Here is a 56,584-nt window from a genome sequence, read left to right as displayed (position 1 = left end):
TTGCTTTCATTTGGTCATTGACCCGGATCGTGATAACCTCAGCTTTGTTCCGTTCGTCATGGGCGATCAATTCCTCGCGGATAATCTCACGTAATCGCTGTTCATCCATGCTGTTCACTCCTTTTTGGACAACAAAAAAGAGCCCATGAAATGGACTCTCGTTTGCGTTGTGAATTATTTAATAGCAGCAAGGGCTTCGTTTACAAGTTTCAGATCCGCTTCATATTTAGCTATTTCAGCATCATATTCAGCAAGCTTGTTTTCCGCAAGCTTAATGACTGCAGCGTCTCCTGTCTTTTTAGCTTCCTCAAGCCCTTGTAATGCTTGTTCTCTTCCCGCTCGGGTTGGTGTCAAGATTCTATCTTCAATAACTTTTCTCTGTTCTTCAAGACTGGTTTTAGATTGACCAATATACTTGTTTGTCTGGTTTGATGGAGAAGAGATTGTACTATCTTCACTCGTAATTACATCCGAAATTGAAGTGATATTTATTGTTTTCCCGCTCACTGAAACATCAGCCCCTAACGCTTCTGACAAGGCACGAGCTGGAACATTGGCCCGCGAGTCAATAACCGCTCCTTTGTCAGAGAGTTTCTTACCATCTACAACGATTGAGTATTCTCCAGTCACCTTTTTCCCAACCATGCTCTTAACTGTATCGGCAAACGCCCCTGCTGATGTCGAAAAAACCACACCGATTATAATTCCCCCGGCAATATATGCAACTTTGTGTGCAAACTTTTTCATACTCAACCTCCGTATTGGTGCTATTCTCCTATTATTCTACATTACGGAGTCGAAGTTGGAAAGGTTCCGCCCCAATTTTGGTTCGCGGAATTTCCGTGATTGTGAGTAGGCAAAGTAACTGTGTGTGTGTGGCTTGATGCTGCTTTTCCGTTTAATGCTGTCCACAAAGCGTTAATCTCTGATTGAAGTCCTGAAATGTCTGAAATTCCAATCCCATAAATGAATCCAGTTCTGAATGTAGCGCTACCACCAAACGTAACAGAGCCCTGTAAGCGAATCGGGTTTGCATTGCTGTTAGATCCAATCCATAGATTATTACTGAATATAGTCAGCTGCCCACTAGATTCGTAGGAGTTGATTTCCCCCGCGGATGATCCGTTGGTATCTCTCCAAACTACCGCAGCAACAGAGGAATCGGTTGAAGTGGAAATCTGCACACGATTGCGCCCATTGGAATCATAGGACCGGAAACCAGCCGAATCAATCTCAATCCGTCTGCCACTCTCAGCAGTTTTTAACACGGAACCGATAATAGTAGACCCTCTGATATCAGTACCGATGATCGTGGCCGCTTGGATCGTTCCGCTGAACGTCCCATCCACCCCGAGAAGTGTTCCGGTAAACGTTCCGCCTGCAGCTTGAAGGTTTCCACTAAAGGTTCCCCCTGCGGCACTGAGGTTGCCTGTAAACGTCCCATCGACACCTTGGAGTGTTCCGGTGAAGGTACCACCAGCCGCCTGCAGGTTTCCGCTGAACACTCCATCCGTGGCTTCCAGAGTACCGTTAAACTTATAGCGCCTGCTTGGGATGTCAAAATAAATAGCATCTTGACCGTCTGCCTGGAACGACATCTTATCACTGTTCAGAATCACCTTACTGGCATGGTCCTCTCGTTCAATCGTCAGACCCTCAGTACGGGTAATGGTTGCCCCGTAATAAGATTTCCCTTCCTTGATCGCATCCTTGTTTAGCTTATTAACCTGTGCTGTTAATGAGCCTTCCACGACAAATTCGCTTTGCTGCTCTGACACGGATGGTGCTTCAATAGACATTCTCAACCCACCAGCAAACCCGAATAACTGGTGCAAGATGATCGACTTGTATCGAACGATACCATCCCACGGAATGTGCGTATCCTGCCAAGTTGAAACCGTCTCATCCCAGGATGATCCCTCCTGCTGCTCAAACCCAATGACGTCTCCCTGCTCCAACTGTGGGAAGCCCCGGGCATCCATCGTAAGAGGCAAATACGAAAACCCGTTCAGCGCCGCCTGCAAGTTATTTACTTGCGATTGGGTCATGAACGGGTTTTCCAGATATAGTGTCTCGCCTTCGGTGCCTGTGCCAGCCTCGTATTGTAGCTCATCCTCAGTATTATACGTGACGACCACACGGCGATAAGTCTTAACAGGATTGGTCTGTTTGACCGTAACGTAATCAGCCGTGGTCATTGCGAAGACCGGTTCCTCGGTTGCTGTAAACCGCTTGAACTTAATTGTGCCAGCCTTGTCCACATACACACTGGCACTGTTGGCAGCCGCAATATATTGAAGTACCTGACGCATACTGTAGCCTGCCGGTCCAGCCTGTATCTGATACGATGGATTAATAACTACGCTGCTGTCATAAATCCATCCCAAACGGCCGCATATCTCGTTGAACACCGCTTGCTGTGTGGTTGGGTAGGTTAAGGACGATATGTAGGCTACATCAGCAAATACCAACTTGTCATAGCACCTCAGCACCCACACATCGTTGATACGCTCTCTTCCATCCACGAAGAACTCCCCAAGCGGAAGCCAATCTGTTCCATTTCCCGTCCAGCTCATATCCATGTCTTTCCACGGATACTGAGCCTGTAACCAGGTCATTCCCCGCATAGACAGAGACAAGTACGGCACGATCCGAGCGTTTGCCGGGATAACCTCGTTTGTCCTTAATTTAATCGTCAGTTTTGATGGAATGGCCGTACCGATTTCAAAGCCTTCTGACAAACTCAGGCTGTTTTCAATGGAGAAATCAACAATCCTGGTATCGTTATATTCTTCAGTTCCCACAACAGCTTTAACGATGAACTCTCGATCAGGCCGCCGCAGATAATCTGTATAAAGTGGTGATATCGGAAACACTCAGATCACCTCTCTGTCAGCGTCAGTTTCAACCCGTTCCACAGCACAGTTCCGTTGCTCTCTACCGCGAATGGAGCTGGACGGTTACCCACGTACATATTTTTGGTTATGGTCGCCCCCATCATCGGGTCCGGGTACGAGAAATCAAAAAATACATTACTCATGGCTTGTAGAATGCTAGATATCTGCTGTTCGGTCAACATCCCCCACGTCATATCGATCTGCCGTTTAACGGCCACACGGTCCCGGTTAAGGGTACCGTCTGCCGTCCGAACAGATGAATTGCCGTCATCCAAGTCAAGCACCGTTACCTGGAACGCTGACGGGTATGCAGCAATCTCTTGACCGTTGATTAATATTTTCATAGTTCCTCCTTACGTGATAACGAATGGCGATCTCCCTGTCCGGCGAGCCATATCGTTTATGGCATCAGCGACAACCCGCCCCAACACTGTGCCATCTACCTGGATGGTTTGTCCTTGACCGTTTCTTTCGAGCAGCTTCACAATCTGCATCAGGGCATCCACAACAGGCTGGTTATTACCACCAATCATGTCTTGAAGTTTGGACAATGGCGACACGACTTCCGGGTCAACGGATGCCCCCCGGTTATCCCCGACCATGGCAAGTGTCGGTCCGTAGGCCAAACCACCTTTAGCTAATCGTGGGATCCGTGGAATGTTTGGCAATCCGACATTACCACCGCCTACTTTATTACCGAAAATCTCAAATTCCGGAATGCTCACGCTCAGGCTGTTAAAGCCTTCAATCACCTTGTTGATGCCGTCAATGATCATGTTCAAAGGAGCTTTGACAAGTCCATACAACGAACCAAATATACCGCCGAAGATATCCTTCACGCCGTTCCAAGCTTTCTTCCAGTCTCCCGTGAAAGCTCCGGCCACAAAATCAATGATGCCGCCCAATGTTTTCAGCAGCCCTTTGATGATCTCCCCAACAGCTTTAATGATGGTGGTCACCACATTAAGGATAATGTTAAAGCCCTTGGTAAAGCCTGGGGCCAGTTTGTCTATTACATAACTGATCAATGGCACAATGAACTTGTTATAGATGTCCAGCGCAGCGTTAACCAGTTTCATGACCACTTCACCGATTTGCTTGATGATCCCCTTGAGCGTGCCGTCCCAAATTTCATTCAGCTTTTTAAGGAACGGCTCTATGATCGGTTTCAACACGTCATCCCACAGCTTCTGGAACAGTTTTCGTGTGTTCTCCATCATCTCAGATATCTTGTCAAGGATATCCTTTCCATACTTCGCCCAAAGGTCCTTAACGATCTGGAGGGTATCCAGAACAATTTTCTTGATCAAGTCAAACACAGGTTTCAACACCGTGTTATAAATATCATTGATCATGTCCACGGCCCATTTGAATGTCTTGGCCGCTTCCTCAAATGCTTTCACCAAAACGTCTGTAAAGATCGGTACCAGCGTATCAATGATCTTTGCGGCAATAGGAATGATGAATTCATTTAATGCATAATCCACAAATGGTTTAATTGTGCCATTCAGCAAGTTATCAAATGCATCACCGATCTGTGGAATGATGTCCAAGAACAAATCCCTGAACTTCTCCAGTGCCGGATTCAACGTACCAGCCCACAAATCGTTGATGTGATTGACTGCGTTATCAAACGTTTTTGCGAATGTGTCAATCGCCCAGACCAGTGTATCCGTGAAGATCGGGACAAGTGTCTCGGTCAATGTAGCCGATATAGGAATGGCAAATTCATTAAGCATGAAGTCGGTGAATGGGTTCAGTGTCCCGTCCAGCAAGCTTTGTAACGATGCTGCAATGAGCGGCATGTTTGTTACAAAAGCGTTCTTAACCTTATCCAGACTTGGCAGCCATACCATGTCCCACAGCTTAATGGATTGGTCAGTTGAATTTTTAAATGTACGATCAAGCAAATCAAACGCCCATACAATCTGATCCGCAATCACCGGGGCGAAAGACTTCACAAACCCACCAACAATAGATGGGATGAAATTCCCTAAAATGTATTTTGCCATCGGTACCAGGACGCCGTCTTTGAGTCGTAGGAACGTTTGGCCCATATTGTCTATGGATCTATTAATGGGCCCCATCATATCTATGAACGGCTGAAAAGCCGGAGCGATTCCCGCCCAGCCTGTAGAAATGAAAGACCACGCTTCTTTAAAACGTGATTTAAGATCATCCAGGAACGCCGAAACTTGCGCTGTAACTGGATCAACTTCAATGGTTGGTACCGCCAAGCCCATATCCCCAAAGCCTGCTCCTGCACCAAGCCCTGCACCTATACCACTAGCAGCCGCGCCTGCTGCGCCGCCTGCATCGTCCAACGCACTCGCTGCAGACTTAGCAAGTGTATTAAGTTGGTCGAATCCGGCCAGACTGCCCTTCATTTCCTTTGCGGCTTTTTTAGCTTTCTTGCCTGTACCCTCGGCTGCTTTGCCGACATCCCCCACAGCAGGAGCTGCGGTTGCCGCTGCATCCCCCATGCCACCTACGGCATCCGTTGCTACGGAGATACCAGCGCCTGCCCCGCCTGCTTGGGAAGCATCCCCGAAGATCAAAGCAGTGAAAGCTTTAAAATAGGCTGCTGCAATCTGCAGTTTGGCAATGAGCCAGTTCAGCCCTTTGACAACCGGGGTCAGAATGTTAATAAATCCTGCACCCATGGTGCCTTGGAAGATACGCCATTGCTCAGTCATTACACGCACTTGGTTTGCCCATGAATTGCCGTTACGGGCAAAGTCTCCTTGGGCATCCCCTGTAACAGACAGTAGATAGTTATACCGCAGCATGACCTGTTCGGCTTGACTCATGGCTACCCAGCTTTTTGTAATGCCCTGAGACAGTGCATAGGCTTCCATGTTGGCCACGTTCATGTTTACCCCGAGCTGCATCAGTGGTTCGGTTTCACCAGCAATACCGGATCGGATCTTGTCAAAAGCAACATCCGTATCCAAGTTGTAGAACGATGCCATGTCAGCGGCCAATTTTGTCATATCCACCGACAAGTCACGTACAACCGCGCCAGTCAGTCCAGAGGACTTGAGCATTGCACCCATGGTGGACGTATAACGTTTAGCCGACAACTCAGATAGACCATAGGAATTCAATGCGCTCTTGGCGAAGTTATCAATATCCGTAGCCATAGCCCCGAACGTGACATTCACTACGTTCTGAACTTCTTGTAAGTCGGATGCCAGTTTAATAGATTCCCGGCCAAACTCCACTAGACCATTGATGGCAAAGGCTCCTGCAATGATACCAGCAAGGCCCCTAAAGGCCCCGCCAACAAGACTGGTTGCTGTTCCCGCAATGCCGTTAAGTTGCTGCTGAAAGGCTCCGTAGTTCAAGCCCAAGTCTAATTGTATATTCCCTGCGCTTGACATCTACCCACCTCCAAACGCCCGAGCCATTGCGGCTTCTAGATTCTGCATCTCCTGGTCCAACTTCTCAGGCTCAGTCAACTTCTGGTTTGCTTGCCGTTTACGCCAGTCGTTGTAAATGCGGCGCTGATCCGCATTGAACCCCTTAATGGTTTTGGGGTCTTGTTCTGCTCGAATGGAAATAATACTTCCTAGCGGTGTATCCGGCATAAGCCCGCCGACCAAAGTACAAAATTCTTCCCACGGCATATCTCCGTGTTGCCGGATTCGAATGCTGTATTGCTTAGCAAGACTGGCCTCGATCAGCTCCCAATCTTCGTACAGGTCATACCAGCCATCAGGACTGGGCTTCCCGTTGAAATCGCGCATTTGCTTCCTCATAGGTAATGTTCATCATTGCCGCAAGAACCGCCGATGCCAGAACCATGATATTTCCCATGCTCATACCCTCTACATCCATTGTCTTATATGCCTTTTCACCGAACGCACCTTTCAACGCTTTCAAAATACCAGCCATGCCGCCTGTTGCTGCTTCTTCAAACGCCATCATGGCTGAAATACCGTTGTTAACCGGATACAGCTTTTCACCGATCTGAATGGACGGTAACTCTGTAGAAAACTTGTCTGTGATATTAATAACTTTTGACATGGATAAATCCCCCTTGGTTTATGATTATGGTGTGGTCGGTGCTTTCTCAAATTCCGGCTTACCGTCAGACAACAATTCAAATTCCAGTCCGTCAATGTTCGTCGAATCGCCGCCTGCTGGTGTAGTCAAGTTAATGACACAATCCATGGTCAGCTTCGCACCGGATGGCATGGTCCATTCGAAAATCGTTTCCACCCCTTGCCCTGTTTCCAGCAGCAGACCCGCGACATAATCGTTACCTGGATCGCCGTAGTTCCTTTTACCGGAAAAGCTGAAAGACAGGGACTTACCTGTTACCGCACGTCTTGTCCAGCCCCCTTGGTCCATCGAACTCCATTCTTCCGTATTGCCGTCGATGGCTGGAGCAAAGTTTTCTAAATCCTTGATCATCATCATTTCTGAATCTGTGGAAGCACGGCCCTTGATACCTACTTTGAAAATATTGTTATGAACCGGAAAAACGCCAGTTGTCGGCATTAAAATCCCTACCTCTCGTAATAAATCGTTGTCTCAATCACATATTCGTAAATCCCTGCATCATCGGTACCCACATCAATAGGCCACGGTGTCCGCATCTCAAAAGCAATGACACGGTGCCCTGCTATCTCACCATCAGAACGACCAAATAGCGCAGCATAGACCTCATGGGCCTTACGCTCCGCTGTATCTGCATTTTTGGACCAGTGAACCAGAATGGATATGGACTTGCTGGCATAGCTGGTGTTCTCCAGCCCTCCGATGGCAATGTAAGGTTGTCCGGTATTCAGGTTATAAACCCCAATGGACTGTTCCTTCTTCCCATCAATCTTTCCAATGTACCAATTTGGGGAATCGATCTGCGTTTTCAGCCAATCCCGAATCTCGGACAGCATCATTTGATGAACCCACCCCCAAACTTCTTAATCAACTTTTCAAAAGTCTTACGTATCCAACCCTTCTGCTCTTGTTGCCAGGCTTCCAGCCACAAACCCTGGGCGTTGGCGTTCTTGTCCCTGCGGAAGTTGTATTCCGGGTGCCAGTAAAGACGGCGTGCATATGGCGTGTCATACACAATCTTGACCTTGCCCTTTTTGAGCCCCGTAGTATCTACCCAGGCACTACGTTCCAGCTCACCCGTTTGCTTCGGCACAACCTGAGCATTGGCAATCTCGGTCAAGATGCTCTGTTCCTTCCCGTTCGCTACGACTTCAAGCGCCTTGATCGGGGCATTTGCAAGCTCCCGCATAGCCTTGGGGTTCATGGTCACTTTTACCTTCATATCAACTCAGCTCCAATTCCGTAGAAAAGACGCTGCCGTCTGGATGCTGAGGACGGGCAGCACTGAATATGATTCGATCAGTACCGCCAACACGGACAAAGCCCTCAATCAGCTTCCCAGGCAATATATCACCCCGGATAATCACCTTGCCGGACAACGTAACCAAACGGCGCTCCTTATCCAACTTCTGGCGCATCTTCTCGTCATAGCAAACGAGCCCGTCAAAGATTAATTCCTCGACAGACTCCCCATCTTCTGACAGTTTGGTTTGAAACACTTGAACCGGTGTATTCAAAATCCAATGTGGAAATGGAAACTTACCCCGCATCAACATAGCCCCCTATTCATCAACCCTGTGGCTCTCAGCAGGTTTGTAACACCTTCGGTAGTCTTAACCCCACCAGCACCTTCAACGGCCTTAAATGACAAGCTCACGCTGCCTGCGGAGTATCCCGACAAGGGAAAGTCCAAGTAATCCCCATATTGGAACTGGAAATCCGCTTGTTGGCATACTGCCTTAATCACGTTCCCCCGCTGAAAGGCTGTCAGGCCGTCCAGGCTACGTTGCACGATGCGATTATAGGTCAGGCTGTCTATTTGGTCGGATGCCCGACTAAGAGCCTTATTCAAGTCCTCAGCCGGGATCATGCCGTCCCCATACAGTTCATACTCATCAGCTGTGGCATAAGCCATAGGATCACTTCCCTGCAGCTTCAATCTCGGCTTCAAGTGTTTCAGCATCTTTCTCTGCTGCGCCCTCGATCCCGAGATCCGTTGCCTTCTTACGCAGAGCCTTCAACCGCTTATCTGCCTCTTTCTTCTCAAGCTCAGCGGCCTTTGCAATCTCATCTGTCTGCGGATCCAATTCTGATCGATCCACCGTGTAGCCCTTCCCCTCAAACCACTGCAGCAAATGCTCGTCGTCCGTTTCCCCAATGCCATTAATAAACATGACGCTGGCTGAAAGTCCCGTATAATGCTCGTTTGGTGCAAATACCTTATTCATCAAGCGCCGCCTCCCTCTTCCGGATCATCCGTTGCCGGTTCCGGATAATTCGGTTCCAAAGCATCCGGCGTTACTGTACCGATACGCTCAGTGCCTCGTGGAACCTCGTAACCGTCAGCTGTAGGCTCCAAGGCGTCCGGTGTTGGACTGCCCTGGCGTATGCCTACGTAGTACCCATTTACATACCCGTTCGGGATATCGTCTTTATACTTCATCCTAGCCCCTCCTTACTGAACTTTGATCTTACGCATAACCCCGGCTGCTTTCGTTGCTTTCAACGCAACAGCGGAAACCATCTCGACCTCGCCCTGTTTCACTGCACCTGGAGTTGTGAAATCAGGCAACCAGGTACGTACTGGTGGTTGACCCGCCATCGATACTCCATGGAATCCATCCAAGCCAAGGCGCACAATGTACAGCGAAGTTTCGCCGGATGCATTCGTACCAACAACAGGATCATTCGATCCGGATTTCGCTCCGAGATCCACGAGCGGGGTTGTGCCATAGAACTCAACTTGATTCCCGAACTCGTCCTGCTTCGCCATGTACATGCCAGAGCGGCGAGCAACGGCTCTGATCCGTGCGATCATTTTCAGGTTCCCCATGATAGCCGACGGTGTGCCGTCCAATCCCATCAAGAACTCGTCCAGTTGGTCCAGGAACGATTTATAGTTAGAATCCACAGCTGTAGAAGAAGAAAGGTCAATCGCCGCTGTCGGGTTGTATTCCGTGCTGGAACCGGTCAGGGCTTTGTCCAATCCATCAAACACTTCATCATCCACAGCGCTGTCACCATTGATTACCGTATCGTTGAACAGAGCCTTTGCAGCCTTGATCTTCTGCTGCATTTGGAATTCCGTTTCACTCACGATACCACCCATGCCTGCAATAACACGGTCAATCCCAAACGCTCCACCGAATACCTTCAGGTCAACCGTGTAACGCTGTTTCTTAACCTCATGTTCCGTGTATTCGCTGTTAACTGCTCGGAACTGAGCTGTTGGCTGCGTAACTGCTCGTGTATAGCCATAGGTCAATGTAGCACCGCCGCCTGTTGGGGAAACCGCATCGTCAAATGTCATATTGTCCAACAGAAAGTTATTTTTCCGAAATTCATCGATAACGCCCAGTGTAATCGCGTCTTGTACGTTTTTCTTTGCTTCGCTTAATGTAATTGCCATGTAAAATCACTCCTTGTTTTAATTGCTTATTTAGTTTGGAAATGGGACGAAATCGCATCTTTTAAGGATACAGCCGCTCCTGGTGGATTCGGATTCCCACCACCGCCAAGCTTAAAACCTCCAGCTCCGCCGCCTGCTTCTTTGTTCTCCTCTTCCTTGAACAGATAGGCATCAGATGTCTTCAAGCCTGTCAGCTGCTCATCAAGACCAACAATCTTGCCATCATCACCAAGAACCAGCTTCGTCTTATCGATCAGCCCCGTTACAACCTTCTCGTTGTGAACCTTGCCGGTTAATGCAGCCGTAATGGCGTTGCTGATCTTGACTTCCTTCAGATCGGATTCATATTGCGTCTTGGCTGTCTGATTCTCGGTTTTCAGCGTCTCGATCTGTTGTTTCAGATCCTCAGACAGTCCCGCTGTTTTGCCCAGATCATCAATCTGTTTATCACGATCTGCAACGTCCTTCTCCAGCTTCTTCCTAGTCTCGGATAACTCGTTGTACTGCGATTTAGGTACAAAGTGCTTCGGTAATTCCTTATTTACGTCCCCAATAAATGCATCGATCTTCGCATCTTCCCAACCTGCTTGTTTCAACAGTTCTCTAAGCCAATCCATTTGTCATCAGCCTCCATAGATTTATATAGCTGCTCTCCAGCTAAGGGAGCGGACCGTGATGCTCCGGTCAACGAGCAATAGGCCCCAGCAGTCTCAGCTAGGGCCTTCAAACTCTTACCTTCTCCCGTTTGGGATCTCTGCGTAAGTAATCATGTTCCTTCAGGTGAATCCGCAATTGGGCTTGCCACTGTCTAACCTTGGCCTTGTAATTCGCCTGGTTTCCTTCATCCACACTGCCAGCTTCCAGGCGCTTGTACTTGCGTATCTGGCGTTCCATGTAGCGCTGCCGCTGCTCAGCCTGGAAGTTGGCCAAAGCTTTTGCATCATCAGCGGGCTTAGGCAGTGAGCTGGTCCCCACAATGAACGTAGTCATGTTATGGCGACAGTTCGGATGGAACAAACCAGCAGCAATGGCGGTACTCAGAAGTGGATACTTGCCATCAGCTACGGTACCGCCAGAATACACATCATCAATGAACACCTTGCCCTGATATGGCAGGCACAGCTTGGAACAGTTAGCATGTGACGATATAACAACAGTTCGGATGCCGAGCTGATCCCGTTTTGCACCCTCTCCAGCAAACACTGCACGCTGGGATGCTGTACGCAGCGCCATTTCTGCATAACTGGCCACATTCACCCTTCGACCATTGGCATATGTGATGGAGTCGAAGCCCTTTTCAAGAAAATCCTTAGTAGCTCGGTCGATAGCTTGATTCAGCGAAGCAGCTCCGCTGTTCAGGTAAACCTGGGATTTGTAGATGGTCTGTCTGTACACGTCATCTGCTTGCCTCAGCATGGCGTGGCGGGCTAACTGCAGATTGTTCTCTGCTGCATCTGCGAGAGCGTTAACCCGCTTCTCATTGATCCTGAAGAAGGTACGATCTGAACCATCCTCAGGCTCAACATCCGGCTTTTTGCCCGTGATCTTGTTCCACAAGCCCTTGACCGTGTTAACAACACGATCTGCCCCACGCCGCCAGGAACCTTTAACCTCTTCCTCGGCTGCCTTCTTTACTTCCGGCTCATACTTCTTGGATATCTGGCGTGTCTCCTTACGGTAACGCTGGATATCCTCCAGCTTGCGTTGTTGCCACTGCTCCCACTCTTTTCCCTCTCGTTCCTCGTCATCCTTGTGACGCTGAAGGTTACGCTGCATGGACTTGATCAGATCCATTTCCATGTCGCTGAAGATCTGGCGAATGTCATATTTCTTCTTCATGTCTCATCAACTTCATCGTCTTCTGGATCTGGTGGGTCATCCCGTTTCAGAGACGGTTCATCAAAGGTGATGTTCTGCTCATCCTTCAGGCGTTTAACCTCTTCTGCCTTTTCCTCATCAGTCCAGGTGTCGCCGTACATCTCTTCCAGGGCTCTCTCGATGCTCATCACGCCAAACGTTCTGGCCTTGCCCACTGTCTCAACCACGCTGCCAAAGTCTGGAGCAGCATACTCACCGAACTTGACGGATGCTTCATATTCGCCTGGCTGTTTCTTCTGCAGCGTGTCATAGACCTTCAGAACCGTTTCCACTAGCTCAGGAATGACCTCGTTCAGCCGGTCAACAATCTTCCCGCGTGTGTATAGCGTTGCCTTTTCCTTCTCGCGCTGCGCTTCAGCGTTGTCTGTCTTCTTCAAGTCGATGCCGAGAGTGCTTGGAGATACAACCCCCTGCAGACACATATCCAAGACACTTGCATAAGACTCAACAAACGCCTCATATAGGATCTGCGGCTGCACCAGGTTAATCTGGCCTTTAGCTTCCTCAGCCAAAGGAGCTGACAGCTTGATGAACTGGTTATCGAACGGATTTGGCCGTAACGGTGCCCCTGTATTCGAATCCCTTGGGATCATGTCCTCTGGAATGTACTGTTTCACTCGCCCCGATCGGATCGCATCGACCCACTGGCTGACTACCTCGTCCAATGCATCGAAGTTGTCCCCCTTTGTTTCGAAAATCGATTTCCCGCGCCCTGGCCATTTCGTCGATTTGAACACCATCAGCGGAACGGCCATCAGGAACTTCCCATCATACGTAATTTCCGGAATCAGGCCAGCCGTATCCGGCAGCGTGTTCAGCGGAACCTCTTTCCCATAGGCATCCAGCAGACGGGTGTGAACGTACCCAAGCCCAAACACCTCTTCCAGGCGGTAGTCCTTTTCCTTCACCCGGTAGTCTGTATAGAAAACAACCTCATGGAGCCTTCCACGCTTCCGCCTGTACTCGACCTGATCTCCGCTGTAAAACTCAATCAGCGGGTACTTGCTCACATCCGGATCAATCGAAATCTTGAACGCCCCGTCACCCGTTACCAGCGCCCCTGAAACTGACTCTGGCAGCAGCTCCTCAAAGTTGTTATCTTTAGCAATCTCTTCCCACTGCTTCGTGGCCTGTTCATTCTGCAGCTGAATGCTGTCCAGATCTGCAACAACGATATCCGCCAGCCGATCCGCGATCATAGCCGGTAATCCGGAATGGATCTTGCGGATCGACATATCCTCGCTTGGCACGGCAGCCCAGAAACGTGCTTTACTCACACTATCGAATGCAGCCTGCTTGTAGAACTGATCCAGCTCGGACGCATCACCTCTATACCACAACTGGTTCCGCAACACATTGGTCTGATATCCGTACGGCTCCCGAATGGTAAACGTCTTGTTATCCGGTGCTGGTTGAATCCTCAATATCTTCATGACCATATTCTGAAACCACCCCATTTCTATACCTCCAATCTGCGCTTGAACGGCTGCACGGCGTATTCGCTACTATCCAAGCAGTCAACCGGGTAACTGCCGTCATCCGTCCGAACCCATTCGCCTTTCTGGCGCTCCTTCTCATCCCATGTCGCATTCTCTAGGGCTTCCTGCCACTGCTTTAGATGGGCCATCACCTTGTATCTGCCCTGGTTGATCAGAATAGTTGTGAGCCGGATCCGGTCCACGATGCCCTCTTTCTTGTAAGCAGGCACAACTGGAATGTGTATACCCCGCCGCCTTAACTCATTAGCCAGCGCCTGCCGGAACAGTTTGTCAGCAGATTCAGCAAAAATATGAGCGCATGACAAAAAGGACGGATAGGTTTCCGACCATTCGACGATCTTATTCACGACTTCCTTGGCGTACCGGTCATGTGTATATCCAGACTCCTTACCCTGCTTATGGTAATAGCCATCCAGTAGGATGACATCTTTATACCTTGGCGTGAATCCGGTCAGCGTTGCCACCGTGGCGTCTGTACCCCCAATGTCGATACCTATGGAGAACTCAATATACCGGAAATCCTTAATATCCTTACGAGTAACAACAACTCCCGGCTTAGTGTATCCCGTGTAGATCCGCCCTGTGGCCGCTGTTCGCTTACCCAAGATATCAGCTTGATACCACAGGCTGCCTTTGTCATACGTGGATAGCGTGGTCTTGAGACGGTCATTAGGGATAGACAGGTTATCAAACACGGTAAAGTGTTCGTAATTGTATCCGGTATTCTCTCCAAGCTTCAGCAGCTCGTCCTGGTAATCCAGAATGTCACGATAGAACCAGTGAGAGGGGGGTTTAGGGTTAAGGTCAAAAAAGAGCTGCCTGAAGCTACTCGCCAGTGTCCGGTCAAATACCTCCTGCACAAACGACTGATGGCACTCATTAACCTCAGTGATGTACACCGTACCGTATGAGTTACCTTTGATACGGGCAGCATCGTTGGCTTTACCACCACCCGCGATAATGACCACTTTCTCACCGGTCTTGGTCTGAATATACAGTGCGTCCCGGTTCTTGTACTCTCCCTCGCGGCAACGCCCCGCAAATAGGTGCTGAAGCCCGAAGCCGTTCGAGTCGATGGCGTTCATCTTCGCTGCAGCCAAGGAAACACCCGCAACCAGATGCAGCTTGTCCGGATGAACTTCTAAACACATCGCATAAGCAATCAGGTTGATAATGTTTTTTCCGGCCCGCTTACCGCCCTCAGCTACGTTCAGCCAGGCGTTTTTACTATGGGCGATATAACTAGCCTGTTTCTGATTAAACGGCGCATACGGGATCAGAGCGGCCTCAGTCATCGTCCATCACCCGTTCAGCTACCGGATTATTGATCATCTCAGCCAAAGCCACGATCTGAGCGCTTGGATTAAATCCATCTTTGTCTGGAACCTTCGATTTCAGCACAGCAACACGGGCTTTCTGCTCCTCAGTCATGTATCCAGCGTACCGATCCAGCATCTTCAGGGCTTCCATCTTGTCAGCAAGCTTAACGGTGGTCCCGCTCTTGCCTATCTTGATTTCACTGACAATCGCCCCGTCCACGTCGTCCGCATTCTTGAAATCGACGAAGTTGATTTGCTGCGTGATCGGCTGGCCCTCTCCATCCTGGCCAACGGTTATTTCCTTGCGACCAAAATCCACGAAATCCGTGATATCCGCAAAGGCAATTTTCATGTATTCAGCGATGATCCGTTGAATGTCCAAGCCCAGCGCCTCGGTGTACATCTCCTTATGTCGCTGGATCTCCGCGTGCACTTTAGGATTTCTTAGCGTCTCCCATCCAACCACATGTGCTGAACGTTTGCTATAGCCTGCTGCCATTGCAGCTCGTGTGATGTTGAAGTCTCTCAGGTACTCCATGATGAAAATGCGTTGCTTGTCCGTCAGCTGACTGTCCTCTGAGACTTTCGGCGCCGCATGTTGCAACGTTGCAACGTTGCGTTGCATCGCGGCTCCTCGTTGCCAGTTCTCTCGGTTCTTACGGCTACGGATCGTTGAATCCTTGATGCCGTATTGCTCAGCAAGCTCCTTCAGCGTTAAATTACTTGTCTCAAACAATCGTCTAATCTCTTCCCAATTCGGCGTCAATTCATCTTCACCACCTCCGCTAATGTATTCGTATGTAAAAGAAAAAGCACCCCGAAGGATGCTGGACATTATTCATCTTTTTCATTTTTGTGCTGACAATACAGATGATTTCGATAATTCTCTGCCGCCTGTAACATTTCAGACCATGGAATTTCCAAAAGACAATCCTTGCATTCTTCTACGTAAAGATGATCGTAAATTCCATGTTTTGCAAACACATATAGCTGTTTTCCCGATAAGCTCTCTACGCCTTTTGAAACGATTTGTTTTGCAATTCCTAACACTTCATCCCCGTCTAACTTGTTAAACTCCAGAAGTTCGGAAACATACTCCCTAAAATCTTCTTCTTCATTCCCTAACAGTTCAATTCTCTGTATAAGTCTGTGCTCACTCATTGTTGGCTCCCTCCCTTTATCACATCTTTATTCGACAAAAGGATGGTATTTCCTGCGATAAACCAATTGAGTTAATTCCGCGCAATGGCTGCATTAGCCCACATCATGGCTTCTTCAAGCTTCGTCATTGCCAAAGACTTCTCACGACTGTTCGGCAGTAGCTCGTCAAACGCATAGGCCAGTTCCTTACATTCCGCGCGAACGGCATCATGCTTATTCCCCTTCACTTCGTCCGCCTTGTGATACATGAAATTGTTCTCGATCTGCTGATTCATAAATTCGACCTCCTGAATAGTTTTGTGGAACGCAAAAAAGAGCCCTCCGCAATGGAGAGCCCTGTTATAGACAGACTTATGGTGTACATGTCGTGCGGCACGTTGTGCGGCAGTCCGTGCGGCAAGATCACAAAAATTCTTTTGAAATCTTGTCTTTAGCCCGGTCGACGTAATCCCGTACCGTGTTCTTACTTAATGCTAGTTTAGACGAAATCTCCAGAAGCGTCAACCCTTGCGCCATGTGAAGCAGGAAACATGTTCGCTCCCTGTCACTCAGAGCCAGCAACGCATCTACCAGCTTCAGGCGCTCCGCATCGGTGATCTCCTGTCCGGATAGCTTGATATAGATTTCCCTCTGCCGGTACACGTCCGTAATCTCGACGCCACGGCGGCTGCCTGGCCGTCTCCCACGTTTTAACCACGTCAGCGCATATCTCATGTCGGACAACATTTCAGAGACCGTGCCAGCCTCCTCTTTCTCTTGGGGATCATTCAAATCCAGACTCTTCCGGTAATTGTCCAATGCTCGGGAATCCGTTGCATATTGACTGATCAGTGTCTCAATCCACGTTGCTTTGGTCGTTGTTGTCATAGGCTATTCCCCCGATGCAGACAGTCGGTTCAGAATCCACCGCGCACGGGTCAGATCCTGAATAGCTGTATCCAAGCGCTGCACCTCGCTGTCGGGTACCACGTTGACTGCCTTCTGTTGTGAAGTCTGTCTCTCCAGCCCTAACACCTTTTCTTCCAGACGAACATTATCCGCCAGCCATTCTTCTTTCTCGTTCATCAAGCTTGTAACCTGCTTAGCCCATTGCCGGTCAGATTCATCCAGTTTATCTCGAAGCCGTTCAACCTCTGCCCAAGCTTTTGTCGCTTCGTTTTGAGCTGATACCATTCTCTGGTCAAGCCGTTGATTTTCTGTCGTCAGCCGCTCGATCTCCTTTTCGGCTTTGTCCAGCAGCTCCACTTTCGGGTCAGCTCCCGGTGATACATCTTTCTCCCGAAGCAGCTTTTCCTGTGCCGGCTTACGCGCTTCTGTCCATTTGCTGACGTGGTTATAGATCGTCGCCTCGGAAACGCCCTGCTCTTTGGCGATCTTTGCAACGCTCTTCCCTGCTGCACGCTCTGTATTGAACTGTTCTTCGGTAAGTGTAAACTTCGCCATATCCGTATCCCCCTTTGGTCTTGTTTTTATCTCAACAGGCTTCTTGAACGCCTTATCTCGCTTTGTCGCTGGGTATTTCCTCCGGATCTCTTCCAGTTCTTCGGGTGTCAGCTGGCTTGTTGTGACTGGTGACGGTGGAGATCCTTTCAGCTCGTTTTCCCTTCGCTTTATGCCATAGTGCCAGTTACTCAAAGGGCTCACCCTCTCCATGTTGATCTAACTCGAAAGCAATCTGCTCTGCCGTGAAGCCGCAGCTCATGCACACATGCAGATCCGCCTGGATCTCGTGCATATCGCTGCAGCACTCCGGACAGATCAACCCGCCTGCCTTTGTTTCTCGTATACTTCCTCCAGCCATTCAATCATCATGACCATTTGCTTTACGGCCAGACGGTTATCCTCGTACTTCCTGCAGATCGCACCAGCAGAATCCGCGACCCATTTCCAGAAGTCAGGGCTCTGCATCCCGAACTGTCTCGCTGCATCGTTCACACCCTGGGTCCACAGGAACATGTCCCAGAAGAATGCTTTGTAGTCCATGGCCTACAGCTCCTCGATCTTGACGTAAATGCCTGGATGATCAGCCCAGAACTTCTCGATGATCTCACTGGCCACAATCGCGTCATCTGTCCAGAATCCCAGATCAGTCATAATATCAAACGGCAACTTGTTCAGGTTGTGTGTGTCTGGCTTTGTCTTTTTCCACTCACCGTCATAATGCTTGCTACTTGGTGTAATCGGGAACAGCCATTTCACAATCACACGCAGCGCTCCCGTATATTTTTTCTCAGGCACATGCTGACCCAAGTGAGCTGTTAACTTCGCACGAGCTGCCTTCAGATCATCCGGCTCGTAAAAGACAGGTTTGCCATTCACAATCGTTACCTTCTTCTCCTGATGTGTTGCTGTCGGTGGTTTCATCGGCATAAAGAATTCTGTCATTTATTTCACCACTTCCATTTTTTAACTTTAATTTTGCGGGGGTGACTTTCAAATAAATTTAGGGGAAGGGGGAGGGGGAGTTTTAGACCCCCTCCCTTATTCCTTATATATTTATATATAGTGGTTGCCGCCGCATGTTGCGGCAATCAGGACGTACCTAAATCCCCGCAACTTTTCGCGGAATTGCGGCAACCATGTTTCGCAAGTTGCGGCGACCATAAAATGATGATCATTGCCGCAACTTTGTGCGGATTGCAACCACCATAAATTTATGGTCGCCCCGCAACTTCATTATTCTGCTTCCTCTTCTTTTTTGACGATGCGGAAGCCATTAGAACGATCAATTTCATACCCAAACTTCTTAATCCAATCTCTTACAGTACGCTCGGCAACTTCCTTACCAGTAGATCCGTACCAGGCCATAATATCCATTAAAGTAGGAGGTTCACCAAAGTTACAATTGTTCACGACATCCTCAAACTCTTCAGCTTTGGTTCGACGTTCTTGCTTAGCCTTATCCTTCCTTTTGCCGGAAGCCTTTTGCCATGCCGGCGTTGAAGCTTCACTGTCCGTATCGATGTCCTTCAGGCTGCCCACATCATCGATGCGATGAACCGGATACTGGAACCACATGTTCACCGGCTCGAACTTGGCATACTCCCGCAACGTACCTTCTACACGCCATGCAGAATGCCCACGTACAGTCTTGATGACTCGATCAATCTCTGGCTTGATGTTCGCCATGACTCCTGGAATTGCACGCTTAGCGTGGTCCTCCATAGCCTTTGCACTGAGCTGATCATCCTGGGAAACATGCTCCTGCAGGTATGATGGGTTGTACTGTTCGAAGAGACGCAGGTACATCGAACAGATCGCCTTGTTCTCTTCCTGATTCCGCAGCGCTTCCGGAATGTCCAGTTCCACCAAGTCAATCAGTGCATCCGGATCCCGAGCGAAAACGCCGCTGCCTGAAGCACGGTCCATAGACTTCTTACCGCCCTGAGAACCCTTAGAGTGATGATGACAATAAATAACGCTGGCACCCAACTCAGTAGCCACTTTGTCAAACTGATTGGTGAAATGGGCCATCTGATCGGCGCTGTTCTCGTCACCTGTGAGTACCTTATAAATCGGATCGATAATGACAGCAATATAATCTTTCTTTGCAGAACGACGAATCAATTTTGGAGCCAGCTTGTCCATTGGTACCGTCTTACCACGAAGGTTCCAAATATCGATATTTCCGATGTTCTTCGGCGGCAGCCCAAGCGCTTGGTACACATCCTTGAAACGATGCAAGGCGCTGGCTCTATCAAGCTCCAGATTGACGTACAAAACCTTACCCTTAGTACACTGCCAGCCCAGCCACTTATCTCCTTCAGCCAGGGCAATACTTAGCTCGATCAAGGCAAACGACTTACCGGCCTTCGACGGTCCGGCCATCAGCATCTTGTGACCTTGACGCAGCACCCCATGAATCAAAGGTGGAGCCAGCACCGGCATGTTATCCCAATAATCAGTCAGGCTCTCTGGATCCGGAAGATCATCATTCACGCCCTCGATCCATTCATGCCACTCCGCCCAACTCGCACGGCCAATATTGGTATCCACAATGAACTGCTTTTTCCCGTTACGTTCAACGCCTGGCATCCGTGAAAGCCTCGAGGGATTCCGATTCTGCTTATCAATGTTCAGACCGTTTTTCTTACAAACGTTATATAGGTAATCGACCCGCTTACGGTACTCGTCATAATCAGCTGCATCTACTTTAACGATAGCGTGAACACTCTTCCCGCCACTGTAGACCATCACAGCTATAGGCAACTCCAGCTCACGCATGATCGCGTTCTGCTTCTCAATATCCATCGTGTCCGATTCAACAAGTGCGTACCGGAATTCGGTCACGTTGTCGTTTTTGACGCCTTTACCATCCAGCGGGTTGAACCGGATCCACGCGCCGGCAGCTGCATCGTAATCACCCAGCACGGAACCGATATCATCACCGCTCTGGTTGAGCGCCTGGATCAGCTCACCTGCTGTCCGATCATATGCACCTTTGGTGGGCAGATACTTGCCTTCATCGTTCTGCCAAGTATCCGTTACATAGCCCACGTTCTCCGATGCTTCGAACAGCGTCTGGAGGTATGTGGTGAGCTGCTGAATCGGATTCCATACGGCTGGTTCGTGGATTTCCTTGCCTTCAATCCAGTTCTTATCGACCACGACATAATCGCCGCCGGCAATTTCATCATCCCAGCCCAGCTCCCGATCTTCACGACCTGCAGAACGTGGTACCCATCCGTTATCCTTGGCCATCTGTGTAATGGTTGCACCAGTAACAGGGATGCCGGATCCTTCAAAGGAAGTCCACTTTCTGAAGCACTCCCCGGGACGGTACCGGCCGCTGTCCCGTTTGCTCCAATCATCCCAATCACTGGCCGTGTATCCTTCATATTTCAATGCCATCCCGACGTTGACCCATTCCTGGTAATCCAGGTACGAAGGATCAACGTGGTCCAGCAATGCCATAAGATCCAGTTTGTGCTCCATCCGTTTCACTACCTTTACTTAGATATTAAAAAATCGATTTTGATCTACCCAACATTTACCTTCAGGCGTATTAATAAACTCGTTCGTCTTCTCGGTATGGTTAATTCGCTTCACATGACCCAATTTCTGAAGCTTGTTCACATCGATATATCCATAGAATTTACCTTGTCTATCGTGGATCTCATAGACTCGTTTCGGTCCGATCGTTGCCCAGCAAGCCACTTTCAGATCGAGCAAAGGCTTGCCATCCTCGTCCACTTCGATGCTCCACCCACACTTACAACTGCGTTTGAAAATGTCGTCCTCAATCAGCAGGACACCTTCTCCGTCTCCAACCAGCTCATTACCACAATCAACACACGCAGCGTATTTCCGCATCAACTTAACTGATTTCATTGCACGCATTTATTTAGCGCCTCCTTCTTGACTCTCAGGCTTATTGTCGTGCAACCACTGGTAAATCACTTTTAAAGCGGCCCCCGCTCTATCTGGTGTTCTGCCCATGCTCAAAATGTCCGTCACTTGCACAAGTAACCTCATGACTCTGGTACAACGCTCAGCTTCATTTTTAAGATCCAATTCGAGACGGTCAGCTTCGTCCTTGTGCTTGTGTAGAGCAGCACAGGCTGCATCATACGCTTCAGGTGTCGGGTATTTCAGAAAAGCTTCTTTACGCCACTTTTCTTTTTCCGATACCGTGTGATCAAGTAAGGCAAGTACATCATCTATGATCTCATCACCATCGGTTGTAATTGTCATACCTGTGTCAAGCTGAACACCGAGACATTCCTCGCTTACAATCAGGGTGAATCCGTTGAGTAATTTGTATCTTCGTTCAGTCATGCTTAATCCTCCCTATAAGGCTCGATTTCCGGATCTCGTATGCATTCTCCTGTAGCATCAACGTTCCATTCCGAACCGCAATTAGGGCATGAAGGATCTTCTGGAACTTCAAGTTTAGGTATCGCAAACCCGCAACCACAATCACAGGCAAAAACAATCCAAGTCATGCATATCCCTCCTTTGAAGGGGCCGAAGCCCCATATTTATGCCAAGTGATCGGCAATGAAGAAGTTGCCCCAATCGTCCCTTTTCAGGGGATCACCGAAAACTGCTTCGCGCACCTCATGAACCGATCCGCAATCATAGCAATCTACTGTCTTCTCTTCCGGAAGAATATAATGATTGCCCTTACCTCTGCACTTTGGATTCTTGCACCAGTACCGGCATTTATAATGGGCCACGCCGTCCTTGTATTTGATACCTGTCACTTTATAGTCATCTACCTGCTCGTTTGTCTCAGTAGAATTGGAGATCACGTTCAGAGACTCTGAATCGATGTTTTGGTAAGCCTCGGCCAACTTTTCACCCAGTGAAGTTGAGAGAGTACGTTCAGAATAAATCATGGCCGGCTTCGTGACCCTTTTTGCATTCTCTATAACAGCATCTTTCAATATTTCTTTTACAGCCTGCTTACTCTTAATCGTGCTGGCCATGACCTTCGTCTGAGTCTCTGCAGCAGGAGTTATATCCGAGGCAGAGAACGGTGGAGAGGTAGCCAGTGTCCGAACTGGTGCAATCACTTCAGGCTTGCTATCCTTCGCCTGCAGGCCGAATGCTCCAAAGAATCCATCGACAATAGCTTTCGTTTCGCCAGCTCCAAGCTGATCCATTTCCAGTTCACCAGTGACCTGCCCGTTTTGAATGTTCATGCGTACCCAACTCATATATGATTGCTCCCTTATTGGTTATTTGAAATTGCGTTATTCTCCTCGATATTCCTTTGGCTCAACACCTGCAGGTACTTTCCACCCGTTACCGGCGATCCGATCAATCATCTTTTTAGCCGAGTCAAAGGACCAGGTACCCACATGTTCAAAACCTCGGCCTTCCAGGAAACGGATCTGCTTCGGTGTAGTCAGCCCTTCTTCACGACGCTTGTCCAAACGCTCCAGAAGCTTCGTCGCCTTGCCGGCATTATCGATTTGTTCTGGCATGATGCCCAACTTTTCGAGTGTCTTTACCTGAGCATCGGAAGGGGGAGCTTGCTCCCAACCAAAGGACGGGACATAGCTGGATAGGTCCTCAGCCTGGATACTCATTTCAAACTGCAGCGGATCCACCAAGGCACGTTTACGGCGCTTCATCTCTGCCAATTGCTTGGCCAAAGCTTCCTCACGCTGGGCAACGACATCCTCAGCTGCCTGCTTCTCCACGTCTTCCAGATCCAGCGCAATACCGGCTTCCTCGATCTGCTTGGTCATGGCCTGGGCAATCTCTTCATTTTCCGCAATGAGATGTGCTGGATGGCAAAGCTCGTGCCGCTCGGTATGCCACAGGAAGTCCAACAGCAGAAGTTCTGTCTTGCCAGGGAATAGACGGGTACCACGCCCGACCATCTGACTGTACAAGCTGCGAACCTTCGTGGGCCGAAGCACTACGACACAATCGACGCTCGGACAATCCCATCCTTCGGTGAGCAACATGGAGTTGCAAAGCACGTTATATTTGCCGCCATCAAAGTCTTCTAATATCTGTGATCGATCTTGAGAATCCCCATTTACCTCAGCTGCTCGGAACCCAATCGAGTTCAGAATCTGGGTAAATTTCTGACTGGTCTTCACCAGAGGAAGGAATACAACAATCTTTCTGTCTTTAGCTACACGAAGCATTTCCTCAGCAATGGAATCCAGGTACGGATCCAATGCGGTACCCAAGTCCTGCGTTTTGAAGTCGCCTGCCTGTTGGCCAACTGCTGACAAGTTTATCTGCAGGGGAATGGTCATGGCCTTGATCGGGCTAAGGAACCCGGACTTGATGGCCTTGGGTAAAGTGTACTCGTAGGCTAAACTTTCGAAGAAGCTGCCCAAGTTTCGCATGTCGCCACGATCCGGTGTAGCCGTAACGCCAAGTACGTTGGCTGTTTCAAAATATTGCAGCACTCGTTGATAACTGTCAGATAAACAGTGGTGTGCCTCATCAATAATAATTGTGTCAAAGTGATTTGCCGCAAATTGTTGCAGTCGTTTATCTCGCATGAGAGTTTGGATACTGCCCACAACGACCCGGTACCAGCTGCCGATTGATGTCTGATCTGCTTTCTCGGTTGCTGTTTTCAGTCCAGTAGATTTCTCCAACTTATCAGAAGCTTGATCAAGCAGCTCACCCCGGTGAGCCAGGATGAGCACACGCTCACCCAGCTTAACCCGGTCTTCTGTTACCTTAGAAAATACAATCGTCTTACCGCATCCGGTAGGGAGCACAAGCAACGTACGCTTGACTCCTTTGTTCCATTCAGCTTGGATGGACTGACGCGCTTCTTGCTGATAGGGTCTGAGTTCCATCGGTTACCTCCTAGAATTGACCTGGATTCCAGTTACCTGTTTGTTGTTGACCAGGAAATGGTGCGCTCTGTTGTTGAGCTGGTGGATTGTACTGTGTCTGTGGCTGATTATATTGCGTCTGTTGTTGTTGAGGTTGATAGGACTGTTGGCCCGTTGGCTGAGTGCCTGGTTGCTGAACCTCATCTTGAGCATAGAACGTCTTAATCTCATTGGCCGAACGCGGTTCACCTTTATAGGTATAATTCCGGATCTCAAGTTTCAAACGACCCTTACGTCCCAACGTAGCTGGCCAGTTCATTTTCAGCGGTTCACCTTTTCTCTTTAATCCAACCCCTGCGAAGAAGTTGGAAAGGAAGCCCTCTGTCTTACTGTGCAACAACAAGTTGTGGCTTAAAGTCACATCACCATGTTCCGGAGAATGAACGATAATCTCCATTTTCGCCTGATTGCAAGCAGGCATTTTTTCACTGCCGGCGAAACGTCCACGTTCAAATTTTGCTACCGTGAAGTTGTAGTCTCCAGGTGGGAGAATAGTGAAGCCTGTCCCTCCTTCATTGACAATCTCGTCATCCCAACCAAATTCTCTTTCCATTTGTGTCATGTATGAGTCCTCCTAATGTGTATTAAAATTTATGAAAACGGAATTTGTTTGTTCATATCTTGAACCATGCCGTACACTTGTTGCCAAGCTCCTACCAGGACACCATCCACAAACCCAGGGTCATAGTTGGCAATTGGTGTATCAATCGGGTAGTACCCCTTATTGCTCACCACAATCTGAATATCATTTTCTGTGACCTGGTACTGCAACATCAGATCGCGAAGTGATGCAGGGATGTTCGGATTCAGTCCCTGACTTGTATCTGCAACCTGTGCCGGAGCAGATGGTGCTGGCGTCTGCACAGGTGCAGGTGGCGGTGTATCAGGTTGTGCCGGCGGTGCTGCAGGTGGTGTGTTCACTGGCGGTGGAGTGACAGGCGCTTGAGAGGTGCTAGGTTGTACCACGCCATCAAAGATGTGTGCAATATGGCCATAATCCAACGGCAGCTCGTCAGGGAGTCCATGCCGGTTCTTCGCATCCCATGCAGGATGGTGAGTTGTGTACATGGTTCGGCTACCACCTTGCGCCTTATGCTTCTTGCCTTTCTCATCGGCAGCCACACTGAATGTCTTGTAATTGATGAACAAAACCATGTCAGCCCATTCTTTTACGAGTGGCGCTGTACGGCTTCCCGTCTTGGCACCGAGCTTGAGCTGGTACCGGTCATAGGCTCCCATTTCATCAGGCTGTTCAAACTTGATGATTTGAGCATGAGCGGTTAGCACCACATGGATTCCGGAATCGACTACATCCTGAAGGAGATTCAGGAAACGTCCAATTTCTTCGGCAACGAATACATATCCTTTGCCATACCCGAAGTCCTCGACACCACTTTTGTTGTGAATCGCGCATACACTGTTCACAGCCAGCATCTCAGCCCAGTCAATCGTGTCGATGATCAGAGTGCCGAATCGATTTCCCTGTTGCCATACCCATCTGACTTGCTCATTGAGCATGGTCCAGCTTGTCGGCTTGGGTACCCGATCGACATCCATTTCTGTTGTGGAACCTTCTGTATCAATGAATACGGGACGCGGGAAGCGACCTGCAAGAGATGATTTACCGATTCCCTCGGGACCATAGATGACAACCTTCTTTGCTTTCTGCACTTTTCCACTGATGACTTGCATCAGAACTCACCTGCTTTCCAAGTTTTTGTTTCAGCTGCAGGCGGGGCGTCCGTTGCGATCGCTTGCTCCTGTCCAGCTACATAGCCGTCTTCGATAATAATGCTGCATTCATCGCCGGTGCTGACACGTGTTGCGATTGCCTGCAGGCCCTCTTGCTCAAGCCAAGCACCAAACTCGTTCAGCGTCTGCAGATCCATTTGCTCGAGCTTGTCCAGGAGAATGAAACCACAGTCTGGCTTCAACTTACGAACAATGGCGGTGGAGACCTTCAGCTGATCAGATCCGCTCATGTTGTCCCAACGCTGTCCGTTGTAGATCAGCTCACCCTCATCCACTGACAATCCTTCCAGCGGCAGATTAGCATTGTTCAGCAGCTCAGCTTTCTGCTGGCGGATCTCGTTGATCTGAGTGGACAATTGATCGTATTGAACGCGATAATCGCTAGCATCTGTCTCAGCCTTGTCCTTGTCCAGGTTAGCTCGGACTTTTCGGTTAATCTCGTCAATCTGAGTGATATTCTGTTCCAGCTCAGTGGTTGATTGGTCATGCAGATCCAATGCGTCTTTCTGAGCGATACCCAGATCCGTCTGCAGCTGTGTGTACTTCTCCTGAGCAGCATTCAGGATTGCTGTCAGCCGAACGACTTCGCGGCCTTGCTGCTCAAACTCCGCCTGGATCTGCGTCACACGTTGTCGCTTGAGTTGATTCTGTCCATTGCGTGCCAGGATCTCCTGTTGCTGACTGATTAGCTCTGAAGCAGAGACAGGTTCCTTCGGTGCATCAGTGAAGTAAGGCTGCTCTTTGGCAAATTTGGCTTTCTGGTCTGCAATCTGGCCAATCGTATGGCGACGGCTGTAAACCTCCTGTTCCTGTTTCTCGAAGGTTTGAAGCTGTTCACCCACACCGATGATCCGGAGTAGAATGTTGGCTTTCTCCTTACTCGTAGCATTCATGAACTTTGGCAGATCAATGGCCAACTCTTCCACAAAGCTATCCAGAAGCTGCTGGCCACCTTTCTGGCCATTCGGATCGATTACCTTCAGGTCAGAGTTTTTACCTTTCCGCTCGACTACCAGACCGTTAGACAAGGTAAGCTGCAGGTATGGTGCTACCATAGAACCTTCACGATTCGACTGGGAAGGACGATATTTATTGCCACCAAGAGCCCATGCAATGGCGTCCAGAACGCTTGTCTTGCCTTGATTATTTCGGCCACCGACAAGCGTAAGCCCTGCACTGGAAGGCTCCATTTTCACAGCTTTGACACGCTTTACATTTTCGATTTCGAGCTTGCTAATTTTGATTGTCATGTACTAGCCCCACTTTCTTTTTGGACTCCCCTGAGTGAAGTAGAAATAATGCCTAATTTCGCTTTACGTTTCTTTGGCGGTGGTTGAGGTAGAGGCTTGTACACTTCACCAATCACCTTACCGCTATCGTCTGTGACAATATCCCAAGGGATATCTGATTTATAGAGGTCAGTGAACATTCTCAGCTGCCTGCTTAATGCAAGGTGTACAGATCTGCTTACCATGGAATAAGTTCAGACTTTCAGTGTTACCACAGAGGATGCAGCCAGGTTGATACTTGCGAATGATGATCTTGTCACCGTCCACAAAGTACTCCAGCGGATCCCCTTCTTCAATAAAGTGAGTGCGACGAAGCTCTTTCGGAATAACGACACGGCCCAGGTCATCGATGCGGCGAACAATACCAGTAGCTTTCATGCTCATACTGAATCTCCTCTCTTCCGTAAACCGGCTTTAAATCGGGCTAAATATTTAAGCGAATGAATACGAGCCTGGCGCTTGGCATTCTCGTAAGCAGCAAATTCTAAACAGATCATTCGTTCATCACGAGTGAGGGCAAGCCAAACCTTTCCGGATACATTCATTGCATAATCCTTTCTGTCAGTGGTAAACTGACGGTAGAGTTTTTAACTATGTGCAGCTGTTTCGGGGTAGGAGCCGATCAGCTGCATTTTTGCGTGCAGACGATTACGATACGTGCGGTACTGCTTGTCCGCATGCGTAGCGACTTTGATGTGGCCACTGCGGCGCATTTGGCTTGCAAGAGCCAGGTAAAATCCACAGGCTGCTTTGAAATGCTGTTCTGTCATCAATGGCAAGATTCTCACCTCCTCTCATTCGTCATCGTCATCTAGTCTTACGCCAACAATGCACTGGTCTAGATTTTTCCGTGAAGCAAGCCGTTTTTTCGCTGTCGGTGAAATCAACCAGTAAATGTAACTGGTAGAAACACCTAACGTTTCAGAGCATTCATCAACGTTACCCATAGCAAGCAACTCTTCACCTCTATAGACCGCGTATTCATTCCTCTTCGGCCGACTCATAAATCCTGATCCTCCTCAACCAAACCGTATTTTTAAGGCTTCATGGACCAGAGCTTTATTGTTGCTGTCCAAGTAATCCATATCGGACAGATTCACTTTTGCCAGTCCTGAACTGTACAGATGCAGAGCTAGGTGAAGCATGAACCTTTCCGATTGGCTCCAGGGCTTGGACAGCTTCTTCAACGCAGCTGACTTGATGATTCCACCCTGCAGGTCAAAATACTGGCTTGTCAGGCATTGTGAAAGCCTCGGCTGATACATGAACAGGTGCAACATGGATTTCCAGTACTTATCTTGGAACAGTTGTTGTGAAATTTGCATCGATGCGATCCTCCTCTCCAGCTGTGATCGTTACAGCACCGATAGACTTCGCCATGCAGCTGAGCTTGCAGTACAGATCCTTGCCATGTCGTACAGCGATCTGCCCATCCACGATTTCAGATGCACATTCCGGATTAGCGCAGAAATCCATTACTTCTGGTGGTGCCAGGCTTGGTGTTATGTTCAAGTGGATCTCTCCTTTAACTTGTTTTTCCATGCGATCACATCCACTTTGTCAGCCCGTTTTGAGACCCCGATGGGATAGTTAGGGATACCACCATGCTCTGTCTTGAGTGTGAACAACTCGTAGACTGTCTTTCGTGAAATTCCCAATACATTTGCGATGTCCTGAGCAGTCATAACGTCAGGCATGTCTTCCCACTTGTAGATGTTCTTCTCAGTCATGCTCTACCTCCTCATACAACAACCTTTTCTTTGCTTTTCTTCGGAACATCCACTTCTTCGATGTAAAAGTAATCGTCGAACCTTCCTCCGAATACTTCCATTACTCCTGCGATAAATTGATTCCCAGGAGCATTGTTCCTTTTATCATCGACAGGTAATTTCGTGCGCCATACTTGGGTAGGATTAACATTAAGAAGTTCGGCCAGCTCACGATCAGAAGTGATATCCTTGTCAATCTGAGCTTTCATCAACTCCTTAACTCTCAAGCGAACAACGAATTTTTTCATCTGCCCACCCCCTCTCTTTGTTGCGGATACGCAATTGTTGTTTTATGTCGATTTCGTCCTCGCAACTTGATTATATTACATGAATTTCGACCGCGCAATAACATTTCATAAATTAATTGCGTACACGCAATAATTGTGATATCATGAATTCAAGCATTAGATGAAGGGAGATTTTTGAGAGTCGATGAGCGAAATTAAAATAGGTGATTTTATAAAAGAGGCACGTATTCAAAACGGATTTAAAACCATGAAAGACTTATCTATTGTGTCCGGTGTCTCCCCTGCGACACTTAGCAGAATAGAAAAAAATACTCAAGATCCATCTCCGGAAACATTGATGAAAATATCTAAACACTTAAATAACATTACATATGGTGAATTGATGAAAGTGGCCGGTTACTTAGATGGTCTTAGTGCTGAACATGAAATGTTTATGAAAGATCTAATGAATGAAAACGAAGAGTTAGATAACAAAATATTTGATTTAATCAATACTGCTTTTCTATATAAACAAGTTGATAATAATATCCAAAATAAAATAGTCGAATTATTTGTTAGTAAAGAATTAGTTGAACTCTATGAAAACGCCGACATAGATGAAATCAAATCTGCTTTTCTTCGAAACGATTTTGATGTTGATCAAAAACGCGAAATAGTTGAAACGTTAAACGTCTTAGTTAATAAATTTTCTCCAAAACTCGCCCACTACTTTTCTATGATTAAGAACATGAAGCCTATCCCGCTTGTGGGAACGATTTGTGCGGGGAATGGAATGATACCAATCGAATCTATTGAGGAGTACATAAATTATCCTTTTGTAAGATCTCAGCAACCCGATTACGCACTTAGGGTAAAAGGTGATTCTATGATAGGCGCGGGTATTGATGATGGAGATATTGTTTTCCTCCGAAAAGGAAGTTGGGCTGAATTCAATGGTCAGATCGTGGCAGCTCTTTTTAACGGAGAAGAGGGAAGTCTCAAGCGAATAAAATGGTCTGAAGGGTCACCAAAAATAACTCTCAGTCCAGAAAATAACTCTTATCAGTCTGTGGAGGTGATGCCAAATGAAGTAACAATTTGCGGAGTTTACGCTGGGCACTATAAACCGGAAATTTAAAGGAGTGTTCTAATTGAAAGGCAGTTTTTATAAGAGAGGAAATACATGGAGTTACATGCTGGATGTCGGAACCGATCCGATCACTGGAAAAAGGAAACAAAAGAGTAAGGGTGGATTTAAGACAAAAAAAGAAGCACAAGCATTTGCTGCAACAATACTATCTGAAATGAACTCTGGTACGTATTTAGAAGAAAAAAAGATGACATTTGAAGAATTATCAGACTTATGGTTTGAATCATATGGAAAACTAGGGAATCCAAAGAAATTAGGAACTATTAGGATTAGGGATTCAGAGCGAAAAAGATTCTTACAATTCTTTAAAAAAATAATAGTTTCAGAAATAAGCCATGATCAATATCAACAAGCCTTGATCACTCTAAAAAAAGGGCACATGGATGATAATGGAAAAACAATAATTAAAGGTTTAGCCGATAACTCAGTTTCCGGAACTCATGCAACTGGAGTAATGATATTTGAATATGGAGTTAAAATAGGCGCTATTAAAAATAATCCAGCTAAAGGCGCTTTTATTCCCAAGGAAACTAAGACCGTAAAAGACCTGGAAGAAAACAATGAGTTGCCGAAATATTTAGAAAAAGACGAACTTTCACGTTTCCTTGAAACAGCTAAGAATCACGGACTCGAATTTGATTACGAGATATTCAACACTCTGGCATATACAGGATTGAGAGTCGGAGAATTATGCTCACTAAAAGAGAATGATCTGAATTTTGAAGAGGATAAAATTAGAATAACCAAAACTGTTTATAACCCAACAAATAGATATAATCTGTATTCAGTACACACACCAAAAACAAAAGCATCTATACGGGAGATCGATGTTGATCCCGAAGTCATGCTTAACTTAAAAGACCTGCTGTTACAGCATGGATTCGAAAAAAAGAGAAAGCAAAATAAATATCATGATGAAGGTTTTGTTTTTGCCCGTACCGGTGAATACGCTGGATATCCTCTGGTGATAAAGATTGTGAACAACAGAATGAAGAGACTCTTAAAATTGGCTAAACTCAATCCAGATTTATCTCCTCACTCGCTTCGTCACACACACGTTTCTCTTTTGGCAGAAGCGGGTGCTTCGTTAGAACAAATTATGCAACGTTTAGGGCATTCGAATGATGAAATAACAAGAAGGATATACCTTCACATAACTAAGCCCAAAAGAAAAGAGGCCGCTCAAAAGTTCAGTGAACTAATGAAGGCCTCTAAAAAACCGGATGATTGTTAACAAATCGTTAACAAGATAATAATTTTGGTGTCTAAACCCCTGGTGCAACAGGGGTTTTTGACTTTTATTACATCATGCCGCCCATTCCACCCATACCGCCCATGTCAGGCATTCCGCCACCAGCACCTGCTGGTTCTGGTTTGTCAGCGATAACTGCTTCAGTAGTCAGGAACATTGCCGCTACAGAAGCAGCGTTTTGCAATGCATAACGTGTTACTTTCGCAGGGTCAACGATACCTGCTTCGATCATGTTAACCCACTCACCAGTTGCAGCGTTGAAGCCGATTCCTGTTTGCTCTTTTTTCAGACGTTCCACGATTACGGAACCTTCTTCGCCAGCGTTAGCTGCGATTGTGCGGATTGGTGCTTCCAGAGCGCGCAGGACGATGTTTACGCCTGTTTGCTCGTCACCGGACAGACTTACAGCTGCCACCGCGTTATATACGTTCATAAGCGCTGTACCACCACCGGATACGATACCTTCTTCAACCGCAGCGCGAGTTGCGTTCAGGGCATCTTCGATGCGAAGTTTGCGTTCTTTCAATTCTGTTTCAGTAGCCGCACCAACTTTGATTACTGCTACGCCACCGGACAATTTAGCCAGACGCTCTTGCAGTTTCTCTTTGTCGAACTCGGAAGTTGTTTCTTCCAGTTGTGTACGGATTTGGCTAACACGTGCATCGATATCGGATTTGTTACCAGCACCGTCAACGATGATTGTGTTTTCTTTCGTTACACGGATTTGGCGAGCTGTACCCAGTTGTTCCACAACAGCGGATTTCAGGTCCAGACCCAGTTCTTCCGTGATCAATTGGCCACCAGTGAGGGCAGCGATATCTTGCAGCATTGCTTTACGACGGTCACCGAATCCTGGAGCTTTAACAGCTACAGCATTGAATGTACCACGCAATTTGTTCACAACCAGCATAGCCAGTGCTTCGCCTTCGATATCTTCAGCGATCAGTACAAGCGGTTTGCCTTGTTGAACGATTTTCTCAAGCAATGGCAGGATGTCCTGTGTGCTGGAGATTTTTTTGTCTGTGATCAAGATATACGGATTGTCCAAAACAGCTTCCATTTTGTCCGTATCTGTAATCATGTAAGGAGAGATGTATCCACGGTCGAATTGCATACCTTCAACCACTTCAAGCTCTGTAGCGAATCCTTTGGATTCTTCTACTGTGATTACGCCATCTTTACCTACTTTTTCCATAGCTTCAGCGATCAGTTCGCCTACTTCTTCGTCAGCTGCAGAGATTGCTGCAACTTGTGCGATGGATTGTTTGGAATCAATTGGTTTGGAGATGGATTGCAATTCAGCAACCGCAGCTTTAACCGCTTTGTCGATCCCTTTGCGGATACCAATAGGGCTAGCGCCTGCAGTAACGTTTTTCAGACCTTCTGTGATCAGCGCTTGCGCCAATACAGTTGCTGTTGTAGTACCGTCACCGGCAACATCGTTGGTTTTGGTTGCTACTTCTTTAACCAGTTGAGCACCCATGTTCTCGAATGCATCTTCCAGTTCGATTTCTTTAGCAATGGTTACACCATCATTGGTGATAAGCGGGCTTCCGAATTTTTTCTCCAGAACCACGTTACGACCTTTAGGACCAAGTGTTACTTTTACTGCATTAGCCAATGCGTCCACACCACGAAGCATGGAGCGACGAGCGTCTTCACTGAATTTAATGTCTTTAGCCATGTTAAGAAAACCTCCCTAGTTTTTGTTGGAAAATGGTACTGCTATATGGTTCGGTTAACCGATTAAATTTGAATTAGTCGAGAATCGCGTGAATATCGCTTTCTTTCATAATCAAATATTCTTTACCTTCGAATTTGATTTCAGTACCGGCATATTTGGAGAAAATAACGCGATCTCCTTCTTTCACTTCCAGAGCCACACGTACGCCGTCTTTCAATACTCCTGCACCAACTGCAATGATTCTACCCTCTTGCGGTTTTTCTTTGGCGGAGTCCGGGAGTACGATCCCGAAAGAAGTTGTTTGCTCTTGCTCCAGTGGTTCTACCAATACGCGTTCACCTAAAGGTCTGATCATGAAAAATAGCCTCCTTTTGAAATTATATAACGTTGCTTTGTAGGTTGTAGCCATATGTATTAGCACTCGACAGTGTTCAGTGCTAACAACCAACTTTATGATACTCAACTTGAAGCATGATTTCAAGTCCTTTTGACGAATTCTTGCGAGAATTTACGTTGAATTTACATCATCACAACCAAATAACACCCGGTATGCCTGGATAAATGTTGCAACTCGCTACTCTTATTCTACGAAATTCTTCAGCCCTTCTGCAACGCTTAGCAGACAGCCCCTTTCCCATTGTATCCATTGTTGAACATAATATGCCTGCTTGTCCTTGCTTACAGGGAACAATCTACAACAATAGCCCGGATAAGAACAGACCGTCTTTTCCGGGCACATTACAGATCATCCTCATCCACACACATACCAGTCATACAACAGCATTGAATGAGATATCCTCTGTTCCATTTTCATATCAACTTATGTTCTAGCCCACATGCTTCTTATCCTCGGCACGAACGTAGCGGGATTCAATCTCTTCATCGGCCGCAAGCTGCTTGCGGTATACGATTGCGGATAGAAGCACACTGATCTCATATAACAGGAGCAAGGGAATCATCACCAGAAGATCGGATATGAAGTCTGGAGGTGTGATAACCACTGCAATGAAGATTAGAACAAAATAAGAGACTTTGCGCATTTTGCGAAGACGAATTGGATTCAGAATCCGCAGTCCTGTCAGAAACATAATAAGTAATGGAAGTTCAAATAACAGGGACACAGGCAATACAATACCAAACAGGAAGCTGAAATACTGCTTCATCCCGTAGGTCTCCACAAGTCCCATCTTCTCCGTAATCGCTGTCGTGAAGGCAAGTGCCATTGGAAAAATAACATAATACGAGAAAGCCATACCTGTCAGAAATAAGAGAAACACATAGGGCACATACTTCAGCGTCGCTTTTCGTTCGCGCGGCTTTAGCCCTGGACTAACAAACTTCCAGATCTGATACACCGTAAACGGCAGCGTAATGATAAGTGAAAACAAACCAGCAATCTTCATGTAAATGCCAATCCCGTCCCAGAACGAGAAGGCATGCAATACAAAACCTTTTGCCGACTCTGCCTTGGTCAGATATTGGTATACCGGGTCCGCCACAAAAAATCCTGCAATCAGCCCCAGCACAAAAATGCTTAATACATAAATCAGCCGCTTCCGCAGCTCGCTCAGATGTTCCGTAATCGACATTTCTTCCATTTGCTGCGTCATGCCTGCCCCCCATTATTGCCAGCTTAAAATACAAAACCCTTCCGGCAGGAAGGGATTTCTCTTTCATTGCCGTCAAGATTATTCCGGCAGGCGTTTATCAGCGGGCTTGTCTGCAGGTGTGCTCTCAGCTGCCAGCGGTTTTGCCTTCTCCTGCTCTTTGCGATTGGACGAGTCATCATCAGAGATAATATCGCGAGCGCCCTCTTTGAATTCACGGAAGGTACGCCCAACTGCACGTCCCAGTTCCGGAAGTTTGTTGGGTCCAAACAACAACAATGCAATCACGGCCAGCAAAATAAAACCCGTTGGTCCAATGGAACTAAACATTGATATTCCTCCTCGTCTCAAGCTTCAAAGATGCGCATATTCGGCTATATGTTCATAGATGTCTCTGCTGCGTTCTTAATTTAAGCCCATCATACCACAGATGTAACCACTTACATAACCCACAATATACACATATAAGAGATATCACCTAAACAACCCACAATGGTTTGTATCTAATCGGATATCTTGCTCGAAAGTCCGTACCCGCTTATTGCTTGAACTGACCCGTCACCATCAGCAACGCTTCTGGAAGCTGATCCATAATGGCAGCCAGATGTTCATGTACACCCTTCGGTGTACCCGGCAGATTGACGATCAATGTCCGTCCACGAATACCGCATACACCACGGAACAGCATTGCAGAACGGTTTTTGCTCATTACACTATATCGCATGGCCTCTGCCATCCCGGGAACTTCCCGTTCAATCACGCGCCGGGTTGCCTCGGGGGTAATATCACGAATAGCCAACTCAGTACCACCTGTAGTCAACACCAGATCGGCGTGAAAATAATCCGTCATCTCAATCAAAGCTGCAATAATCTCATCGGGTTCATCCGGAACGATGCGGTACTCCACGATTTGACCACCCAGCTCTTCTTCCACCAGTTCCCGAATGACTTGTGCACTGGTATCCTCACGTTCCCCGCGGGCTCCTTTGTCGCTGGCTGTCAGGATTGCTGTTCTCCACACCATAAAGATCACCCTTCTCCTCTATGAAAATAAATATTGCTTATCGGCTGTAATCGCCGTTTTTGCCACCACTTTTGGAATTCAGCATGGTTGGACCGATAATCATATCTTTTTGCATCGCCTTGCACATGTCATAGACCGTCAGTGCCGCAGCCGAAGCCGCCGTGAGTGCCTCCATCTCGACACCCGTTTTGCCTTCGGTTTTGACAGTGACTTCAATGTGTAATTCATCCACTCCGTTATCATGAAAACGAATATCCACACCCGTCAATGCCAAAGGATGGCACATTGGAATCCAGTCCGATGTTTTCTTCGCGCCTTGAATTCCGGCAATCTGAGCCACAGCCAGAACGTCACCTTTGCCGATCCGGCCCTCCCGAATCGCTTCCAGCGTCTCCGGGTTCATCGTCACTTTCGTCACAGCCACAGCCGTACGCACAGTAATTTCCTTACCCGAGATATCTACCATTCGGGCCCGCCCCTGTTCATTAAAGTGGGTCAGTTTGCCACCGGAAGGCTGGCCGTTGTTCGCTTCTGAACTCAATCACATCACAACCCTTTATTCGATATGTAATATACCTTCGGTTGTTATCAACAGATCAATCCGCAGATCGAGCAGGTCCATCGGAATCTCATCCTGTAGCTGACCCGGTAATACCATCGCAGCCATCAACGGTTTCCTTTCCGTCATCGCACATTGTGCTGCAAGCGTCTCGGCAAAACGATCATAATAACCGCCACCATAGCCAATGCGTCCACCATGAATGTCATAACCAAGTCCCGGTACCAATACGAGATCGATATCCGGCCAATCTTCAGCTGACAGAACTTCACAGGAATCCTTGGGTTCCGGTATCCCCCATATGCCTGGCTCCAGATCCTGTTCCCCGGTTACTTGCCGCAGTTCCATTCGAGGTGGATTCGCCAAAACTTTCGGTGCTAACATCACATCTCCATGATTCCAGCCTTCTTGAAACAGAACAGCTGTGGATGCCTCGCTTCCATAGGACAAATAACTGAATATGACGAGTGGTCTGTTCACGTCCTTGCCTTTGGCCTGTCTAAGGCGCTCCAGCTCCCGCTTCATTCCAGCGTTAATCTTAGTCATCGCCTGCTGACGCATACTCGCATCCATCAGATCACGGCTCTGTCTCAGTCTGGATCGAAGCTGACTTTTCAGTTCCGCATGATCCTGCATATCCTTGAATAACCTCCTGTTGATAGGGAAGGTAGAAAAAAGCTCTCATTTAAAACAATTTATCTATTTATATGTTATGACCAGGTGTCATCTTGTTGAAATGGTTAAAATGATTCATTTTCTGCAAAATCCTCATGTAATAACATGCCTTCTTTCAGTTTATCATTGATTGATCAAAAAGACTACATGCCCCATGCGTTCCCAATCGGTGCAATTGCTCTGTATTTCATGTAAACTGGGATATAGTTGTCATATCAAGAACTGGACCTATGGAGGAACTTAATTTTATGCTGCTGCAAGTATCCGGAATTATCAAACGTTTTGGTGTCGATCCAATCCTGGACGGCGTGAACTTACAAATATTAGAACGCGAGCGCATCGGCCTCGTTGGTGTAAACGGTGCAGGGAAATCCACTTTGCTCAAAATTGTAGCCGGTGAAATGTCCTATGACGGAGGACAGATTTTCAAGTCCAAAGAAACCACGCTCGGTTACCTCGCTCAGAACAGCGGGCTGCAATCCGATCGCAGCATCTGGGAAGAAATGATGAACGTCTTCGCTCACCTGACACAGGCTGAAGCTGATTTGCGTCAGATGGAACGTGATATTGCCGACCCTGCCCAGATGGAAGACGAGAAAAAGTATGCGGACCTGCTGGAACGTTATGCGAAACGCTCCGACTGGTTCAAGGACCATGGCGGTTACGAGATGGAAACTCGTATTCGCAGCGTACTGCACGGGATGGGATTCGGTGAATTCTCGCCAGATACCCCCATCGCTACACTGAGTGGCGGGCAGAAGACACGGCTTGCGCTTGCTCGTATTTTGCTTCAGGCACCTGATCTGCTCATGCTGGACGAGCCTACCAACTATCTCGATATTGCCACTCTTACATGGCTTGAAGATTATCTAAGAGGGTATTCAGGCGCACTGCTCGTGGTATCTCATGACCGGTACTTCCTTGATCGGCTCGTAACGACCATCGTCGAGATCGAACGGCACCGCTCCAAAAAATATACCGGCAATTACAGCCGTTATATGGAACTCAAAGCTGCCGAGTACGAAACTCAGATGAAACAATATGAGAAACAGCAAGGCGAAATCTCTAAGATGGAAGATTTTGTTCAGAAAAACATCGTACGTGCGTCGACGACCAAACGGGCGCAAAGCCGTCGTAAAGCCCTCGACAAAATGGAGCGACTTGATAAACCGATGGGAGATTTGAAAAAAGCCCACTTTTCCTTCGAAACCGCCGTTATGTCCGGCAAAGAAGTGCTTCGTGTGGATCAGCTGTCTGTCGCTTATGACGAGGCTTCTCCATTGTTCCGCAATGTATCCTTCGATCTGCGGCGCGGGGAAACGGTTGCTCTGATTGGTCCAAACGGTATTGGTAAATCCACCATGCTGAAGTGCCTCACCGGAAGTTTACGTCCGGTAACCGGGGAGATCCAATGGGGAACAAAAGTGCAGATTGGCTATTATGATCAGGAACAGACTGGGCTCAATCCGTCCAATACGGTTCTCGAAGAACTGTGGAGTGCCTATCCCGGGATGGAAGAAGCACGCATTCGGACCGTACTGGGGAACTTTTTATTTAGCGGTGACGATGTGCTCAAGAAGATTTCCTCCCTCAGCGGCGGTGAGAAAGCACGTGTCTCTCTCTCCAAGCTGATGCTGAAGGAAGCCAACATGCTCATTCTGGATGAGCCTACGAACCATCTCGACCTGTTTGCCAAAGAAGTGCTGGAAGCGGCATTAATGGACTATGAAGGCACCCTGCTGTTCATCTCCCATGACCGGTACTTCCTCAACAAAATGGCTGAACGCATTGTCGAGCTTCATCCAGGCGGCACGGAACACTATCTCGGTAATTATGATGATTATGTGGAGAAAAAACAGGAACTTGAGGACATTGCACGTGAAGCTGCCGAAGCACGCCAGGCTTCGTCCAAGAATTCACCCAAATCGGATTCAAGTACAGCCACAACCGAAAAATCCGGAGCGGCTTCATTCGAAGCGGAAAAACAGGCGAAGCGTGAAGAGCGTAACCGACAACGCAAGCAGGAAGCTCTGGAACAACAGATTGCAGAGCTGGAAACGAAGATTACAGAACTTGAGGCACAGATGGCCCTGCCTGAAATCTATCAGGATTATATGAAGCTGCAAGAACTCCAGCAACAGTCGGAGGAACACAAGACACAACTCACCAAGGCATATGAAGAGTGGGAAGAACTAGCCATGGAGTAGTACGAATAGTACAGACTCAGACCATGGCTTGACGGTCCAGACAAGTATAGTTATACCACCAGCTGATTCCTTATTGGGATCAGCTTTTTTTGTTGAGATTGAATGGATACATTAAAGCTAGGTTCATTAGGAATGGACGCTCATCCAGGGTGCATCAGGTAACTCGTTTTGGAATTTGTCAAATTTACTCGAATGACGTAAAATATTTTTATAGGTTTCCCCTCCACATTTATCCACAGCAAAGCAAGATAGCAAGCACATTAATAAGCTTAATTATACAGCGGTAGAATAGCCTTTTACACACATAAACCATATTTATCCACCAAGTTATCCACGTTATCCACAACTTTGTGGATAGCAGGGTACCATTCTATCCCCTAAACCCTTTTCGTTTCGAAAACATTACTGGTTTGACTTTGCGGTAGTTACCCACAATTCACACTGGATATGTGGATAACTATAATCACACCTTGACAAACGCATTCGGCCCCTCCTCATTGTTCCTCCATAAAAAGACAAAAGCAGACCCTGTCGTCCAAGGCCTGCCCGTCATTTATTTACTATATGCCATGCATATTTACATCGAATCACGATTGCTGCTATTGCTGATGCAAATGCGATCTGGCAAAGATGTTTTACGCTTGTGCTTCTTTTTCATGATGTTCGGAAGACTCAGCCTTCAGCCCGGCAGCATTACAAGCCGCTACATAAGCAAGTCCGGCAGCCATGACGATATCATTATGTGTTGCCGTTCCACGGAACTCACGTCCTGCACGTTCCACAGTAACTACCGCCTCTGCGCTTGCACCCTCTCCGCCACTCAAGGCATGCATCTCCATATCGACAAATGCAATATCATCGGAAATGCTCTGACCAATGGCACGAATGGTCGCATCCACTGGGCCCCCGCCAACGGCAGAGTAAGACTGTTCTCCAGCACTTGTGCGAATGCGAACGGCGGCCATTCGATCCGTCATGCTGCCTGCCGTCACCTGCAATTCAACCAGCTCGTAATCCTGTGCAGGAATATTCATGGTCTGGCTAACCATCTGCAATAACTGGTCGTCACTGACCACTTTTTGCTGGTCTGCGGTTTCTTTGAACACCTCATACAATTGCTCCATCTGTTGCTCATCCGGCTCAAAACCGTATTTGCGAACCCGATCCTTCAGGGCATGACGACCAGAGTGTTTGCCCAGAATAATCATGCTGCGTGGAATCCCCAGCGCTTCCGGGTCCATAATCTCATAGGTGTTGCGATTCTTCAGCAGACCATCCTGATGGATGCCGGATTCATGCTGGAATGCATTACGCCCCACCACCGGCTTGTTGTAAGCAATCGGAAAATGCATTGCCCGACTGATCTGACGAGAGGTCTCATACAGTTGGTTCAGCTTAATGTTGGATGTCGCCCCAATCGCATCTCCCCGAGTCTCCAGCGCCATGATCAGTTCTTCCAGCGCACAGTTCCCTGTCCGCTCTCCGATACCATTAATGGTCACTTCAATCTGTGAAGCACCATTGGCAATGGCAGCCAGGCTATTCGCTACGGCCAGGCCCAGATCATTATGACAGTGGGCACTATAGCGAACCTGATCGCCGCCTCTTGCACCCTCACGTACACGGCGGAACATCTCTCCATATTCATGTGGCAGAGCATAACCCACGGTATCCGGCAGATTGATAATGCTGGCCCCTGCTTCAATCGCTACTTCGACCATCTCGATCAGATCATCCATCTTCGTCCGAGCCGCATCCATCGCGGTGAACTCTACAATGTCCGTGAACTGTCGTGCATAAGACACCATCTCACGGGCCGTAGCCACCACTTCACTGCGCGGACGACGCAGTTGATGCTCAATATGAATATCCGAAGAAGAGATAAACAGGTGAATTCGGCGCCGCGCTGCATCCGCTGTAGCTTGAACAGCTGCATCAATATCGCCTTTGACTGCACGTGCGAATCCACAGATCTCCACATTCTGCAACTGTCTCGAAATCGCCTGAACCGCCGCGAACTCACCTGGACTTGAGATCGGGAATCCAGGCTCAATGACGTCGATACCCAGAGAAGCCAGTTGGTGCGCCAGTTCGATCTTTTGCTCAGGTTGCAGACTTGCTCCCGGTGCCTGTTCTCCATCACGCAGCGTTGTATCAAAAATTTCAATCATGCGTTTGTTATTAGTCGTTGTCATATTCATCAACCTCCATCAAATTGTAAAATGTCATCCTGTTCCTCATCACAACAGAGCGTACGTCGACTTACACCCTGACCTTTTAAGCTCCATATGGTTCATTCCATTGCCCACCCTGCTGCCGGCAGCAAACACAAATAACCCGCCATCTCATATAAGAGACGGCGGGTTATTATCCCCTCCGCGGTACCACTCTCGCTTGATGGGCCAGGCTTGCGCCGGACTCCATCCACCTCGTCGTCTCCGAGATCCGCTGGATTGTGCTGCAAGCACAACACCACTGGAATTCGGAGAAACACCCTATAACGGAGGTTAACCGTTGCTATGTAATCACATGACGTTGTCCATTAGAACAACTGGACGAGCAATATCGTCCCCATGCTTCCACAACCCTGTTCCCGGGCGAGATTCGAATGATTCCAGCCACTGCGTCGCACCACCCCGCAGCTCTCTGAGCGCTTTATCGTTCTACTGCTCCCGTTCATCACATTTATGTTATGAACCTAACTTTCTTCAGCCTTTTAGATATCAAAAAAAGCCTGCCACCTCATGCAATAATGCAAGAGACGACAGGCTGTTCACCTTCGCGGTACCACTCTTGTTGACTTTCTTCCTGGTCATTCAAGAGACCCCTGAATGCTTTCGCATATCCGGATCACTTGAAGCAGCCTGAAAGCCCCCTCAGTTATTGTCGGTCAATCCTTGTAATAACAGTCCTACCGACAACGGCCCATTCACGGAGGCAACCCGTAACCATGTACTTTGGGCCATGATCGGCCTTCGGATTCTCCCGGGGAGTCACCGTGTTCCATCGTTCCGCTTCCAGGTGAGTTTCAGGTTTCCTTCGACTGCGTTGCACCACACCGCAGCTCTCTAAGACCGGGAATGACCTTACTGTTCCTGTTCATTGCGTTTATCAGTTCAGGAATCTGAATTCCTGTTTAAATTTGTAACTAATATACATTCTTCACATCCAAGCTGTCAACTCTTAATCTCAAACTGCCTGTTTATATGGACTTAACGGACCATTCCTCCAGAGAAAGTCCCGGATCTGCTTTGGCATCAAATTCCGAGATTTCTCCTCGCTGCCATTTCAGATAAGCAGCAGCTCCAATCATGGCCGCATTATCCGTACAATATTCCATTGGCGGGATTAACAGTTCAAGCCCTTCCTTCGTGCATCGCTCCTGTAATGCCGAGCGCAATCCCCGATTAGCTGCTACACCACCGCATAATAACAGTTGACGTGAACCATACTCACGAACTGCTCTCACGGCTTTTTCCACCAACACTTCAACGACAGCTTCCTGAAAACCACGTGCAACCGCAGATGGCTCCAATGTTTCGCCGCGCATTTTAGCCTGATTGAGCGCATTCAGTACAGCAGACTTCAGACCGCTGAGACTAAAATCGTACGAACCCGCTTCCAGCCATACCCGTGGTAATGGCACCACATTCTCCGCTTCCGACGCCATCCGGTCCACATGCGGACCTCCCGGATATGGACAGCCCAATGCACGCGCTACTTTGTCATACGCTTCACCTACAGCATCATCTCTTGTACGGCCAATCAGTTTGAACTTACCCTCGGATTCCATATGCACGAGTTCCGTATGTCCACCTGACACGACCAGTGCCATAGCCGGATATTTCAATTCATGGGTAAGTCGGTTGGCATAGATATGCCCGGCAATATGATGTGTACCAATGAGAGGTTTCCCCAGGGCCATCGCCATCGTTTTGGCCGCAACGATACCCACCAGCAGTGCTCCAACCAGCCCAGGCCCCTGTGTTACGGCAATTGCACTTAGATCACGTGGACGAATGCCAGACTGCTCAATAGCCTGTTCCAGCATCAGTGTAATGACTTCAACATGCTTGCGTGAAGCCACTTCAGGTACAACGCCGCCGAATGCCTTATGGGTCTCGATCTGACTTGAGATCAGATTGGACAGCACTTCTCGTCCATCCTTAACTACAGCTACCGATGTTTCATCACAGCTTGTCTCCACCGCCAAAATATAGGATGGTGCAGAATTTATTTTTTCATTGAGTTCGTTCATGAATCCAGTACGCTTCCTTCCTCTTCGCCGCTCCGGCCTGCAGGTGGCAAGTTCGCCCACATAATCATCGCATCTTCCCCATTATCGGAGTAATACCCTTTACGAAGACCCGCCGATTCAAACCCTTTTTTCTGATACAAACGCTGGGCAATGATGTTCGAGACTCTGACCTCCAGCGTCATTCGTTCCATGCCGAGATAAGCTGCTGTACTCATAATTTCGTCCAGTAACTTTTCACCAAGCTTGCGTCCACGATACGCTCCCCTGACTGCAATATTGGTAATATGGGCTTCATCCATAATCGTCCACATTCCGGCATAACCAATGGCCTTGCCTTCCAATTCCATCACCATATATTTAGCAAAATGATTATGTGTCAACTCATTTTGAAATGCTTCTTCCGTCCAGGGCAGGGTGAAGGCTTCATGTTCAATCTCCATCACATCGGGAATATCCGCGAGTGTCATGAACCTGAACTGAAGCGCTGCTTCCTGCTTGTTATTCGCCACGTTGTCCATCTGCTTCCCCTCCCCCTTCAGTCTTTGCGCAGCAGATTGGCTTCCGCTTCAGACAGCTGGGTGTAGTTCGGCACCAGCGCATGCACGTCATCACGCTGACCTGCAAGCAGCGCGGCGGCGCCAAGGCGCCCAACCCAGCGGCCTTCCAGCTCATAAGGTACAAGCTGGAGCGCCGTTCCTGCGGGGCAGCGAAGCTCTGCCACTGCCGCAGCATGCGGGCCCGTCTCGCCGACGATCCAGACGGCTGCGGGCCGCTCTTCCGGCGCCGCCTCCGCTATGCGGGCGGCGAGGGCTTCCAGCCATCCGTCCATCTTGCGGATGGCATCAGGCGCCAGACGCCGGGGCGCATCGCTCCCGGCGGAGGCAAACAGCGCGGTATATGCTTGACCGCGCCGTGCATCCACGAGCGGAACGATCCAGTGGACAGGGGCAGCACAGGTGCTGCCCTGGTCCGCGGATGGCGTTCCGCCAGCTCCTGCTGCGGCATCCTCTGCCGCAGCTTCCGCCTTGGCGGCGAGGCCGCTGTGCCAGCCGCCCCAGGCGATGGCCTGAAGGCTGGACACCCCGGCTACGGGGATGTCCCACGCCCAGGCAAGCGTCTTCGCCGCGGTCACCGCAATGCGGATGCCCGTGTACGAGCCTGGGCCGATGCCGACAGCAATGCCGTCCAGCTGCCCTGGCTGTGTGCTGCTGGCGGCCAGCAGCTGCTCCATCACCGGTACAACGTGTACCGAATGGTTACGCTCGGCCCGTTCATTGCGTTCTTCCAGAAGCGCATGATCCTCCATCATCGAAGCTGCCATCACTGCGGTGGACGTATCCAACGCCAAAAACCGCTGACGCGGCTCTTTTTGTAAATCTTCCATCATCATTTGACTCCATTCTGTCTGAACTGTCGGCACATGGCTGCATAAGTCTCGCCGTACCCATCCAGTGTAATCGTTCGATCCTCTAGGCCCGTTGTTTCAATCTGCACATGCAAGTGCTCTTGCGGCAGCAATTCGGGAATGATACTCGACCATTCCACGAGACTCACTCCAGCTCCATAGAAATATTCATCAAGTCCAAGCTCATCCGCTTCTTCCAGCGAAATGCGATATACATCCATGTGATACAAGGGCAGACGCCCTTCATATTCCTTAATTAACGTAAATGTGGGACTGCTCACCACATCACGTACACCCAAATGCCAGGCAAATTTCTGTGAAAATGCCGTTTTTCCCGCGCCCAGATCACCATCCAGAGCAATCACCATACCGGCGTTTGCCAGTCTGGCGAGTGCGGACGCGAGCAATTCTGTATCTGCAATGCCATGGGATTGATACACCCACTGCTCGTGCGTCTGATTCAATATACGCCCCACCTTTGGCGGTCCAGCCGCCTGAGATCACTTTGAACCTTATTATATCGGTCCCTTTCTTCCCCCGCAACATCGAAGGAACCAAGCGGATGACAAACGTTCATTAACGGGTACAACAAAAAAACCGGCACCTCTCGGTACCGGCCAGGTGATGCGTTTCTTTTGGTTAACATTGATTCAACGATTTCTCCATGACTGCACGCTACCTGTCACTACTCCTCCAAACGATCGACACGTACCGTATGGGTATTTCCCGGGTTACTGCCCACCTGAACGGTTGCCATGCCATTCGCTTCATCCACACTCTCGATCCAGACCGGATCGCCTTCCAGCGTAACAGCAATGGTATCCTTCGAATCATAGATCGCCTTGGCGCGCTTTGCATCCATCATTTTATTCATACTCCCCTTCCGGATCTTCGTGGTCTTCCCTAATCATGGTGTCTGTTGTGCTATCACCAATATAACCGTTATCTTCCGTAACTTGTCCCCCGCCTAACCCTTCATTCACCATCCGGTCAATGTCGAGCATGAACGACTCCCGGTCAAGAGGTAATTCTTCCGAAGTGACCGCTTCCCAATTCACAGCTGTAGCAGGTGTATAGAATTCTTCAGCGCTTTCGGCTTCGGCAAGAGGATATGGAGAAAATGCATGCTTGTGAGCTTCTTCCTCATCCCGTCTGTTCTTCATATTGCACCTCCCGGCATATGTGCTGTGAGAATGACTACCTATCCCATGCCCATCTTCCTGTCGGAATTCAAGCATGTTTCTGTTATCATCCCCGAGTCTCGCCGAAGCATACGAATTCATTCGTTCAGAAGACGATTATCCCTCGCGCCAGATGCCCATACTATTGAATATAAATCCGTGTTCAAAAATTCCGGTTTTCAGTACCGAGAAGATGGAATAAAGCTAGAAATGGAGCAGCGGAGCGTAGGCAAACTACGTGAGCAGCTACAATGTTTCCAAAGGAAACAACCTTCGTAAGCCTCCCGCTTATTTCGGCTGAATTTCATATTCGATGCTGATCATGCAGCCAAGCTGATTCGTAATCAAAAGCGGAATTTTTGAACAACCTTTCGAAAGGAGCCGTCCTATGCATACCGTCTGGAAAGGTGCAATCAGTTTTGGCCTTGTGCATGTCCCTGTCAAAATGTTCTCGGCTACCGAAGACAAAGACATCTCCATGCGCTACATCCATAAAGTCTGCGGCAGTCCGCTCGCTTATGTTCGTCAATGTCCCTCCTGTGAAGTGGATGTGAAGTGGGAAGAGATCACCAAAGGCTATGAATATGAAAAGGGAAAGTTCGTTCTATTCGAGAAAGAAGAATTGGAAGCGTTAAATGATTCCGCCAGCAAAACCATTACCATACTGGATTTTGTCGACTTGACTGAAATTGACCCGATCTATTTTCAGAAAACATATTACCTATCGCCTGATCAGGCCGGGGGTAATGCCTACCAGCTGTTGATGAATGCGATGCGTGATACCGGCAAAATTGGCATCGCCAAAATCTCCATCCGCTCGAAGAGCAGTCTCGCTGCCATACGTGTGCTGGAAGACTGCCTCTCCATGGAGACGATTTTCTATCCGGACGAGATTCGTCCTGTCTCCCAGGTGCCTAACCTGCCAGAAGTGCAGAACGTGAACGAGAAAGAACTCACGATGGCAAAGCTACTGATTGACCAACTCTCTACGCCTTTTGAGCCCGGTAAATACACCGATGACTATCGCAGCAAATTGCTGGATCTTATCCAGCACAAAGTGGCAGGCGAAGAAATCAAGATTGCTCCAGCCAAACCTGAAGCCAATGTGATGGATTTGATGGCTGCGTTGCAGGCAAGCATTGAGGCTGTGAAGCCCATTCCAGCTGACCCCGGGACAACAACCGCCAAGCCCAAGAAACGTGCACCACGTAAAGCGCCCGCTCAAGCTGTTGCCGGGGGAGAATCCGATGCACCTGCTCCAGCCAAAAGAAAAAAGGCCACACCGAAACCAAAAGTTTGATTGTCGCTTAGGCAAGAACGATTTCGTTATATGCCATGTAATGAGTTCCAACTCAGGTCCGGCTTCGCAGTCGGATTTTTTTGTTTTAACCGAACGAATTGGAACAATTCTTGTCAATTACGATTGACGAAAGGTGATTTATATTTTATATTAACTTATGAAAAGTAACTTATTTATAAATATACAATTAACCTGCACTTTCACTTCAGCCAAGTGCAATCCAACAATCCAATTCCAACTCATATACGAATCTAAGGATTAGCCATATTATCTAATAATCAGGAGGAAACAATCATGAATACGACGTATCAAATCCCTGCCACAACCCATCTGGGTGAAGTGAGTCTACGAATTATGAACCTTGACCGTTCGATCCAGTTTTATACCGATGTGGTTGGCCTGAGATTACTGGAACGGAGTGGAAAAATAGCTACATTTACAGCCGACGGAAAACATTCCCTGCTGCGATTGGAAGAGTTGACGGATGGAATTACCCTGCCTGAACGCTCACACGCCGGCTTGTATCATTTCGCCATCCTGTTGCCGGACCGCAAGTCCCTGGGTCTTGCTCTTCGTAATCTGGCCGCATCCGGTATCGAAATCGGACAAGGCGATCACCTCGTCAGCGAAGCCTTCTATATCTCCGATCCCGATCAGAACGGGATTGAGATCTATGCTGACCGGGCACGTGATACCTGGAAACGGGATAGCGACAATAATTACGTGATGGCAAGTGATCCTGTGGATGTAGAAAGTCTGTTTGCCTTATCGGAGAATGAACCTTGGCAGGGGCTGCCTGCTGGCACAGTCATTGGTCACGTACATTTCCATGTCCGTAGCCTCGAAGAGTCTCGCAACTTCTACACCGGTATACTTGGTTTTGATATCGTGGGCAACTTCGCCAACATGTCTGCGCTGTTTGTTTCCGCAGGCGGTTATCATCACCATCTGGGACTCAATATCTGGGCAGGTTCGAACGCACCTATCAATCCGGATAACGTTACGGGAATTGCCTACTTCACCATTGTTTACGCCACAAAGGAAGAAGTTGAACAGGCACTTGAGCAATTGCGTCAATCCGGCGCAGCCGTTACACAAGTGCAGGATACCTGGTTTACGGTAGACCCACAGAACATCCGTGTACGTCTAACCGCTGCCAATTGATTTTGTTAGGACACACACGATCATTATGGATAATTTCATAACACAAGCCCGAGTACCTGATTTCTCCACATTACAGAGAGATCGGATACCCGGGCTTTTTCATTCGCTTTTTATAAGACTGTCCACATTAGTGCATCCTAACGACTACTCCGACAAGTTAGATTAAAAAAATATGGATGATCGACGTATGATGTTTAGGCTGTTCGTTTCTCTAATGCTCCGGACGAGAAAGGAGTTCTCCATGTTCAAACCGTTGATTCCGTTCGAACCCATATCCCGAGATACCTTACCCACAGGACCGCAATGGATTGCTCAAGTGAAGTGGGATGGCGTTCGCATGCTTGCCTATGAGGATGGGCAGGAGCTGCGCCTTGTGAATCGCAGATTACATGAACGTACCGCACAATATCCCGAGCTGGTAACACCACGTAATCTATGCTCTGGTTCCTCGTATATTCTGGATGGAGAAGTGATTGCACTGGACCCTGATACCGGAAGACCTTCGTTTTATCACGTTCTGCGGCGGGATCGTATGAGCAGGCCCGAAGGCATCGCCCAAGCTGTACACCAGATTCCGGTTACTTATATGGTATTTGATATCCTGTTCTATGAGGGGAATTGGGTCACAGATCAGCCATTGGCCGATCGACAACGTCTGTTGCACGAGGTTCTTAACACGGCTCCACACGTTCAAGAGGTGACAAATACCCTTGATGCGGCTTCCCTGCTTACGGTCATGAGACAGCACCAGATGGAAGGTATCGTCTGCAAGGATCTAACAAGCAGCTACGGCATTCAGGGCAAAGATCAGCGCTGGCAGAAGGTCAAAATCATGCATGATGTATATGCCATGATCGGGGGTGTCACTTACCGGAGCGGTATCGTGAATGCCGTGGCGATTGGTGTATATGATGGGCCTGATTTTGTCTATATTGGTCATGTCGGGACTGGCAAGCTCAATTCCAATACATGGCGGGAACTTACGCATCAGATCGAACCTCTGATCAGGCAGGACAGGCCATTCCATAATATACCTGAGCGCAGTGCGGAGACCACCTGGGTTGAACCACGAATAGGTGTGAAAGTTCAATATATGGAACTGACACATCATCGCACGTTGCGTCACCCCAGTATTCAGACCTTCGCGGATGTAACCCGCGAGGATTGCCTGGCGAACCAGCTTCTTCCATGATGAAGAGTTCGCTGCACTCGTGTTTCAGCCCATGTTTCAATAATTCATTAAGCATATAGGAGGTGTTCTGTTATGGCCCCCAAGATCCAAGGAACCATCATAATAGAAGGCACTGAGCTAACGGTCACGAACCCGGACAAGCTGTTATGGCCGGATGCGGGTGTCACCAAAGCCATCTATCTGCAAAAGCTGGCTGCCCTGGCTCCGTATCTGCTCACGTATACAAGCAATCGACTGCTCACTACCATAAGGTATCCTCACGGTGCTGGAGGGACATTTTTCTATCAAAAAAATGCTCCTGAACCTGTCCCGGATTACGTTCGGACTGAGGTACATGACGGTATCCGCTATGTGGTCATGAATGGTCTACCCGAATTGTTATGGCTTGGCAATCTGGCTGCACTTGAATTCCATCCTTCCCTGCATGCGATCGGAAGCACTCTGCCCTGTGAATGGATGATTGATCTGGACCCCTCTCAGGAACATGAACCCCGGATCATGCAAGCTGCACTCATCGTTGGCGAAACCCTAACTTCCCTTGGTCTGCGGTCCATCCCCAAAACTTCAGGCGCCACAGGCGTTCAGATTATCGTTCCGATTGTTCAGGGTGTAACCTTTGATGAATTGCGGGATATCGGTTATTTTGTAGGCAAATATGTCACTCAGAAGCACCCGGATCTGTTCACACTGGAACGACTCAAAAAAGACCGTGGAGACCGGATTTATTTTGACTACCTTCAGCATTACGGTGGCAAAACCCTGGCAGCTCCTTATACGCCACGAGCCAAATCCGGCGCCACTGTATCTACTCCACTGACCTGGGATGAGGTTCGTAAGAATGTCTCCATTCAGGATTATCATCTGATGAACATTATTGAACGACTGAATACAACAGGTGATTTGATCGCAGCCGTTGACCCCCAACCCGTTGAGCATATTCTCAAGCACTTGAAGAAAAAATAGCCGACTCCCTCATTACAAGGGTGTCGGCTATTATTATTCACGCGTATGAGGATCGCTAATGGATGCCTTTTTTCTTGAAACGTCCGCCCTTCACATCATGAATGTTACCGATAGCCACAAAGGCTTGCGGGTCCCAATCTTCAACGATGGTCTTCAGCTTCGCTTCTTCCAGTCGGGTAATCACCACAAAAATGATCTTCTTCTCGTCCCCGCTGAATCCGCCCTCTCCATCGAGGAAAGTCACACCACGACCAAGACGGTCTGTCAGGGCTGAACCGATATCACGATACTTCTCACTAATGATCCATACCGATTTGGACTGATCTAGTCCTTCATTCACGATATCAATCATCTTCATCGCAATGTAATATGCAATCATGGAATACAGGGCATTCGGCCAACCGAATACAAATCCTGCTCCTGCGAAAATAAATACGTTAATAAACAATACGATCTGTCCTACAGACAACGGTGACTTCTCACTCAGCAGGATGGCCACAATCTCCGTACCGTCCAGTGAACCACCTGAACGAATCACGAGTCCAACCCCCACACCCAGGATCAATCCGCCAAATACAGCTCCGAGCAATGGCTCTCCTGGTGTTAATGCAGGCACGTGGTGCAACAACGCAGTCCCGATGGACATCACCACGATCCCCAGCAATGTGGATAACGCAAATGTTTTACCAATCTGTTTGTAACCCAGAATCAGGAATGGCAAGTTGAGCAAGGTCAGGAATACTCCGAGTGGCAGATGCGTTAGCTCTGACACCATAATCGAAATCCCTGTAATTCCCCCATCAATGACGCCATTGGGCACAAGGAATATTTCAAGTGATACAGCCATCAGTGCAGCACCAATCAGAATCATTACAATACGTTGCAGCAACTTTAATGTAAACACCGAGCTTTTGACGCCCCGGTCAGGCTTGGATGTCAGTTCTTTAACCGTTACATTGGACATGGTATCCCCCCCGTTGGATCAGTATGTGAATCCATTTCATAAATCATTTAAATACTCCACGGGGAACTTACATATAGAGAACAAAAAATGGATTCTATACGTACCCTGTCAGTACGAGCACAAGCACCTAAAGGCTATATGAAATGGATTCAAGATTGTCTTAATTCCGGTTTACACTTTCAAAAGAGAGCAAAAGGGAGCCTGTTTTCCCGCAGACTCCCCTCCTTCGCCAAGACATGATTTATATATCTATTATATCATAAAAGATCAAATTTGAGCAAAATAGTTAGCAAAAAGAAGATAAATTCACAAAAAGTGAACTTATCTTCAGAAATCTGGCCTAAATCGGCTAAAGAAGCGGAGAAAGCATCCGAGAAAGTATTTCTGCCCCTTTTTGCCCTCGTGAGCGGCCCTGAAAAACCTTTAGGTCGATCTTGCTGGATACTGAAAGATCACGTTCAAAATCCGCCACCAGCCGATCCATCGAGGAGGACTCAAACAGCACGGCTGTCAGTTCAAAGTTGCAGAAAAAACTGCGCATATCCATATTGGCTGTCCCTACGGTGGCGAGCAGTTCATCCACAATCATGACCTTGGCGTGTATGAATCCTTTTCGGTACTGATAAAACTCTACCCCAGCCAGAAGCAATTCCTCCACGTAGGAGACGGATGCGAGATGAACAAGACGTGAATCAGACTGGTATGGAATAATAATTTTAACGTCAACACCGCTGACTGCGGCGGTTTTGAGTGCTTCGTACAGTGCTGGATCCGGAATAAAATAAGGGCTCGTAATATAGATGCGATCACAGGCTACGGAGATGGCACCGAAACACATTTCCTGAATGGCATCCCAGTCCTGATCAGGCCCACTGGCCAGGATCTGAATTCGCTCCTGACCACTGCATATATGGGGTGGAAAGAGATCTATCAATTGAGATTTAGTGATCTGCTCACCCGAAGCCAGCTTCCAGTCGTTCAGAAATGTGTTTTGCAGGAAATATACGGCGTCCCCTTCAAGCTGCACATGTGTATCCCGCCAGAACCCTATCTTCGGGTATTTCCCAAGGTAATCATCCCCCACATTAATGCCGCCAACGAATCCTACCCTTCCATCCACGACAATAATTTTACGGTGATTCCGGTAATTCACCCTTCGATCAATAGTGGCAATCAGTGGAGGAAGAAAGTAATGGAATTCAACGCCAGCGTCCTGGAGTTCACGGATAAACCCCCTGCTCATTTTGTGGCTCCCCAATCCATCACAGATAAACCGGACCCTGACTCCCTCCTGTGCCTTGCGGATCATCACTTCCTGAAACTTGGTACTGATGGCATCATCCCGAAAGATGTAAAATTCCACATGCAAGTGATGCTTCGCCTTCTCCATCTCCTTCAACATGGCCGGGAAGGCCTCTCTGCCATTGGTTAGCACTCGACTTCTGCTACATCCCGTTATAGGACTCTCCGACAGATGAGACAACAGGTTGAATAACCGCTGTTGGTGCATAAAGCGATTCTCCGGCATGTCTGTTGCCTTTTCCACAATGTAAGCCTGCTCCCAAATCGTTTCCCGAATTTCTCTGAAAATTCTCGACCCTGCTTTACGAACCTTTTTCCGTTTGTTAAAGTCCTGTGCCACAAAGTAATACACAACAAAACCAATTGGAGGTACACAAAACAATATAAATAGCCAAGCAACCGCTTTTGACGGGTTCCTGAACTCCAAGATTAAAATGGTGGCTGCCTGAAAAATGAATATGATTAATATGATGACCAGCCAAAACATTCGGCTTCCCCCTTGGTGTCAATCTCTTCGTTTTCCTCACTTACACAGCTTTGACGATTAAGCCTACAGCTAATCATAGATACCCAATGTCTGCCCTGTTCGTAACGTTTACTTAGATAAAACTTTACATAAGCTTACGGAATACTTGTTTCTGGTAATCATAATTTCTAATCCTTGGTTGTATATTCTGACTGTGTTCCCTTCTACATATCAGATTAATGATGGAACAGAACCGCATGGTAACAGCAATCTGCTCCCTTTCGCTTCCAGACTCTTCCTCTTTTCTTTGTCGGGAGGTGGTCTTCTTACGTAAAATTAGATATAATACTCGTTAAAAACTTATTACTTAAAGGAGAACAGTAGTGAATGGACAGTGAGAGGTATGCGTTAAATTTAGTATTGGTTGCTTTTTTGATAGGACTTTCAGCGTTTTTTGTTGCAGTGGAATTCGCTCTGGTGCGGGTTCGACCGAGCCGGATCGACCAAATGATTGCAGAAGGAAACAAGCGTGCGCTGGCTGTTAAACAAGCCGTTGCCAATCTGGACGGATATTTGTCTGCCTGCCAGCTTGGAATCACGATCACATCTCTGGGACTTGGCTGGCTGGGTGAACCGACGGTAGAGAAGATTCTCCACCCTGTGTTCGAAAGCATGCAAATTCCTGAGGCGGTTTCTTCATTCTTATCGTTTGTCATTGCGTTCGCTTCCATCACGTATCTGCATGTTGTGGTTGGTGAACTCGCTCCAAAAACGATTGCAATCCGGAAAGCCGAGACTGTTGCACTGCTGACGTCTACACCTATCATCTGGTTTAACCGAATTATGTATCCTTTTATCTGGCTGTTAAACGGCTCAGCGAACCAACTGGTGAAACTGTTCGGAATCAAACCTGCTTCTGAACATGAAGATGCACACTCCGAAGAAGAGTTGCAGATCATTATTAATGAAAGCTTTGAAAGTGGTAAAATCAACCAAGCTGAGTTCGGTTATGTAAGCCGGATCTTTGCTTTTGATGAGATGTTAGCCAAAGAAATCATGGTACCCCGGACCGATATGGTCTGCCTTTATGTGAATAGAACGAATGAGGAAAACCTGGAGATCATTCGTGAAGAACAATATACCCGTTTTCCAGTAGTTAATGAGAGTAAAGACGATATTATCGGAATCATTAATACGAAGCAATTCTTCCTGGAACTTTACGGAAATGATGAACCTGTCGATCTGTCTTCCCTGATTCAGCCTGTATCGGCTGTTCACGAAACAACTCCTGTAAAGGACTTGCTCAAGAAAATGCAGAAAGATGGCGTTCACATTGCCGTACTGGTGGACGAATATGGAGGTACTTCCGGAATTGTAACTATCGAGGATGTACTTGAGCAGATTGTTGGTGAGATTCGAGACGAGTTCGACGCGGACGAAGTCGAGGATATTCAGGTCATCAATGAGAACTATGTCATTATGGATGGCAAGGTTTCCTTATCGAAGGTGAACGACATGTTCATGTCCAGCCTGGATGCAGATGAGTGGGACACCATTGGTGGATGGCTCTACAGCCATCGTCCCGAGATGAACGAACAGGAAGAATATGAGTTCGAGAATCTAATCTTTGTTTTGCTGGAAAAAGACAAGAATCGGTTCTACAAAGTGGCCGTTGTTCCCAAGGAACCACTGACCATGTCTGATTACACTGACGAAGATGAGAAAAAGGCCTAATTGGGCTAAATAAAGCAACTTTATATAATAAGAAGAGCACTTACCTAAATGGGTAAGTGCTCTTCTTATTATATATTATGTGATTCAAGAGCCAACATTAGTGGAAACACATGACAGAGTTGTATTTCAGATTCTTTTCAGAGTTCAGTCTTATCCTCGACAATCCGATAATGGATTTTGCGAACGATAATTTTCAGGATCATATATAACGGAATCACGATAATCATGCCCAAGATATTTCCCAGATCGGCACCTACGAGAAGCAAGATAACGGTAGTCAGTGGATGTATATCGAGCTGCTTGCCATACACGTAAGGTGAGATCAGGTTATCCTGAATTTGCTGTGCGATCACAATAATAACCAGTGACCAGATCGCCATCGAAGGTGATTCAATAAACGCGACAATAACGACCGGGATCGCTGCCAGCAAAGCCCCCACATAAGGAATAAAGTTTAGGATAATGGATACGACGGTCAGCAGCAATGCATAAGGCAAACCTAAGATGAGAAAACCGATGTACATCAGAATCCCCAAGGCTACATTAACAATAACCCGGCCGACGATATAACTGCTTAGGGCTTCATCGATCTCATGGACGGTTTCTTCTCCATCCTTGCGATAATGTCTTGGCAATAACAAGGTTAGATTCGTCCCAAACTTGCTTCCCTCCTTGAGCATGTAATAGAGCATGATCGGGAACGTTGCCAAAATAATAACCAGATTGGATACCACCGAGAATAACCCGGAGACATAATCAGTGACCTGAGTGATTCCTTGGCTCAGATAATCTGATAATCGCGCGAACAGATCGGAGTCCTCCGGCAGATACTTGGCGATGAAACGATTATTCTCAAGTCCAACCAACTGATCGCTGAGCGAAGCAATCAACGCTGGAGCATTCTCAACAAAGTT

At 47.9% G+C, this 56,584-nt stretch carries 67 protein-coding genes and 1 other annotated feature (2 of these 68 only partly in view); of the genes, 8 read left to right on the top strand and 59 right to left on the bottom strand.

Features of this window, described 5'->3' with window-relative positions:
- From WFI24_RS05880 to WFI24_RS05675, 42 genes are all read right to left on the bottom strand, one after another.
- Window positions 1–109, bottom strand: partial view of a hypothetical protein gene (locus WFI24_RS05880; protein ID WP_336759446.1) — the 5' portion only. Its footprint begins 53 nt before the window's first position; the window shows 109 of its 162 coding nt (coding positions 1–109); it begins with the start codon at window positions 107–109; its stop codon lies off the left edge, out of view.
- 65 nt (window positions 110–174) lie between these two features.
- Window positions 175–747 carry a stalk domain-containing protein gene (locus tag WFI24_RS05875; RefSeq protein WP_336759445.1) on the bottom strand — a complete coding sequence of 191 codons (573 nt, stop codon included), beginning with the start codon at window positions 745–747 and terminating at the stop codon, window positions 175–177.
- Between the two features lie 41 nt (window positions 748–788).
- Window positions 789–2,876: a hypothetical protein gene (locus WFI24_RS05870; protein WP_336759444.1), complete on the bottom strand. Its 2,088-nt coding sequence runs from the start codon at window positions 2,874–2,876 to the stop codon at window positions 789–791.
- Window positions 2,877–2,881: 5 nt separating this feature from the next.
- Window positions 2,882–3,241 carry a DUF6711 family protein gene (locus WFI24_RS05865; protein ID WP_336759443.1) on the bottom strand — a complete coding sequence of 120 codons (360 nt, stop codon included), beginning with the start codon at window positions 3,239–3,241 and terminating at the stop codon, window positions 2,882–2,884.
- Window positions 3,242–3,250: 9 nt separating this feature from the next.
- Window positions 3,251–6,280: a phage tail protein gene (locus WFI24_RS05860; protein ID WP_336759442.1), complete on the bottom strand. Its 3,030-nt coding sequence runs from the start codon at window positions 6,278–6,280 to the stop codon at window positions 3,251–3,253.
- Entirely contained in the window at window positions 6,281–6,646 is a 366-nt protein-coding gene (locus WFI24_RS05855; RefSeq protein WP_336759441.1) for a Gp15 family bacteriophage protein, read from the bottom strand.
- Entirely contained in the window at window positions 6,615–6,926 is a 312-nt protein-coding gene (locus WFI24_RS05850; RefSeq protein ID WP_336759440.1) for a hypothetical protein, read from the bottom strand. Before WFI24_RS05850 ends, WFI24_RS05855 begins: the two co-directional genes overlap by 32 nt.
- 24 nt (window positions 6,927–6,950) lie before the next feature.
- Window positions 6,951–7,403, bottom strand: coding sequence for a phage tail tube protein (locus tag WFI24_RS05845; RefSeq protein WP_336759436.1), 453 nt, complete (start codon window positions 7,401–7,403; stop codon window positions 6,951–6,953).
- Window positions 7,404–7,411: 8 nt separating this feature from the next.
- Window positions 7,412–7,801 carry a minor capsid protein gene (locus WFI24_RS05840; protein ID WP_336759435.1) on the bottom strand — a complete coding sequence of 130 codons (390 nt, stop codon included), beginning with the start codon at window positions 7,799–7,801 and terminating at the stop codon, window positions 7,412–7,414.
- Window positions 7,798–8,166 carry a hypothetical protein gene (locus tag WFI24_RS05835; RefSeq protein WP_336759433.1) on the bottom strand — a complete coding sequence of 123 codons (369 nt, stop codon included), beginning with the start codon at window positions 8,164–8,166 and terminating at the stop codon, window positions 7,798–7,800. The genes WFI24_RS05840 and WFI24_RS05835 overlap by 4 nt, the downstream gene beginning before the upstream one ends.
- A gap of 19 nt (window positions 8,167–8,185) precedes the next feature.
- On the bottom strand, window positions 8,186–8,512 hold the full coding sequence (locus WFI24_RS05830; protein WP_336759432.1) for a hypothetical protein: 327 nt from the start codon (window positions 8,510–8,512) through the stop codon (window positions 8,186–8,188).
- On the bottom strand, window positions 8,512–8,877 hold the full coding sequence (locus WFI24_RS05825; RefSeq protein WP_336759430.1) for a hypothetical protein: 366 nt from the start codon (window positions 8,875–8,877) through the stop codon (window positions 8,512–8,514). Before WFI24_RS05825 ends, WFI24_RS05830 begins: the two co-directional genes overlap by 1 nt.
- A 4-nt stretch (window positions 8,878–8,881) precedes the next feature.
- On the bottom strand, window positions 8,882–9,190 hold the full coding sequence (locus WFI24_RS05820; protein ID WP_336759429.1) for a hypothetical protein: 309 nt from the start codon (window positions 9,188–9,190) through the stop codon (window positions 8,882–8,884).
- Window positions 9,190–9,405 carry a hypothetical protein gene (locus WFI24_RS05815; RefSeq protein WP_336759428.1) on the bottom strand — a complete coding sequence of 72 codons (216 nt, stop codon included), beginning with the start codon at window positions 9,403–9,405 and terminating at the stop codon, window positions 9,190–9,192. Before WFI24_RS05815 ends, WFI24_RS05820 begins: the two co-directional genes overlap by 1 nt.
- Before the next feature lie 12 nt (window positions 9,406–9,417).
- Entirely contained in the window at window positions 9,418–10,371 is a 954-nt protein-coding gene (locus WFI24_RS05810; protein WP_336759426.1) for a major capsid protein, read from the bottom strand.
- A 26-nt stretch (window positions 10,372–10,397) separates the two neighbouring features.
- Complete coding sequence (locus WFI24_RS05805) at window positions 10,398–10,988, bottom strand: phage scaffolding protein (RefSeq protein ID WP_336759425.1); 591 nt, start codon at window positions 10,986–10,988, stop codon at window positions 10,398–10,400.
- Window positions 10,989–11,094: 106 nt separating this feature from the next.
- Complete coding sequence (locus WFI24_RS05800) at window positions 11,095–12,210, bottom strand: phage minor capsid protein (RefSeq protein ID WP_336759423.1); 1,116 nt, start codon at window positions 12,208–12,210, stop codon at window positions 11,095–11,097.
- Window positions 12,207–13,706, bottom strand: coding sequence for a capsid protein (locus tag WFI24_RS05795; RefSeq protein WP_336759421.1), 1,500 nt, complete (start codon window positions 13,704–13,706; stop codon window positions 12,207–12,209). The genes WFI24_RS05800 and WFI24_RS05795 overlap by 4 nt, the downstream gene beginning before the upstream one ends.
- Before the next feature lie 2 nt (window positions 13,707–13,708).
- Window positions 13,709–15,043, bottom strand: a complete 1,335-nt coding sequence (locus WFI24_RS05790) for a PBSX family phage terminase large subunit (RefSeq protein ID WP_336759420.1) — start codon at window positions 15,041–15,043, stop codon at window positions 13,709–13,711.
- Window positions 15,036–15,833, bottom strand: a complete 798-nt coding sequence (locus tag WFI24_RS05785) for a terminase small subunit (protein WP_336759418.1) — start codon at window positions 15,831–15,833, stop codon at window positions 15,036–15,038. The genes WFI24_RS05790 and WFI24_RS05785 overlap by 8 nt, the downstream gene beginning before the upstream one ends.
- 68 nt (window positions 15,834–15,901) lie before the next feature.
- A complete protein-coding gene (locus WFI24_RS05780) occupies window positions 15,902–16,228 on the bottom strand; it encodes a hypothetical protein (protein ID WP_336759416.1) in 327 nt (108 codons plus the stop codon).
- A gap of 71 nt (window positions 16,229–16,299) precedes the next feature.
- Complete coding sequence (locus WFI24_RS05775; RefSeq protein WP_336759415.1) at window positions 16,300–16,503, bottom strand: Acb2/Tad1 domain-containing protein; 204 nt, start codon at window positions 16,501–16,503, stop codon at window positions 16,300–16,302.
- Window positions 16,504–16,630: 127 nt separating this feature from the next.
- Window positions 16,631–17,095, bottom strand: coding sequence for a sigma-70 family RNA polymerase sigma factor (locus tag WFI24_RS05770; protein WP_336759413.1), 465 nt, complete (start codon window positions 17,093–17,095; stop codon window positions 16,631–16,633).
- Between the two features lie 3 nt (window positions 17,096–17,098).
- A complete protein-coding gene (locus WFI24_RS05765; RefSeq protein ID WP_336759412.1) occupies window positions 17,099–17,671 on the bottom strand; it encodes a hypothetical protein in 573 nt (190 codons plus the stop codon).
- Window positions 17,672–17,986: 315 nt separating this feature from the next.
- Window positions 17,987–18,211: a hypothetical protein gene (locus tag WFI24_RS05760; protein ID WP_301880970.1), complete on the bottom strand. Its 225-nt coding sequence runs from the start codon at window positions 18,209–18,211 to the stop codon at window positions 17,987–17,989.
- 3 nt (window positions 18,212–18,214) lie between these two features.
- Window positions 18,215–18,613, bottom strand: coding sequence for a RusA family crossover junction endodeoxyribonuclease (locus tag WFI24_RS05755; RefSeq protein ID WP_336759411.1), 399 nt, complete (start codon window positions 18,611–18,613; stop codon window positions 18,215–18,217).
- Between the two features lie 291 nt (window positions 18,614–18,904).
- Window positions 18,905–21,163 (bottom strand): AAA family ATPase, encoded by a 2,259-nt coding sequence (locus tag WFI24_RS05750; protein WP_336759409.1) that lies wholly within the window; start codon window positions 21,161–21,163, stop codon window positions 18,905–18,907.
- An 18-nt stretch (window positions 21,164–21,181) separates the two neighbouring features.
- Window positions 21,182–21,568 carry a DUF3797 domain-containing protein gene (locus tag WFI24_RS05745; protein ID WP_336759407.1) on the bottom strand — a complete coding sequence of 129 codons (387 nt, stop codon included), beginning with the start codon at window positions 21,566–21,568 and terminating at the stop codon, window positions 21,182–21,184.
- Window positions 21,569–22,006, bottom strand: a complete 438-nt coding sequence (locus WFI24_RS05740) for a hypothetical protein (protein WP_336759406.1) — start codon at window positions 22,004–22,006, stop codon at window positions 21,569–21,571.
- 2 nt (window positions 22,007–22,008) lie between these two features.
- On the bottom strand, window positions 22,009–22,173 hold the full coding sequence (locus tag WFI24_RS05735) for a hypothetical protein (protein ID WP_336759405.1): 165 nt from the start codon (window positions 22,171–22,173) through the stop codon (window positions 22,009–22,011).
- Window positions 22,174–22,209: 36 nt separating this feature from the next.
- Window positions 22,210–22,890 carry a hypothetical protein gene (locus tag WFI24_RS05730; RefSeq protein WP_336759403.1) on the bottom strand — a complete coding sequence of 227 codons (681 nt, stop codon included), beginning with the start codon at window positions 22,888–22,890 and terminating at the stop codon, window positions 22,210–22,212.
- 36 nt (window positions 22,891–22,926) lie between these two features.
- On the bottom strand, window positions 22,927–24,507 hold the full coding sequence (locus WFI24_RS05725; RefSeq protein WP_336759402.1) for a DEAD/DEAH box helicase: 1,581 nt from the start codon (window positions 24,505–24,507) through the stop codon (window positions 22,927–22,929).
- Between the two features lie 10 nt (window positions 24,508–24,517).
- On the bottom strand, window positions 24,518–25,108 hold the full coding sequence (locus WFI24_RS05720; RefSeq protein WP_301880978.1) for a hypothetical protein: 591 nt from the start codon (window positions 25,106–25,108) through the stop codon (window positions 24,518–24,520).
- A 29-nt stretch (window positions 25,109–25,137) separates the two neighbouring features.
- On the bottom strand, window positions 25,138–26,238 hold the full coding sequence (locus WFI24_RS05715) for an ATP-binding protein (RefSeq protein WP_336759400.1): 1,101 nt from the start codon (window positions 26,236–26,238) through the stop codon (window positions 25,138–25,140).
- The gene (locus WFI24_RS05710; RefSeq protein ID WP_336759399.1) at window positions 26,238–27,548 is read right to left on the bottom strand and encodes an AAA family ATPase; all 1,311 of its coding nucleotides are present in this window, start codon (window positions 27,546–27,548) and stop codon (window positions 26,238–26,240) included. Before WFI24_RS05710 ends, WFI24_RS05715 begins: the two co-directional genes overlap by 1 nt.
- Before the next feature lie 168 nt (window positions 27,549–27,716).
- Window positions 27,717–27,965: an AbrB/MazE/SpoVT family DNA-binding domain-containing protein gene (locus tag WFI24_RS05705; RefSeq protein WP_336759640.1), complete on the bottom strand. Its 249-nt coding sequence runs from the start codon at window positions 27,963–27,965 to the stop codon at window positions 27,717–27,719.
- Window positions 27,966–28,174: 209 nt separating this feature from the next.
- Window positions 28,175–28,366 (bottom strand): hypothetical protein, encoded by a 192-nt coding sequence (locus tag WFI24_RS05700; protein ID WP_105597953.1) that lies wholly within the window; start codon window positions 28,364–28,366, stop codon window positions 28,175–28,177.
- A gap of 15 nt (window positions 28,367–28,381) precedes the next feature.
- The gene (locus tag WFI24_RS05695) at window positions 28,382–28,591 is read right to left on the bottom strand and encodes a hypothetical protein (RefSeq protein WP_079350900.1); all 210 of its coding nucleotides are present in this window, start codon (window positions 28,589–28,591) and stop codon (window positions 28,382–28,384) included.
- A gap of 15 nt (window positions 28,592–28,606) precedes the next feature.
- A complete protein-coding gene (locus WFI24_RS05690; RefSeq protein WP_079350901.1) occupies window positions 28,607–28,912 on the bottom strand; it encodes a hypothetical protein in 306 nt (101 codons plus the stop codon).
- Window positions 28,881–29,099, bottom strand: a complete 219-nt coding sequence (locus WFI24_RS05685; protein WP_079350902.1) for a hypothetical protein — start codon at window positions 29,097–29,099, stop codon at window positions 28,881–28,883. The genes WFI24_RS05690 and WFI24_RS05685 overlap by 32 nt, the downstream gene beginning before the upstream one ends.
- Window positions 29,096–29,317, bottom strand: coding sequence for a helix-turn-helix domain-containing protein (locus tag WFI24_RS05680; RefSeq protein WP_079350903.1), 222 nt, complete (start codon window positions 29,315–29,317; stop codon window positions 29,096–29,098). The genes WFI24_RS05685 and WFI24_RS05680 overlap by 4 nt, the downstream gene beginning before the upstream one ends.
- Window positions 29,318–29,328: 11 nt before the next feature.
- Complete coding sequence (locus WFI24_RS05675) at window positions 29,329–29,604, bottom strand: hypothetical protein (protein WP_336759398.1); 276 nt, start codon at window positions 29,602–29,604, stop codon at window positions 29,329–29,331.
- 184 nt (window positions 29,605–29,788) lie between these two features.
- On the opposite strand from WFI24_RS05675, the gene WFI24_RS05670 reads away from it, so the two are divergent.
- Both WFI24_RS05670 and WFI24_RS05665 read left to right on the top strand, forming a co-directional pair.
- On the top strand, window positions 29,789–30,721 hold the full coding sequence (locus tag WFI24_RS05670) for a helix-turn-helix domain-containing protein (protein ID WP_079350905.1): 933 nt from the start codon (window positions 29,789–29,791) through the stop codon (window positions 30,719–30,721).
- Between the two features lie 13 nt (window positions 30,722–30,734).
- On the top strand, window positions 30,735–31,967 hold the full coding sequence (locus WFI24_RS05665) for a site-specific integrase (protein ID WP_079350906.1): 1,233 nt from the start codon (window positions 30,735–30,737) through the stop codon (window positions 31,965–31,967).
- A 67-nt stretch (window positions 31,968–32,034) separates the two neighbouring features.
- On the opposite strand, the gene groL is transcribed toward WFI24_RS05665, so the two are convergent.
- The 7 genes from groL to WFI24_RS05630 all read right to left on the bottom strand — a co-directional run bounded on the left by groL (window position 32,035) and on the right by WFI24_RS05630 (window position 37,495).
- Window positions 32,035–33,669 (bottom strand): chaperonin GroEL, encoded by a 1,635-nt coding sequence (gene groL, locus WFI24_RS05660; protein WP_145320515.1) that lies wholly within the window; start codon window positions 33,667–33,669, stop codon window positions 32,035–32,037.
- A 73-nt stretch (window positions 33,670–33,742) separates the two neighbouring features.
- The gene (gene groES, locus WFI24_RS05655) at window positions 33,743–34,024 is read right to left on the bottom strand and encodes a co-chaperone GroES (protein ID WP_017690077.1); all 282 of its coding nucleotides are present in this window, start codon (window positions 34,022–34,024) and stop codon (window positions 33,743–33,745) included.
- A gap of 472 nt (window positions 34,025–34,496) precedes the next feature.
- Complete coding sequence (gene tatC / locus WFI24_RS05650) at window positions 34,497–35,279, bottom strand: twin-arginine translocase subunit TatC (protein WP_336759397.1); 783 nt, start codon at window positions 35,277–35,279, stop codon at window positions 34,497–34,499.
- A gap of 78 nt (window positions 35,280–35,357) precedes the next feature.
- Window positions 35,358–35,606 (bottom strand): twin-arginine translocase TatA/TatE family subunit, encoded by a 249-nt coding sequence (gene tatA, locus WFI24_RS05645; RefSeq protein ID WP_336759396.1) that lies wholly within the window; start codon window positions 35,604–35,606, stop codon window positions 35,358–35,360.
- A 208-nt stretch (window positions 35,607–35,814) separates the two neighbouring features.
- Window positions 35,815–36,300 carry a MogA/MoaB family molybdenum cofactor biosynthesis protein gene (locus WFI24_RS05640; protein WP_017690080.1) on the bottom strand — a complete coding sequence of 162 codons (486 nt, stop codon included), beginning with the start codon at window positions 36,298–36,300 and terminating at the stop codon, window positions 35,815–35,817.
- A gap of 37 nt (window positions 36,301–36,337) precedes the next feature.
- Window positions 36,338–36,841, bottom strand: a complete 504-nt coding sequence (gene moaC / locus WFI24_RS05635) for a cyclic pyranopterin monophosphate synthase MoaC (protein WP_336759390.1) — start codon at window positions 36,839–36,841, stop codon at window positions 36,338–36,340.
- Between the two features lie 15 nt (window positions 36,842–36,856).
- Complete coding sequence (locus WFI24_RS05630) at window positions 36,857–37,495, bottom strand: 5-formyltetrahydrofolate cyclo-ligase (RefSeq protein WP_336759388.1); 639 nt, start codon at window positions 37,493–37,495, stop codon at window positions 36,857–36,859.
- 287 nt (window positions 37,496–37,782) lie between these two features.
- Here WFI24_RS05630 and WFI24_RS05625 point away from each other — a divergent pair, with 287 nt between their 5' ends.
- Complete coding sequence (locus WFI24_RS05625; protein WP_336759386.1) at window positions 37,783–39,741, top strand: ABC-F family ATP-binding cassette domain-containing protein; 1,959 nt, start codon at window positions 37,783–37,785, stop codon at window positions 39,739–39,741.
- 635 nt (window positions 39,742–40,376) lie between these two features.
- Here WFI24_RS05625 and WFI24_RS05620 read toward each other — a convergent pair.
- From WFI24_RS05620 to WFI24_RS05590, 7 genes are all read right to left on the bottom strand, one after another.
- Complete coding sequence (locus WFI24_RS05620) at window positions 40,377–41,936, bottom strand: 2-isopropylmalate synthase (protein WP_336759385.1); 1,560 nt, start codon at window positions 41,934–41,936, stop codon at window positions 40,377–40,379.
- A gap of 154 nt (window positions 41,937–42,090) precedes the next feature.
- Window positions 42,091–42,430 (bottom strand) — a binding site (T-box leader).
- Window positions 42,431–42,943: 513 nt separating this feature from the next.
- Window positions 42,944–43,999, bottom strand: coding sequence for a tRNA (adenosine(37)-N6)-threonylcarbamoyltransferase complex transferase subunit TsaD (tsaD, locus tag WFI24_RS05615; protein WP_336759384.1), 1,056 nt, complete (start codon window positions 43,997–43,999; stop codon window positions 42,944–42,946).
- Window positions 43,996–44,517 carry a ribosomal protein S18-alanine N-acetyltransferase gene (gene rimI, locus WFI24_RS05610; protein WP_145320528.1) on the bottom strand — a complete coding sequence of 174 codons (522 nt, stop codon included), beginning with the start codon at window positions 44,515–44,517 and terminating at the stop codon, window positions 43,996–43,998. The genes tsaD and rimI overlap by 4 nt, the downstream gene beginning before the upstream one ends.
- A gap of 17 nt (window positions 44,518–44,534) precedes the next feature.
- Window positions 44,535–45,383: a tRNA (adenosine(37)-N6)-threonylcarbamoyltransferase complex dimerization subunit type 1 TsaB gene (gene tsaB / locus WFI24_RS05605; RefSeq protein WP_336759639.1), complete on the bottom strand. Its 849-nt coding sequence runs from the start codon at window positions 45,381–45,383 to the stop codon at window positions 44,535–44,537.
- A gap of 2 nt (window positions 45,384–45,385) precedes the next feature.
- On the bottom strand, window positions 45,386–45,868 hold the full coding sequence (gene tsaE / locus WFI24_RS05600; RefSeq protein ID WP_336759383.1) for a tRNA (adenosine(37)-N6)-threonylcarbamoyltransferase complex ATPase subunit type 1 TsaE: 483 nt from the start codon (window positions 45,866–45,868) through the stop codon (window positions 45,386–45,388).
- A gap of 221 nt (window positions 45,869–46,089) precedes the next feature.
- Window positions 46,090–46,266, bottom strand: a complete 177-nt coding sequence (locus WFI24_RS05595) for an H-type small acid-soluble spore protein (RefSeq protein ID WP_145321463.1) — start codon at window positions 46,264–46,266, stop codon at window positions 46,090–46,092.
- A 4-nt stretch (window positions 46,267–46,270) separates the two neighbouring features.
- A complete protein-coding gene (locus tag WFI24_RS05590; protein ID WP_186327780.1) occupies window positions 46,271–46,567 on the bottom strand; it encodes a hypothetical protein in 297 nt (98 codons plus the stop codon).
- A 406-nt stretch (window positions 46,568–46,973) separates the two neighbouring features.
- Here WFI24_RS05590 and ku point away from each other — a divergent pair, with 406 nt between their 5' ends.
- From ku to ligD, 4 genes are all read left to right on the top strand, one after another.
- Window positions 46,974–47,885: a non-homologous end joining protein Ku gene (gene ku / locus WFI24_RS05585; protein WP_336759381.1), complete on the top strand. Its 912-nt coding sequence runs from the start codon at window positions 46,974–46,976 to the stop codon at window positions 47,883–47,885.
- Window positions 47,886–48,179: 294 nt separating this feature from the next.
- Window positions 48,180–49,049, top strand: coding sequence for a VOC family protein (locus WFI24_RS05580; RefSeq protein ID WP_336759379.1), 870 nt, complete (start codon window positions 48,180–48,182; stop codon window positions 49,047–49,049).
- A 241-nt stretch (window positions 49,050–49,290) separates the two neighbouring features.
- The gene (locus tag WFI24_RS05575) at window positions 49,291–50,241 is read left to right on the top strand and encodes an ATP-dependent DNA ligase (RefSeq protein ID WP_336759377.1); all 951 of its coding nucleotides are present in this window, start codon (window positions 49,291–49,293) and stop codon (window positions 50,239–50,241) included.
- A 72-nt stretch (window positions 50,242–50,313) separates the two neighbouring features.
- Window positions 50,314–51,204, top strand: a complete 891-nt coding sequence (ligD, locus tag WFI24_RS05570) for a non-homologous end-joining DNA ligase (RefSeq protein ID WP_145320543.1) — start codon at window positions 50,314–50,316, stop codon at window positions 51,202–51,204.
- 55 nt (window positions 51,205–51,259) lie between these two features.
- Here the strand turns inward: ligD and WFI24_RS05565 are convergent, their stop codons facing one another.
- Together WFI24_RS05565 and cls are read right to left on the bottom strand one after the other, a co-directional pair.
- Window positions 51,260–52,168, bottom strand: coding sequence for a YitT family protein (locus WFI24_RS05565; RefSeq protein ID WP_336759375.1), 909 nt, complete (start codon window positions 52,166–52,168; stop codon window positions 51,260–51,262).
- Between the two features lie 349 nt (window positions 52,169–52,517).
- Window positions 52,518–53,957 carry a cardiolipin synthase gene (gene cls / locus WFI24_RS05560; RefSeq protein ID WP_336759373.1) on the bottom strand — a complete coding sequence of 480 codons (1,440 nt, stop codon included), beginning with the start codon at window positions 53,955–53,957 and terminating at the stop codon, window positions 52,518–52,520.
- A 366-nt stretch (window positions 53,958–54,323) separates the two neighbouring features.
- On the opposite strand from cls, the gene WFI24_RS05555 reads away from it, so the two are divergent.
- A complete protein-coding gene (locus WFI24_RS05555; protein WP_336759371.1) occupies window positions 54,324–55,670 on the top strand; it encodes a hemolysin family protein in 1,347 nt (448 codons plus the stop codon).
- Between the two features lie 137 nt (window positions 55,671–55,807).
- On the opposite strand, the gene WFI24_RS05550 is transcribed toward WFI24_RS05555, so the two are convergent.
- Window positions 55,808–56,584, bottom strand: partial view of an AI-2E family transporter gene (locus WFI24_RS05550; RefSeq protein ID WP_336759369.1) — the 3' portion only. Its footprint extends 297 nt past the window's final position; 777 of the gene's 1,074 nt are visible here — the last part of the coding sequence; the start codon falls outside the window, past its right edge — the gene reads right to left on this strand; its stop codon occupies window positions 55,808–55,810.

The sequence above is a fragment of the Paenibacillus sp. USHLN196 genome, from assembly GCF_037144955.1.
In the GTDB taxonomy this organism is placed as follows: domain Bacteria; phylum Bacillota; class Bacilli; order Paenibacillales; family Paenibacillaceae; genus Paenibacillus; species Paenibacillus xylanexedens_C.
Note: the sequence above shows the minus strand (reverse complement) of the source record. Positions and strands in the feature narration are given on the sequence as shown.

Coding starts and splice junctions, on each gene's coding strand:
- WFI24_RS05770 (WP_336759413.1), bottom strand. CDS start 17,095: ATGACAACAACGACCAAAGCAACGTGGATTGAGACACTGATCAGTCAA.
- WFI24_RS05815 (WP_336759428.1), bottom strand. CDS start 9,405: ATGAAGTATAAAGACGATATCCCGAACGGGTATGTAAATGGGTACTAC.
- WFI24_RS05825 (WP_336759430.1), bottom strand. CDS start 8,877: ATGGCTTATGCCACAGCTGATGAGTATGAACTGTATGGGGACGGCATG.
- tsaD (WP_336759384.1), bottom strand. CDS start 43,999: ATGAACGAACTCAATGAAAAAATAAATTCTGCACCATCCTATATTTTG.
- WFI24_RS05715 (WP_336759400.1), bottom strand. CDS start 26,238: ATGCAAGTCATCAGTGGAAAAGTGCAGAAAGCAAAGAAGGTTGTCATC.
- WFI24_RS05850 (WP_336759440.1), bottom strand. CDS start 6,926: ATGTCAAAAGTTATTAATATCACAGACAAGTTTTCTACAGAGTTACCG.
- WFI24_RS05735 (WP_336759405.1), bottom strand. CDS start 22,173: ATGACTTGGATTGTTTTTGCCTGTGATTGTGGTTGCGGGTTTGCGATA.
- cls (WP_336759373.1), bottom strand. CDS start 53,957: ATGTTTTGGCTGGTCATCATATTAATCATATTCATTTTTCAGGCAGCC.
- ku (WP_336759381.1), top strand. CDS start 46,974: ATGCATACCGTCTGGAAAGGTGCAATCAGTTTTGGCCTTGTGCATGTC.
- WFI24_RS05765 (WP_336759412.1), bottom strand. CDS start 17,671: ATGGCGAAGTTTACACTTACCGAAGAACAGTTCAATACAGAGCGTGCA.
- WFI24_RS05580 (WP_336759379.1), top strand. CDS start 48,180: ATGAATACGACGTATCAAATCCCTGCCACAACCCATCTGGGTGAAGTG.
- WFI24_RS05830 (WP_336759432.1), bottom strand. CDS start 8,512: ATGCGGGGTAAGTTTCCATTTCCACATTGGATTTTGAATACACCGGTT.
- tatA (WP_336759396.1), bottom strand. CDS start 35,606: ATGTTTAGTTCCATTGGACCAACGGGTTTTATTTTGCTGGCCGTGATT.
- WFI24_RS05750 (WP_336759409.1), bottom strand. CDS start 21,163: ATGGAGCACAAACTGGATCTTATGGCATTGCTGGACCACGTTGATCCT.
- WFI24_RS05555 (WP_336759371.1), top strand. CDS start 54,324: ATGGACAGTGAGAGGTATGCGTTAAATTTAGTATTGGTTGCTTTTTTG.
- groES (WP_017690077.1), bottom strand. CDS start 34,024: ATGATCAGACCTTTAGGTGAACGCGTATTGGTAGAACCACTGGAGCAA.
- WFI24_RS05675 (WP_336759398.1), bottom strand. CDS start 29,604: ATGAAAAAATTCGTTGTTCGCTTGAGAGTTAAGGAGTTGATGAAAGCT.
- WFI24_RS05740 (WP_336759406.1), bottom strand. CDS start 22,006: ATGACTGAACGAAGATACAAATTACTCAACGGATTCACCCTGATTGTA.
- tsaB (WP_336759639.1), bottom strand. CDS start 45,383: ATGGAAGATTTACAAAAAGAGCCGCGTCAGCGGTTTTTGGCGTTGGAT.
- WFI24_RS05725 (WP_336759402.1), bottom strand. CDS start 24,507: ATGGAACTCAGACCCTATCAGCAAGAAGCGCGTCAGTCCATCCAAGCT.
- WFI24_RS05590 (WP_186327780.1), bottom strand. CDS start 46,567: ATGAAGAACAGACGGGATGAGGAAGAAGCTCACAAGCATGCATTTTCT.
- WFI24_RS05755 (WP_336759411.1), bottom strand. CDS start 18,613: ATGACAGAATTCTTTATGCCGATGAAACCACCGACAGCAACACATCAG.
- WFI24_RS05670 (WP_079350905.1), top strand. CDS start 29,789: ATGAGCGAAATTAAAATAGGTGATTTTATAAAAGAGGCACGTATTCAA.
- WFI24_RS05595 (WP_145321463.1), bottom strand. CDS start 46,266: ATGGATGCAAAGCGCGCCAAGGCGATCTATGATTCGAAGGATACCATT.
- WFI24_RS05840 (WP_336759435.1), bottom strand. CDS start 7,801: ATGATGCTGTCCGAGATTCGGGATTGGCTGAAAACGCAGATCGATTCC.
- WFI24_RS05695 (WP_079350900.1), bottom strand. CDS start 28,591: ATGAGTCGGCCGAAGAGGAATGAATACGCGGTCTATAGAGGTGAAGAG.
- WFI24_RS05710 (WP_336759399.1), bottom strand. CDS start 27,548: ATGACAATCAAAATTAGCAAGCTCGAAATCGAAAATGTAAAGCGTGTC.
- WFI24_RS05820 (WP_336759429.1), bottom strand. CDS start 9,190: ATGAATAAGGTATTTGCACCAAACGAGCATTATACGGGACTTTCAGCC.
- WFI24_RS05745 (WP_336759407.1), bottom strand. CDS start 21,568: ATGCGTGCAATGAAATCAGTTAAGTTGATGCGGAAATACGCTGCGTGT.
- WFI24_RS05865 (WP_336759443.1), bottom strand. CDS start 3,241: ATGAAAATATTAATCAACGGTCAAGAGATTGCTGCATACCCGTCAGCG.
- WFI24_RS05795 (WP_336759421.1), bottom strand. CDS start 13,706: ATGGGGTGGTTTCAGAATATGGTCATGAAGATATTGAGGATTCAACCA.
- WFI24_RS05730 (WP_336759403.1), bottom strand. CDS start 22,890: ATGAGTTGGGTACGCATGAACATTCAAAACGGGCAGGTCACTGGTGAA.
- WFI24_RS05780 (WP_336759416.1), bottom strand. CDS start 16,228: ATGAGTGAGCACAGACTTATACAGAGAATTGAACTGTTAGGGAATGAA.
- WFI24_RS05630 (WP_336759388.1), bottom strand. CDS start 37,495: ATGCAGGATCATGCGGAACTGAAAAGTCAGCTTCGATCCAGACTGAGA.
- WFI24_RS05680 (WP_079350903.1), bottom strand. CDS start 29,317: ATGACTGAGAAGAACATCTACAAGTGGGAAGACATGCCTGACGTTATG.
- WFI24_RS05565 (WP_336759375.1), bottom strand. CDS start 52,168: ATGTCCAATGTAACGGTTAAAGAACTGACATCCAAGCCTGACCGGGGC.
- WFI24_RS05720 (WP_301880978.1), bottom strand. CDS start 25,108: ATGACACAAATGGAAAGAGAATTTGGTTGGGATGACGAGATTGTCAAT.
- WFI24_RS05855 (WP_336759441.1), bottom strand. CDS start 6,646: ATGCGCGATTTCAACGGGAAGCCCAGTCCTGATGGCTGGTATGACCTG.
- WFI24_RS05625 (WP_336759386.1), top strand. CDS start 37,783: ATGCTGCTGCAAGTATCCGGAATTATCAAACGTTTTGGTGTCGATCCA.
- WFI24_RS05690 (WP_079350901.1), bottom strand. CDS start 28,912: ATGCAAATTTCACAACAACTGTTCCAAGATAAGTACTGGAAATCCATG.
- WFI24_RS05705 (WP_336759640.1), bottom strand. CDS start 27,965: ATGAAAGCTACTGGTATTGTTCGCCGCATCGATGACCTGGGCCGTGTC.
- WFI24_RS05790 (WP_336759420.1), bottom strand. CDS start 15,043: ATGACTGAGGCCGCTCTGATCCCGTATGCGCCGTTTAATCAGAAACAG.
- WFI24_RS05620 (WP_336759385.1), bottom strand. CDS start 41,936: ATGACAACGACTAATAACAAACGCATGATTGAAATTTTTGATACAACG.
- WFI24_RS05575 (WP_336759377.1), top strand. CDS start 49,291: ATGTTCAAACCGTTGATTCCGTTCGAACCCATATCCCGAGATACCTTA.
- WFI24_RS05835 (WP_336759433.1), bottom strand. CDS start 8,166: ATGAACCCCAAGGCTATGCGGGAGCTTGCAAATGCCCCGATCAAGGCG.
- WFI24_RS05775 (WP_336759415.1), bottom strand. CDS start 16,503: ATGAATCAGCAGATCGAGAACAATTTCATGTATCACAAGGCGGACGAA.
- tatC (WP_336759397.1), bottom strand. CDS start 35,279: ATGACGCAGCAAATGGAAGAAATGTCGATTACGGAACATCTGAGCGAG.
- WFI24_RS05800 (WP_336759423.1), bottom strand. CDS start 12,210: ATGAAGAAGAAATATGACATTCGCCAGATCTTCAGCGACATGGAAATG.
- groL (WP_145320515.1), bottom strand. CDS start 33,669: ATGGCTAAAGACATTAAATTCAGTGAAGACGCTCGTCGCTCCATGCTT.
- WFI24_RS05640 (WP_017690080.1), bottom strand. CDS start 36,300: ATGGTGTGGAGAACAGCAATCCTGACAGCCAGCGACAAAGGAGCCCGC.
- WFI24_RS05875 (WP_336759445.1), bottom strand. CDS start 747: ATGAAAAAGTTTGCACACAAAGTTGCATATATTGCCGGGGGAATTATA.
- WFI24_RS05760 (WP_301880970.1), bottom strand. CDS start 18,211: ATGGACTACAAAGCATTCTTCTGGGACATGTTCCTGTGGACCCAGGGT.
- WFI24_RS05860 (WP_336759442.1), bottom strand. CDS start 6,280: ATGTCAAGCGCAGGGAATATACAATTAGACTTGGGCTTGAACTACGGA.
- WFI24_RS05810 (WP_336759426.1), bottom strand. CDS start 10,371: ATGGCAATTACATTAAGCGAAGCAAAGAAAAACGTACAAGACGCGATT.
- WFI24_RS05805 (WP_336759425.1), bottom strand. CDS start 10,988: ATGGATTGGCTTAGAGAACTGTTGAAACAAGCAGGTTGGGAAGATGCG.
- ligD (WP_145320543.1), top strand. CDS start 50,314: ATGGCCCCCAAGATCCAAGGAACCATCATAATAGAAGGCACTGAGCTA.
- rimI (WP_145320528.1), bottom strand. CDS start 44,517: ATGGACAACGTGGCGAATAACAAGCAGGAAGCAGCGCTTCAGTTCAGG.
- WFI24_RS05845 (WP_336759436.1), bottom strand. CDS start 7,403: ATGCCGACAACTGGCGTTTTTCCGGTTCATAACAATATTTTCAAAGTA.